We start from the raw sequence: 57,671 nt of genomic DNA on the forward strand, positions 1-57,671 counted from the left end.
CGCCAATTACATCTAATTCTTCATCTTTAAGAGAAGGAATTTCGGTCATAGCTTCAAGAACTTCAATTGTTTCAATGATGTAATCCTGATCGTTTTCTTCGATGAACTGCGTTAATTGCTTTATTACTGGTAATTTCATGTTTAGATTTCTTAGATTTTTAGACATTCTTAGATTTTAGACCTTTTTAAAGTTTATAGTACTTCTAAGAAGTCTAAAAATCTAAGCCAGTCTAACTAATCTAAATTTAAGCAATTGCGTTTACAAGATCGATTAAAACTTCTTGTTTATTAGTTTGAGTTTCTCCAACTAATTGTCCGTTTACGAAAGTTGCAAATGTTGGCAGGTTGCTCACATTAGCTAATTTTCTTGATTCAGGAGAATTTTCTGCATCAACCAAAACAAAAGTGATAGCTTCATTTTCTGTTGCTAATTTTTTGAATTTTGGTTTCATAATACGGCAGTTTCCACACCATGATGCTGAATATTGTACTACTACTTTTTCGTTTTTAGCAACTAAATCTGCTAACGTATCTTCGTTTAAGTCGATTAACATAATTTTCTGTATTTAAATTCCAAGTTTATAAATTCCAAATTCCAAATCTTACGATTGAATTTAGAAAATCTAAATTTTGAAAATATTATTGATTTTTTGAGAGAGAAAAATTCCAAATCCCAATTGGAATTTGGAATTTTAAAAATTTGGAAATTTTATTTCTTAGTTAGCGCTTAAGTATTCAGCAGTACTAACTCTGTCTGCAGACATAGCTTCTTTACCAGCTTCCCAGTTAGCAGGACAAACTTCACCTTTAGTCTGGATGTGAGTGTAAGCGTCAACCATTCTTAGGTATTCGTTTACGTTACGTCCTAATGGCATATCGTTTACACTTTCGTGGAAGATTTTTCCAGTTTCGTCAATAAGGTAAGTAGCTCTGTAAGTTACGTTTGAACCTTCGATGATAACTGAATCAGTATCTTCGCTGTAGCTTGTAGATTCGATATCAAGAATACCTAAAATGTTAGCTAAGTTACGGTTTGTATCAGCTAAGATTGGGTAAGTAACACCTTCGATTCCACCATTGTTTTTTGGAGTATTTAACCATGCAAAGTGAACTTCGTTTGTGTCACAAGAAGCACCAATTACGATAGTATTTCTTTTTTCAAATTCTGGTAATGCAGCTTGAAAGGCGTGTAATTCAGTTGGACATACAAAAGTAAAATCTTTTGGGTACCAAAATAAAAGTACTTTTTTATTGTTGTTTACTGCTTCTTCAAAAATGTTGATTTTTAAATTGTCACCCATTTCTGAGATAGCATCTACTGCAATACTTGGGAATTTTTTTCCTACTAAAGACATATTTTTCGTTTTACGTTAAAAATTTATTTCTGGTGCAAAAGTAGGTGATAAGCACATATTCTTACAATAAGATGTGATTATAAAAACTTATAAGTTGATAAATTTTGACTATTTAACTTTTTAACCTATTGGATATCAATGTTTACCGGAAGAATTCCATTTGAAGAAATTTTAGCTAAAAATTGAATTGCTGCCGTTTTTTGAAATTCTTCAAAATCCTGATACGCCTGAACTAATCCTGAAGCCTTTTTAAGATTCGGAATTATTGGTAAAACGTACGGATTTCCAAAAACGTAAACAATGCATTTTTTGGTTTGAAGTAAATCAGAAAGCAGTTCTAAAACTGCATTATCAATTTCGAAATTATTTGCTGGTTTTGCTTTTGGAACAAATAATGAAATGATAATAGTTTCGAAATTCTCTAATTGTTTTTTGATTGCAGAAATATCCGAAACTTCTAAATTTTCAAAAGCAAATTCAGGAGATTCTAATTCTGAATTTAAAGTTTTAAAGAATGTGTTTTCGGTATTTTTATATAAACTTAGTTTGGCTAATTTATTGTTTTTCTGAGAATCAAATGCCAATTCTGAATTTGAATTATCTATAATTGTCGTAATGGCATTTTGAGCAATTTCCAGATTTAATTCAGATGCTTTTTCGAAATTTAATTCGCCCGAAGCATCGGTATTTCCAGAAAGAATTCCCGCTTTTTCTTTAGCCTTCATGATTCGGCTATGGCTTTTAAAAATACGATCTGGTGATGCATTTCTAAAGATAGCTTCGATTCCTTCGGGAACATTTTCGGCGAAACATAAAATATCATTTCCGGCATTAAAAGCTTCCCATTCCAGCTGACCTTTGGTTTCGTATAATTTTGAAACACTGTGCATATTTAAAGCATCAGAAATCACCAAGCCATCATAACCTAATTTCTCGCGCAAAAGATCCTGAATCACAGCTTTTGATAATGTTGCCGAGGTATCTTTTCCATCGTTTAAACTCGGAACGGCCAAATGTCCAATCATAATTGAATCGACATTATTTTCAATTCCTTTAATGAACGGATATAATTCGTTTTCTAATAATTCTTCCAGAGTTTCCTTTAAAACAGGCAATCCTAAATGCGAATCGACATTGGTATTTCCATGTCCGGGAAAGTGCTTCAGACAGCCTAAAACGCCAACTTCCGACATTCCGTTTAAATATTCAACCGCAAAATTGGCTACTTTTTCTTTGTTTTCACCAAATGAACGATATCCAATAACAGGATTATTTGGATTATTGTTGATGTCTGCCAAAGGCGATAAATTATACTGAATTCCGGCTGCTTTTAAATCTAAACCTATTTGTTTTCCAACTTCGAAAACCAAATCAGATTTAGTTGAAGGTAAAGCGCCAAGTGTAATCGCATACGGATATTGAGGTGTTTTTTCGATACGCATTGCTAAACCCCATTCGGCATCTATGCTGATTAAAAGTGGAGTAGAAGCAGCTTTTTGATAACGAACAATAAGTTCTTTGATTTTTTGATAGCTGTCATCATTAAAAACAACTTTTTTCTTGCTTTCATAATTGGTTGCAGCGCTCGCCCGACTATGAAAAAAGGTCAGTCCGCCAATGTTGTGTTCTTTTATCAAACGCTCGGTTTCCTGAATATTTTCTTCGGTATCGTTTATAAAAACGGCAGGAAAAAAGAATTGTCCTATTCTTTGTCGTAATGCTTCGGCTGTAATTTTCATTATTATAAAGTCTTTTTCATGCAGACGCTGTTATCCATCTTTTCGTAAGGCGGATAATTTGGAATGATTGTGTAACCTAATTTTTGGTACAAATTTATGGCTTCGGGTTGGTTTTTTCCAGTTTCGAGAATCGTGTAAGTATAGCCGACTTCTTTAGCCCAAATTTCTAATTCGGCTAAAACTTTTGAAGCAATTCCTTTTTTGCGATAATCAGGATGAACATACATTCGTTTGATTTCGGTTTTGTCGCTTTCTTTTTCGCGAAAAGCACCACAGCCAACCGCAATTCCATTTTCATAATAAACAATCGTATGTTTTATTTTATCGGTTTTATTAAACTGATTGTAAAACGCATGATCTTCTCCGTCTCTAATTGCTAAATCCTGATCTAATAAAGCCACCAGCTTTATAAAATCGGGATCATCTGAATTGGTTCGTTTTAAGTTAATCATCTTCTTGTTTTATAATTGTTTTTATTCATAACCTTTTCCGGTAAACCAATCGAAACCTTCAATGTTTTTGTATTCAACAGGTATTGAATTTAATATTCTTATGTCTTTTTTATTTTTACTGTAAGCTTCTTTTTTTGAAATAATTATTTTCCCGGTTTTTCTGTCTTCTTTGTCAGTTTCATAGTAAACATATTCTAAAGTATCGACTGCTTCACCGTTCCATTTATATTTATAAATTGCTGTATGTCCAGGATGACCATATTCAACTCCTCGTATTATTTTTTCTTTAGGAGAAAAAGTAGGATTTATGAATTCAAAATCTTTCGAAAATGTTTTTTTATCCTTTCTAAACAAATAAATATTGCTGAAGGCTTTTAGGCAGCATCCAGTTGCGCCATACCAATTAACAACAAAATCTTTCAAACCGTCACCATTAATGTCTTTTATTGTGTCATCCATATAAGTCATAGCCCACTCTTTGTGAGAAAGAACTTTTACGAATTTATTTCCATCTTTCGAATAAATATCGATATATACATTATTTGGCTCTAACCTTCGGATAATGAGATGAGGATTGTTTTTTGCAAAATAGCAATCTATATTTATTTCAACTTCAACGTCATATTCATTATCAGGTCTAACTTTGTATTTCTTTTGGAATTTCTTTTTGTTAATTTCCTGAGTGGCAATTTTCAAAGCATCAAATAGAATTTTATCTAATTTTAAACTATCTATCTTTTCCTGTTTTTCAATTTCAGCTCTTTTCTCTAAACGTTCTTTTTCTTTTTGCTCAAATGTTTTTGTAACAGGTTGTTTTTTTTCTGGCAGTTTATTTTTCTTTTCATTATTATGTCCACAAGATAATACTAGCACTATAAACAATGTTATTATGCAAATCTTTGTTTTCATCTTTTCACTGCAAGTTTTGAGATCGATATTTTATTTCAATTTTGCTTTCTTTTGTTTAGCTAATTGCTTTTTGGTTTCAATTGCTTTATCCAATCGGTTTTTAAAACGGAAAAGTTTTGGTAACCCTTCCAGTCGGTCTTCGATTGTAATTTCTTCATAAACCACAATAGCTTTTTCTAAAACCCTGATTTCGTTGTCGAGATCGTTTTGGTTTTTGTAGATTGTTGCTAATCTATCGTAAGGGTGATTTCCTTTAAAGCTTTCTGCGACATTTTCCTCATATAATTCAATTGCTTTTTCAAGATTTCCGGTTTTTTCGAACTCAGCTCCTTTTAAGTTGCGTTCGGCCTGCAAATTTTCATTGATTTCCATAAGTAAGAGTTTGATTTGGGGTTAAACTTCTTCTGATTTTTTCCCAAAATCTTTCGGGAAAATTAAAAAACGTGATAAAATAAGACCTGGAATTGTCGCTATAAAAACCCAGATAAAGAAGTTTTGATAGCCTAAAAATTGTTGTATAAAACCGCTCAACATTCCCGGAAGCATCATTCCTAATGCCATAAATCCGGTTGCAAGTGCATAATGTGCTGTTTTTGATTCTCCTTCGGCAACATGAATTAAAAACATCATAAAACCTGTAAATCCAAAACCATATCCAAATTGTTCCAAAATTACGGTAATACAAGTATAAAGATTTAATGGCGAATTTATTTCAAAAAAGTATAAATTTATATGAAGATGAAAAAGTTCCTGCGGCTGAAAATGAGCAAGTCCAATAAAACCAAGTATTGGCAGATGCATAGCCAAAAACATAGGAAGCATCCATTTAGTAAGACCGTGTTTTGAAATGGCAATTCCGCCTAAAATTCCGCCAATTGTTAAGGCAAAAATACCCAAAGTTCCATAAATAATCCCAACAGATTCAGTAGTTAAGCTCATCCCGCCAACTTCTTTTCCGTCTAATAAAAATGGGCTTAACATTTTAAGCAATTGTGATTCTCCTAATCTGAAAACCAGAATAAAAGCTAACACTAAACCGATTTGTTTTTTCTTGAAGAAACTTGCAAATATAGAACCGAAATTTTGATGATGATCTTTATTATCTGCTGCAACATTTATTTCATTTCTTGGAGTAAAAACAAAATTATAAATCGTTATAAAAGTCATTAATAAACCAACGCCAATCATTGTATACGACCATGCTTTGGTATTATCACCATATTTTTGTTCCAGATATCCTGCTAAAAGCACAATTAATCCGTTGCCGGCAAGCATTGAAAGCCTATAGAAAGTACTTCTGATTCCGAGGAAAAAAGACTGTTGATTTTCAGGTAAAACCAATAAATAAAATCCATCACTGGCAATATCATTTGAAGCCGAAGCAAAAGCAGCAACCCAGAAAATTGCTAATGTCATCATGAAAAATCCATTGGTAGGAATTGTAAATCCGACCAATAAAAAAGCAATCGAAATCAATAACTGCATCGATAAAAACCATTTTCTTTTGGTTCCGTTTAATTCAATAAAAGGACTCCAAAGCGGTTTTATAACCCACGGTAAGTATAATAAACTGGTGTAAACGCCAATATCTTCATTTGAAATACCTAAATTTTTGTACATAATTACCGAAACTGAGATAATTACGGCGTAAGGTAATCCAGACGCAAAATTAAGAAGTGGAATCCAGAACCAGGGTTTATTATCTGTTTTCATTAGGCTGAGCAGGTGAATAGATTTTAAAATTCTTTTTTAAGTCGGCAGCAGTTGGGGTGCTTTCGTTTGCAAAATAATCAATAAATGTTACAGCGCAAGCTTTATACATATCGATTTTTTCTGCGGGAATAGAAAATGATATAACGCCGTCTTTTTCAACAGCTCTTACTTTGTCGATGATTTTTTCGGCATCGTTTGTATTTATCTTTGAAATATGCTCTCCGCCATAAATTACAATATAACGCACTTTTGTATTCAGCGGATTTTTGATGCTGAAAGAATATTTTATGGTGTCTTTTGCAAAATCTGTAATAACCGGCGTATCAATAATAATACGTTTTAAATTTGGAACCGCGGCAGGAAGCGCAGGAAAACGGTATTGATTGTCTTCCAGAAGACGAACAAGATCTAAGTTTTTGTTCATGAACCATTTTGCGCTGAAATAAGCACTTCCGGAAACATTTTTAGTACTTCTGGCAAAATCAATCTGGGTTGGGATTTCGCTGACGTAGTTCCAGCTTTTATCGCCATCGACCCTAATTTTATAAGAAGCATGACCAATATAAACAGCTGTATTATTGGAGTTTTCTGCCCACCATTTTACTAATTTTGAATAAGAAGCTCTAGGATTATACATGCTCCAATACAATTGAGGCAAGATATAATCTATCCATTTTTGATCCATCCATAAAAGCGGATCTGCATATAAATCGTCGTAATTTGCAGTTGACTGCGTTTCTGAACCTTTTGGGTCAACAGATTTATTTCGCCAAACCCCAAAAGGACTAATTCCGAACTGAACCCACGGTTTGCTTTCTTTTATAGTTGTTGAAATGGTGTGTACAAAGTTGCTCACGTTGGCACGACGCCAATCTGCTAGACTTAAACCTGAACCATATTTTTTGTACGAAGCCGAGTCATTAAAAACTTTTCCGGGAACGGCGTATGGATAAAAATAATCATCAAAATGAATCGCATCGATATCGTATTTATCAACGACTTCTTTCACGACTTTTGTTAAATGTGACTGAACTTCTGGCAATGCAGGATCGTAATAATATTTTCCGCCGTATTCGATCATCCATTCCGGATGTTTAAAAACGTCGTGATTTGGACTTAAAAGATTTTTATTTAAATCGAAAGTTGCACGATACGGATTCAGCCATGCGTGAAATTCAAAACCTCTGTTGTGCGCTTCTTCAATCATCCACGCCAAAGTATCATAATACGGATTTGGAGCTACACCTTCTTTTCCTGTCAGGAATCTTGACCAAGGCGCAAGCTCTGTTGGATAAAAAGCATCACCAACACTTCTTATCTGAACGATAACAGCGTTGTAATTTAATTGTTTGTAAGTTTCAAGGATTTCTAAATAATCAGCTTTTTCTTTTTCAACATTATCTGCGGCTGTTTTTGGCCAGTCAATATTTACTACAGTCGCAATCCAAACACCTCTAAATTCATTTTTAGGATGCATTATTTTTTCTTGTGCGTTAGATTTTAATCCAAAGAAAAATATAAGAATGATTGAGTATAGTAAGTGCTGATTTTTATGCATTTTAATCTTTAATTTTAACAAGAACCAAAAATAGTTTGTTTTGCTAGGAATTCAATGAATTCTGCTAAATTTTATTTTAAATGTTTTTTTGCCACGAATTACACAAACTTCCACCAATTTTTTATTCTCAAAGTATTAAAAAATAATTCGTGAAAATTCGTGTAATTTGTGGCAATCTTTTTTTATGGCCACAGATTAAAAGGATTATTTGGATTAATCTTTTTAATCCTTATAATCTGTGGCAAACTTTATTATTTAGTCCGGAAAGGAAATTTTCCCCATTGTTACCGATGGGATTCCTTTTTTTGAACCAAAATTATAATTTCCTCCCGCTACGGTTTCATTGGCCAAAACGGCAAACAAAACGGCTTCTTTTGCATCGCCAGAAATCCCCAGAACATCGCTTTTTTCAAATTTACAAGACAATAATTCTTGTAACCATTTCACCAATAACGGATTTCGTGCGCCTCCGCCAGACATATAAACTGTAAACTCTTCGATTGGTGTTTTAGTATTTTGTACAACAAACAAAACCGCTTCGGCAATTGTCTCGGCGCTAAGGCGTGTTAAAGTCGAAAGCAAATCTGGTGCCGAAATGTTTTCTAAACTTAATTTTACTAAAGCCGAGTTCACAAAATCATGATTGAATAATTCCTGACCAATTGTTTTTGGAAAGCTTTTTTGGAAGAAAACATTGCTTTTTAATTCGCTTAAAAGTTCCTGATTTACAGTTCCGCTTTTAGCGATTTCAGCATCTTTATCATAACTTTTTTCAGGGAAAAACTGTTTGGTAAAAATATCTATTAAAGTATTTGCTGTTCCAGTATCGGTTACAAAAACTTCTTCGGCGTTTTGTGAAGCTGGTAAATAAGTGAAATTTGCGATTCCGCCCATGTTGAGCATAATTCGGCTTTTGTCTTTTTTGCTGAATAATAAATAATCGCCATAAACAGCCAAAGGCGCGCCTTCGCCACCCGCCGCAACGTGTTTTTGCCTGAAATCAGATAAAGTTATAATTCCGGTTTTTACCGCAATATGATCGCCGTCGCCAATTTGTAAAGTCGCATTGGGAAATTTTTCCTGTTGATGCAAAAACTTTGGCGCATGCAAAACTGTTTGTCCGTGCGATGCGATTAGATCCACTTCGCTTGCGGAAATATTCCATTTTGAAAGACAATCATTTATCATTAAGGCATGCAAGTCAGCAATCCATTCGTTTAATAAAACCAAATGCTGAAAATCAATTGTTTTTTTAGCAAACACTTTTCTGATTTCGGTTTTAATGTCTTCGCTGTAATCAATAGTTTCAAATTGTTCGATTTTGACAAGCGTGTTTTCGCCTTCGCCAGAAATTTCACAAAGAGCCAAATCGAGTCCGTCGAGTGAAGTTCCTGACATTAAACCTAGTATTTTTCGGGTCTGTTTTTGAGCGATTTCGTAAAGAGAGCTTATATTTTTATTCATTAAAATGATATTTTAAAAAAGCATTTTATTTGGAAACGCTAAAATGGGATTTTTTACATATAAATATAAGTAAACTTTGAGATTTATTTTTTTGCGTTGCGTATAATTCTTTTTAAACACATAGAGACATAGTTTTTCTTTGTGGGTAAAGGCGTTTCACTTTTTTTAAACAAACATAGAGAAAGGTGTTTTAAAATGAATATAATGACATTGTATTTAATATAGCCAGTGGTTTCAACCACTTTGACACAGAATAATTCACGATGCGTTTCCAGTGGTTAAAACCACTGGCTATGTTTTAAAAGGAATGAGAATATTATGCAGCTATGTGTAAAATCTTGATTTTATTTAATCCTTTTATTCACTCCCAAAAAACTATGTTTCTATGTGTTTAAATAAAAACACAATGCTAAACAAAACTTATTCCCGTTTTTATATATTTGTTTCTAAACTAATTAAAATTTAAACCATGATTATAGTTATTATCCTTTTTGTTTTCATCATAATTGGAGTATTCATTTACAATTCCCTTATCGAAAAAAGAAACCAGGTTACGAATGCTTTTTCTTCTATTGATGTAATGCTGAAAAAACGTTATGATTTGATTCCGAATTTAGTGGAGATTGTAAAACAATATACCAATTACGAACAAAGTACCTTAACTAAAATCGTAGAACTTCGTTCAAGAGCAACTTCAGGTTCTTTAACCGAGGCCGAAAAAGCAAGTTTGGATACTGAACTTAGCTCAGCTGTAAAAGGTTTAATGGTTACGGTTGAAAATTATCCGGACTTAAAAGCCAATACCAATTTCTTAAACTTACAAAGCACTTGGACAGAAAGCGAAGAACAAATCGCGGCTGCCAGAAGAACATACAATGCTTCGGTTACGAGTTACAATAACGCTATTATGATGTTCCCGGGAAATCTGTTTGCCGGAATGCTGAATTATACTAAAATTGATGTTTTAGCAACGGCAGAAGAAGAGCGTAAAAATATTAGTGCAAAAGAACTTTTCAATAATTAATGGATTCAGGAATTAGTAACAATTCAGGCTTGCAGGAGGTTTTGAATACATTAGAAGTTGAAAGAAAAAAGATTGCTGAAACCTATAAAACTACTTACATTTTATTTGGTCTTGCGATTGTATTTATGATAATTGGTTTATTGATTAGATTTCCGACTTTAGGTTTTCTGGGATTTGCCGTTTCTGCCATTACTGGCATCGTAATGCATTTTAGAATTGGCGACGATGTTAAGAAATACAAAATGTCTTATAAAACCAATGTTGTAGGATCTGCATTAAAAAATATCAACGAAAGTTTAACGATAACGCCCCAAAGCGGACTTCCTGAATATGAGTTTAGAAGTTCTGAGCTTTTTACAACGGAATCTGATCGTTATAAAACACAGGATTTAATAAGCGGAACTAACGATAAAACTTCTTTTTGGTTTGCCGAAGTTCACGCCGAATACAAAACCGAAACTAGTACAAAAAACGGAACCCGTACACAATGGCATACCATTTTTAAAGGAATTGTTTTTGTAGCCGATTTCAATAAAAACTTCAATGTTTCGACAGTTGTTCGTCCAAAAGGTTTTGGAGAAGCTTTTGGTTCCTGGTTTTCTAAAAATGTTTTTAGTTTTGGAAATACCGATGTTATCGAATTAGAAAACATCGATTTTAGCAATAAATTTGTAACCTATTCCAGTAACCAAATTGAAGCACGATACATTTTAACGCCTGCCATGATGGAAAGAATTCTGGACTTAAACGGCAAATGCGACGAAACGATTTCGGTTTCGTTTATACATTCTAAAATGTATATTGCTTTTCCGTTGTCTGAAAATTATTTTGAAGCGCCTATTCATTCTTCACTTTTAGATCCCGATTTACTTTCCGGCGATCTTTCGATTGTGAAATTCATGCATGATATTGTTCATGAACTGGATTTGAATACTAGGATTTGGGGGAAGGAGTAGAGAATTATACACCAGATTTAATCAATTAAACTTTAATTTAGAATTAAAAAGTTCAATTTCGTCATATTCATTATGAATTAAAATACCGATAATTTTATCAGGATAAACAGTAATTTTAATTTTTTCAGGTTTAACTAAGATAGGATTTTCTGGTGATGCTTTTATTTTTATTTTTTTTCCTTTCATAGCATTATAGTTCTCTTTGATTCCAAAACACCATTCTAATTCTTCATTATTAGTTATCTCAAATGTTATTTCAAATAGATGCTCAAACTGTTTTTTAACAAAAACAACCCGATCAAAAGATAAATTATTAAATGTACTTTGGGAATTAGCATCGTTTTTTTGTTTAATCCAATTAGGAGGAAACACTATTAATTCAGGTTTTTCTAATTTTATAATTAAGAAATCATTTATGTAGTCGTCTAAATATACTTTAATATTATCTGAAACTGAGTTATAGAAATTTTGAACATTGTACCATGTTTTCTCTTCTCCTTTTTTGTCATAGATATAAACTTCATAAATCAATTTTGGGATGTCTTGTGTGACTTTATTTAATTGAAATATTACACCCTCAATATTTTTGAATTTTTCATTTAATGGGGGAATATTATATTTTTTCTTTTTATTTATATCATTGATTAGGATATCAAATTTTGATGTATTGCTTTTATAATCATTATCAATAAGTCTGTTTAATGTATTGGCAATAAGCTCTCGGTCATTAATTTTAAGCATTTTTAATCCTAAAATAAAGTAATCAAAAGCTTTATATTGAAATGTTATAGGATCAAAAGCTCCCCTCGACTTGGAATAGAACGGAATATTATATTCAACTAAAAAAGGTTGTGAAATTTTTCCTCGGCTATTTTTGCTTACTGTTTTAAAAGAGAGATTTAAAGGCGTTTTAGGAATCTTAATTAATAGAGTGTCTTTTGTAACTAAGTTAAATTTATGAAAGGATTGTTCTTGATGATAACTTGTGGAAAAATTGTAACCACTACATCTAATTTTGGAAGTCAAACTATCTAACCAAATCATTAAATTTTCATCACTTTTAATTAAATGATTGTCGACTTTGTAATCATATAATTCTTCTATTTTTGATTGCGAATTAATAGTAAAACTTGTTAAGATAAAAAGAAGGAATAAATTTATTTTCATTATAAGAATTTATTAGCAGAAAAATAAGAACATTTACTCATTTTAAGCAGTAGAATAGTATAGTTTTTTAAATGGATCAAATATAGAACATATTTATAAATTACTAAATGTTACTTTGTTTAGTTCTGTATTGTCTCCTGCTGGCGAGAGCGTTTCGCTCGTGCGCTCAATCTATTCACTAAAACATTCTAAGTGTTCACGAGCAAGATGCTCGCGCTAGCAGGAGATTGATATTTTTGAGAAAAAATGATTTACAACTTAAGAAAAAGGTTTTCCGTAAAATAGTATTTAAGTTTTAAATGATATTTGATTGATTATTAATTTTTATTAACCAATTAAATTAAAAAGTTATGCAATTTGAAGGAGCTATTATTAAAGAACAAGGTCAAAATTTTGCGATTGTAATTGTTAAATCGCACATATTGAATTCAAGTGAAAGAGATAATGTGGTTAACCAATTTTCAAGATATTTTCCGGGAATGCCAATTATTTTGATGGCGCAAAATTCTAGAGGAATTCCAACATATTATGGACGAACAGATATTGTAAAATTTTTATCTAATCTACAGATGTCTCAAATTCCTTGGAAAAAGTTTACTATCAATTAATGTATTACACGCTAATACTAGCGTCTGTAATGATAAAACAGAAAACCTAAAATCTAGGTTTTCTGTTTTTATACTATTTTAATTTCTATTCCGCTAGCGCGAGCGTCCCGCTCGTGCCCGCACAGAACATCAATTAATATCAATTTCTAAAACAGTCTGATCATTATTTCCATAGTTTCTTGCAGAACTGTATTTCCAATCTATCGGATTAGTAACAAAACCAGTTTCAAGTGGATTATTATGAATATAGTTTAGCTTTTGCTCAAAAACTTTTAGAGACCAAATTTCTATAGGTTGATTATTTTGCTGCCAAAACTGCCTGAATTTTACATTGCTATTTTTCTTTCCAGCTTTTTCAAACATCCATAATATCCATTCCTTTCTACTTTCTTGAGGATTTTCTTCGATTGTTTTAAGCAGTTTTCTTGAAGTAAATCCTTTAAAATCTCTAATCAATCCTGAGGGATCACCATTTCCTGATCTAAAAATTAAATGAATATGACTTGGCATTATACAATATCCATAAATTTCCATTGATTTATGTTTGCGACAATAATCTAGAGATTCAATGATTGCTCCAAAATATTCTTCTCTTGTAAATACATCTATCCAATAAACTGTAGCGAAACTGATAAAATATGCTCCAGTTTTTTCTCCAAATTTATATTTTCTGCTCATTTATTTTTTATCTAATGCTGGAAATACTTTGCGGCACGAGCGGGACGCTCGCGCTAGCGTCTTAAATAATTTTCAAAAATCAAGAAGCTCTCTGCTAGCCTCTGCTAGCGCGAGCGTCCCGCTCGTGCCCGCAAAGTTTATCAATTACTAAAAGAGAAAACCTCGATTTTGAAATCGAGGTTTTTCATTTGAAAATTCTACTCCAAATCCAAATAAGGATTTAAAGTTTCAGCTAATTCATTGAGCCAGTAAAAACTATCTCTTAATTTGGTGATTTCGTTTTGAAGTTCTTCGTGTTCGCTCATAACCCCTAATGCGAGTGTGAAATTTACCTGCCTTAATGTTTTAGCCATTTCTACAGGTTCAATTCTTTCGTTGAAAAAATTCAAAAGCCTGATTTGGGTTTCTTTTGAAATTGTGTTTGCATTCATAATCTTTGTGTTTAGGAAAAGAACCCGCACAGCTAAGGTGTCCTACGCCACAAAGTGCGTTGCAGTTGTTTCCAATACCGCCACCATACCGCACGGGCAAAAGCTTTTTTGATATCATTTTTCTTTGTGTTTAGGATTGTAAAGATATCAAAAAAATATTTTAAGTAAGAAAAAGATTATATTTTTATTGTTTAAAAAGATGAATTAGAAAAAACTAAATCATATATGCATGGTAAATATAAAGCGTTATTTTGAAAAAAGATAAACTCAAATAAATTTCCAAGCAGTTTGTCATTTCGACCGAAGGGAGAAATCACACTCGTAACCACAAAGATTGTCAATTATGTTTGCGTAATTTCTAGTGCGATTTCTCCCTTCGGTCGAAATGACAAGATTGGAGAATCTCTTTGGAAAATAACATTTTAAGATTTAGATTTGAACTGCAAATTATGATAGAAAAAATCTTAACCGACTACATTACATTTATCAGAAGCTTTGAAGCTTTATTAAAAGATAAATACAAACAAGACATAAATCCATGTTCGTTTTCTATTACCTTTTTTAAAAGAGTAGGATCAATTGAAGGAATTGAATATTATTTTCACGGAAGTGGCTGTACTGCTAAAAAAGACGGAATTAGTTATGAATATGATATTTCAGTAAATGAAATTAATTTTTCGCAATGGAAATTCTCGGAATTTATTAGAACTCATCCGGAATACCAAAAATTAAATTATAGTGCTGAGTTTATCGAATTAGAATTGTTTAAGTTTATAAATAAAGGAATTTTAGAATGGTTAACTATAGAAGGATTGGAAGGAAAAGCTTTTGGATGTGTTTTTATGTGTTATAGAGTGGTTCAGGAATCGTTTTTTATTCAATAAATTGCCTTATGAAACCGAGAGTCCTAGCCCTGATGGAAGCGGCATCTCCCGATTTAGAAAAACTAGGCTTTTTAGCCGTAGTTTTTGTTTATCGGGAATATAGCGGACAGCAGGAAATTGCTCCTTATTAAAATTCCAATTTTTAAATTCCAAATTCCAAAAAATAGGATTTACGTTTCCATAAGCCTTCGACTACGCTCAGGATGATAGTAAGGTTTAAAGGCAAGGAAAAAGAAAAACCTTAGACCCTTATTTAAGCACAAACCCGTTTTCCTTTAACGTATTCAAAACCTCGGCGATGATTTTCGAACGGCATTCGGCGCTTTTTCTGTTGGTTCCGGTTTTTACCCAATAACGAATGTTTAGCTGAATAATCGCTCCGGAAATATCAGTAATTACGGCTGCGTCTTCGTGATCTTTTTCGGTTACTTCTTCGTTTCGTTTTAGAACTTCTTTTACGAGTTCTATTGCTTTTCCATAATCAGAACCATATTCGAGACCAACGGTAAAAGTTTGCAGAAGATAACCTTCGCTGTTGTAATTAATGAGCGTATTTTTAATTAAAAGTGCGTTTGGAATATAAATGATTTTAGAATCGCTTTTTACTTCGGTATCGCGCAGGTTGAGGTTGATGACTTCGCCTTTTACGCCGTTGCTTTCGATAATATCGCCAATAGAAAACGGGCGTTTGAAAGCGAGCAGAATTCCGGCAAGGAAATTTTCACCAATATCTTTAAGCGCAAAACCAATTACAAAGGCCGAGATTCCAGCTCCGGCAAGCATACTTTGGGCAATTCCGTCAAGACCAATAATTTTGAACATGAACAAAACCCCAATAATAATTAAAACCGATTTAATTAAACGGGCAATGAAAGTGGCAAGAAGTCGGTCGTGCATTCTGGCTTTGAGTCGGTTTCCTGTAAAAATACCAATTCGGGTTGCAATAAACCACGAAACGAGAATGACAATAATTGCGAGAATAAATTTTGGCGTAAGATCGACAATGCTGTAATAATAGTTTTCTAAATGTTTGAAGACGTCCTGAACGAAATTTTCCATAATTGTAAGGCATAAAAGGTAAAATCTTAAAATTACTTATTTCGCAATTTTGGTGCTTTACAGAATTTGGCTTTAATTTTATAAAATGTTGACGAGCTGTTAAGATAAATCGGCATTTTATACATTTTAAGTAGCTATATTTTTATATTTGTTGTCTCAGTTTTTGAGCAATTATTTTTTAAGAAAAGCACCATTTACATGTTGACCCAATCTCATTTAGAGCAATTAGCCGGCGAACTCGAAGGCACACTTTTATACGATGATCTTCATAAAACACTTTATTCGACAGACGCATCAGTGTATCGGATTCGGCCAAATGCGGTGGCTTTGCCTAAATCGACAGCAGATATCAGCAAATTAATTCGCTTTGCGGCGCAGCATAATATTTCGATTACACCAAGAACGGCCGGAACTTCGCTTGCCGGACAAGCTGTTGGCGACGGACTTGTGGTTGATGTTTCGAAACATTTCACCAAAATATTAGGTTACAATGCCGAGAAAAAAACAGTTACGGTTCAACCCGGCGTTATTCGCGACGAACTGAATTTATTTTTAAAACCGCACGGCGTATTTTTTGCGCCCATTACTTCGACTTCAAACCGAGCGATGATTGGTGGAATGGTGGGAAATAATTCATCCGGAACAACTTCGATTCGATATGGTGTTACGCGTGATAAAATTGCTGAGGTAAAAGCGATTTTAAGCGATGGAACAGAAGTAGCTTTTAGCGAATTGACTTCGGCAGAATTTATCGAGAAAACCAAAGGTGATTCTTTAGAAAATAAAATTTACAAAAGCGTTTATGACGAACTTTCGGTAAAAGAAATTCAGGAAGAAATTATAAAAGAGTTTCCGAAACCGGAAATCCACAGACGAAATACAGGTTACGCCGTTGATATTCTATTAAGATCAGAATTATTTGGCGGAACTGAACCAACAATCAATCTCGGAAAATTACTTTGCGGAAGTGAAGGAACTTTGGCCTTTACTACCGAAATTACTTTAAAAGTCGACGATTTACCGCCAGCGCACAGTATTATGGTCGTTGGACATTATCATACCATTCAGGAATCTTTAGAGTCTGTTGTCGTTGCGATGAAACATCATTTGTACACTTGCGAAATGATCGACGACACGATTTTGGATTGTACTAAAACCAATCGGGAGCATATTAAAAACCGATTCTTTTTGGTTGGAGAACCCAAAGCGATTATGTTGTTTGAAGTGGCTTCGCACACTTTAGAAGATGCAGAAAATCAAGCAAACGCTTTAATTGCTGATTTAGAGAAAAACAATTTTGGTTACGCGCTCGTGAAAATTTACGGAGCCGATATTGATAAAGCAAACGAACTTAGAAAAGCCGGACTCGGACTTTTAGGAAGTATTGTAGGCGACGACAAAGCAGCCGATTCTATTGAAGATACAGCGGTTGAATTAAGCGATTTGCCAGCTTATATTGCAGAGTTTTCGGCGATGATGTTACGCCACGGACAAGAAGCGATTTATTATGCACATGCCGGTGCGGGAGAACTGCATTTGCGTCCGGTTTTGAATTTGAAGAAAACGGAAGATTTAAAATTATTCAGAACCATTGCGACCGAAGTGGCACATTTGGTAAAAAAATACAGAGGTTCGTTAAGCGGTGAACACGGTGACGGAATCGTGCGCGGAGAATTTATTCCGTTTATGATTGGCGATAAGAATTACGAATTGCTGAAAAGAATCAAATTAGCATTTGACCCTAATTCGGTTTTAAATATCGGGAAGATTGTCAACGCTTTGAAAATGGACGAAAACCATCGTGTGATTTCAGGAAGGGTAGAACCGGATATTAAAACGTTTCAGGATTTTTCAGACAGTTTAGGAATTTTGCGTGCCGCCGAAAAATGTAACGGTTCTGGCGATTGCCGAAAAATGCCATCGGCGGGCGGAGCGATGTGTCCGAGTTATCGTGCGACGCGAAACGAGAAAGAAACGACTCGTGCAAGAGCAAACGCTTTAAGAGAATATTTGACGTATTCTGAAAAAGAAAACAAATTTGACCAGAAAGAATTATACGAAGTTTTTGAGTTGTGTGTAAGCTGTAAAGCATGCGCAAGCGAATGTCCGAGTAATGTTGACGTTGCAACTCTAAAAGCGGAATTTTTATACCAATACCAAAAAGCAAACGGATTTTCGACCCGAAGTAAAATTTTTGCCAACAACGCAAAACTGAACAAAATGGGAAGTTTGTTTCCGTCGATTACGAATTTTATTTCGAATCAGGCGCTTGTTAAAAAATCAATGGGAATTGCACCCGAAAGACAAGTTCCATTATTAGCGAAAAAGACTTTCAGAAAATGGTATGAAAATAATAAACCTAAAAACGCAGATTTTCCAAACGGACAATTGTATTTGTTTGTTGATGAATTTACGAATTATTATGATGTAAATATTGGGATTGATGCTTTTGAATTGTTGACGAAATTAGGTTACGAAGTTTTAATTGTAAATCACGAAGAAAGCGGAAGAACGTATCTTTCAAAAGGATTTTTGGAAGAAGCCAAAAAGATTACGGATATAAATATCAATATTTTCAAAGATTTGATTTCGAGCAACGCGCCATTAATAGGTATTGAACCTTCGGCGATTTTGACTTTTAGAGATGAATATTTACGATTGGCATCGGATAAAGAAAGTGCAGAACGAATTTCGCAAAATGCCTTTACGATTGAAGAATTCTTCAAAAAAGAAATCATCAACGGAAAAATAACGCCGGATTCTTTCTCTGAAGAACTGAAAGAAATTAAAATTCACGGACATTGTCACCAAAAGTCACTAAGTTCTGTAGAAGCGACTTTTGCCATGCTGAATCTTCCTAAAAATAATACGGTTACGATTTATAATTCGGGCTGCTGCGGAATGGCGGGTTCTTTTGGATATGAAAAAGAGCATTATAAAGTGAGTATGCAAATGGGAGAAGACACGCTTTTCCCAAAAGTACGTAACACCGCCGAAAACGTAAAAATCGCCGCTGCAGGAACGAGCTGTCGCCATCAAATTTATGACGGAACAAAACGAGAAGCACAACATCCGGTTAGTATTTTGAGGAATTGTTTGCGTTGAGAAATGGCACGCGGATGATACGGATTCACTTCGTGAAAACGTTGATAAACACGGATTTTTTGTTTTATCTTAAGTTTTGCCACAGATTAAAAGGATTAAAAAGATTTTTTCACGCAGATTTGGCGGATTGAGCAGATTTAATTTAAAATTTTTAATCTGTGAAAATCCTTTAATCTGTGGCAGAAAAAAACTTTGTGACTTGGTGACTTTGTGGCGAAAAAAAACTTCAGTAAAAACAAAATCGTTTTATATATTTGAAATAAGGATAATTTTTGCATTATTTGCAAAATAAAACCATAACAACTGAATTAAATTAATTTATAATACAAAACATATATGGCATTTTCAAGTTTATTCCGAAAGAAAACAGTACAGGATATTCTGAAGCAAGTTGCTCAGAATGAATCAGATGGTCATAATGCGCTTGGAAAACATTTGACGACCAAAGATTTAACTGCTTTTGGAATAGCGGCTATTGTTGGAGCAGGAATTTTTAGTACAATTGGAAAAGCCAGTGCAGACGGCGGACCAGCTGTTATTTTCTTGTTCTTATTTACAGCTTTGGCTTGTAGTTTTGCTGCTTTTGCTTACGCCGAATTTGCTTCGATGGTTCCGGTTTCGGGAAGTGCTTATACGTATTCTTATGTAGCTTTTGGAGAAATTATCGCCTGGATTATTGGCTGGGCTTTGATAATGGAATATGCAGTAGGAAACATAACCGTCGCCATATCGTGGAGTGATTATTTTACGGGACTGCTCCAGAGTGGGGGAATTCATTTACCGCAATGGATTCAAATGGATTATTTAACCGCTTCAAACGGTTATAATGATGCCGAAGCTTTAATGCGCGGCGGAAAATCTTTCGAAAATTTAAGTGTCGCTTTACAGCAAGCACACACAGCGTGGACAACTGCGCCAACAATTGGATCTTTTCATTTCGTTACCGATATACCTGCATTATTCATTATTATTTTAATTACAGCTTTGGTTTACAGAGGAATGAAAGAATCTCGTAACGCAAGTAACTTAATGGTTGTGGTAAAACTTTGCGTGGTTCTTTTAGTAATTGCTGTTGGTGTATTTTATGTAGATACAGCAAACTGGGATCCGTTTGCTCCAAATGGAGTTGGAGGGGTTTTAAAAGGAGTTTCTGCGGTATTCTTTGCTTATATTGGTTTTGATGCTATTTCGACAACTGCCGAAGAATGTAAAAATCCGCAGCGCGATTTACCACGCGGAATGATGTGGGCAATTATCATCTGTACGATTTTATATATTGCTATTGCCTTGGTTTTAACCGGAATGGTAAAATATCACGAATTAAATGTTGGAGATCCTCTTGCATTTGTTTTCGATAAATTAGACTTAAAATGGATGTCGGGGATTATTGCAGTTAGTGCAGTAGTGGCGATGGCGAGCGTTTTATTGGTTTTCCAAATGGGACAGCCACGTATCTGGATGAGTATGAGCCGAGATGGTTTGTTACCAAAGAAATTTTCTACTGTTCACCCAAGATTCAAAACGCCATCATTTGCTACAATTGTAACAGGTTTTGTAGTAGCGATTCCAGCTTTATTTTTGAATTTGACAATGGTAACTGATTTATGCAGTATCGGAACTTTATTTGCTTTTGTATTAGTTTGCGCAGGAGTTTTAGTATTGCAAAACAAACCAGATATTCCGAGGGGAAAATTCAAAACACCTTACGTAAATTCAAAATATATTTTACCAGTTTTAATGATCGCAGGATTGTATTACGCTTTTGCTTTCAATAATAAAGCAACAATGGCTTTTATTAATAATGAGCCGCAAATTTATGATGCGACTTCGATCGTAACTTCTTTAGATAAATCAGAATCTGAAAAAGTTTTCAAATACTTAGAAAGTATCGAAGTAAACAATAAAACTGCCGAAACTTCGGATTTAGACCATTTATTAGGACAATATCAAGACGACGATGCAAAATATGCCGAAGTTGTAAAAGGTTTACCAATTGCTGATTCTGCAAAATATGAATCAGGATTTAGTTTATTCAAACACAAAATCCCAATGTGGATATTCTTATTCGTTTTAGTTGGATTAGCTGTTTGGGCTTTCAGAAGAAACTTGTCTTTAATTCCGCTTTTAGGATTAATCTGCTGTCTTTACATGATGGCCGAATTAAGCGTTTGGAACTGGATTTACTTTACAATTTGGTTATTAATTGGACTATTTATTTACTTTACTTACAGTAGAAAAAATAGTAAACTTAATATAGTGAAGATATAAGTTAAGAGTTATAAATTATAAATGGAAATCGTTCTGAAAATAATCTTCAGAACGATTTTTTTATGTAAATATTCTTACTTTTTCTAAAGCTTTTTTCATAGGTTTGCGCTTAGTAAATTTTAAATTTAATTTTTTTATAAATGAGTTTTCTTGATAAAGTATTGGGTAAAAAAGAATCTCCAATAAAGTCTTATAGTGATTTCTGGAATTGGTTTTTAAAGAATGAAAAAGAATTTTTTAAAATTGTTCAAGAAGAACAAAATATTCACAAAGGTTTCCTTGATAAACTGGCACCAAAACTAAACGAAATCCACGATGGAATTTATTTTCTAACCGGAATGTTTGATGATCAAACTGCTGAACTTATTCTAACCCCGGATGGAGCCATTAGAAATATTTATGCTATAGAAGAATTGGTCAACGATGCTCCTCAAATTAACGGCTGGAGATTCACAGCACTTAAACCAGCATCAGATATTAAAGATGTAAGTATAAATTATGAAGGTTTTGACTTTAATAAAGATAATTTAAAATTTTATCCTAACCTTCATAAAAACTATCCGGATGAAATTGATTTGACCATCGTTTACGACCATTTTACAGAAGATAAAAAACAAATGCTGACAAATGGTGTTTATATTTTTCTTGATAATTATTTAGGAGAATTGCATTCTGTTACTTTAATTGATAATATGAAAGTAGTAGGATCAAATGAAATTTTGGAAGAATTAATTCCAATTGAAAAATTAAAAGATTATCTAATCTGGAGAGAAAAAGAATTTGTTGAAAAATATGAAGGGATACGACACAATACAGAAAAAGATAACTATTCGGGTTTTGAGTCAAGTACAAAAGACGGAGGAGTTGTTATAGGATTAATGAATGCTGATCTTTTACAATGGGATAATAAAGCATCCCATCCATGGATGTTTATTATAACAATCCCATTTGACGGTAGTAATAGTAACGGGATGCCAGACAAAGAAACATATCAGTTATTAAATGAAATTGAAGATCAAATAGTGTTAGAACTTAAGGATTTGGAAGGCTATTTAAATGTAGGTAGAGAAACATTGGCAAACAAAAGAGAAATCTTTTTTGCCTGCAAAGATTTTCGAAAACCTTCAAAAATAGCAGATGAATTAATTAAAAAATACAGCGGTTCTTTCGATATAAATTACGAAATATACAAAGACAAATACTGGCAGTCTTTTAGATATTATGAGCAGAAGTAATTTTTTATAGCCACGAATTCACGAATTAACTATTAAAAATTCGTGAATTCGCGGCGAAAAAAAATCTAAAAAACAATCAGTGTAAACCCGTTAAACCTGTAAAACCCGTGGGCTGGAAAGTTTCAAAATCCCAAGCTCAACCATACATTGCTTCATCATTTCGTAAGTACGATCAATATCATTATCCAAACCAATAGAAAAACGAATCAAACCATCTGTCAATCCCATTTCGTATTGTTCTTCTAACGGGATTTCACTAGAAGTTGAGGTTCCCGGTGCGCTGAATAAAGTTTTATAAAAACCTAAACTTACCGCCAAATAACCCAAATTTCTGGCTTGCATCAATTCCATTAATTCATTGGCTTTCTCCAAAGTACCAACATCAATCGTAAGCATTCCCCCAAAACCATATTCAGGATTAATCATCGTTTTGTACAATTCATGACTTGGGTGACTTTTTAATCCCGGATAAACCGTTTTTAATCCATCTTTCTCAAATTTATCAGCCAAAACATGTGCGTTATGACTGTGCTGTTTAATTCTGATATGAAGCGTACGAAGATTTTTCATCACACTTGCCGAACGTAAACTATCCATTGTTGGTCCCAAAAGCATACTTGCGCCAGAATTTACATTTTTCAACGAATTAATAAATTCTTTCGATGCACAAGTTACACCGCCAACAGTATCGCTGCTTCCGTTAATATATTTTGTTAAACTGTGAATCACGATATCAGCACCCAATTTCGCAGGAGAAACTGATAATGGCGAAAACGTATTATCAACAACCAATTTCAAATTATGCCTTTTGGCAATTTTAGCCAAACCAGCAATATCAGCAACCTCAAGTAACGGATTACTAACCGTTTCACAATACAAAACTTTCGTATTTGGCGTAATTGCAGCTTCTACAACATCCAGTTTTGTAATGTCCACAAAGCTCGTTTCAATCCCGAATCTTGGTGTAAAGTTTTTCAGGAAAGCGTAAGTTCCGCCATAAATAGTTCGGCTTGAAACAATGTGATCGTCTGCACCGCAAAGCTGTAATAAAGTAGGTGTAATAGCTCCCATTCCCGAAGCCGAAACATTTGCTGTTTCTGTTCCTTCCATCGCTGCCAAAGCCTGATCCAAATATAAATTACTTGGCGACGAATGACGGGAATACAAATAACAGCCTTCCATATTTCCTTCAAAAGTATCAAACATAGTTTTCGCCGAAAGAAAAGTATAAGTCGAAGAATCAGAAATCGACGGATTCACACCGCCAAATTCACCAAAGTACTGCAAATCCTGAATTTTATCTGCTGGGTTAAAGTTTTTCATATAGTTAGTTTTTGTTTTGTTTCAAGTTTCAGGTTTCAGGTTTCAAGTTCCAACAACCTGAAACTTGAAACATGAAACATTTTTTTTAGGAGCTATTCCAGCTTTACGTTTCAAGTCCTCGTAAAAAAGTCAAAGTTTCTAATGTTCTAAAAAGAGCTTCCGTTGGTCGCTTTTTTTAAACAAGAAACTTGTGCCTTTTTTCCTCCGGGCTTTCCACTTCAATCTGGGCTAGGACTCTCGTTTTCAAAAGAAATTCTATTCAAAGTAAATTGTAATTAGAAAATTAATCAAGTATGTAGTTATTAATTAGATTTTAAATCTATTAAAATGCGTTTATAATGATTTTTAATCTAAATTTGATTTATAAATCATAATTAAATAGATTTTCTTTCATTTCAGTAACTATGAGGATCAGATTGCTTCGTTCCTCGCAATGATACAAACATGACTTTAGACGAAATCGATAAAAAACTCCTGGTTTTACTTCAAACCGACAGTAAAAAAACAAACAAAGAATTGTCTTTAAAACTCAATCTTTCGGTGACTGCAGTTTACGAACGAATCAAAAAACTTGAACGAGAAGGCATAATTAAAAACTATGCTGCCTTAGTCGACAAATCCAAAATTGAAAAAGGATTTGTAGTTTTCTGCCATTTAAAATTGATTCAGCATACAAAAGAATTCCTAACCAAATTTGAGAGCGAAGTCATCAAACTAAATGAAGTTTTAGAATGCCATCACGTAAGCGGTGATTATGATTATATTCTGAAAGTCTTAGTAAAAGATATGGAAGCTTACAGGGAATTTTTAGTAACCAAACTTACTTCGTTACAGCATATTGGAAGTACACAAAGTATGTTCATGATTAGCGAAGTAAAGAATTCGACGGTGATTTCTTTTTAAGAGGCACAAAGGTTCAGAGTGGCAAAGGTTCAAAGGTTTTTGTAGAGACGTACAGGAGTGCGTCTAACACCCAGTTTGTCATTTCGACTGAAAGGAGAAATCGCACACGAAACTCCGTAAAGCATATTCCAATCTTTGTCGACTCACTAGTGCGATTTCTCCTTTCAGTCGAAATGACATACTTTGTAAAAAAACTTTGCGACTCTGCGTCTTTGCGAGATTTAAAAACAAAACTTTATGTAAATCTTTGTGAACTTTTCGGCTAAATTCATAAACTAGAAACGTTAACAAAATTCAAAGCTAAAAAGGTTTAAATTTGAGTTTAAATAAAAGCCAAATGGAAACTAAAGAATTAAGACGTAAGCTTATAAAGGATTTTGGAAAATTCATTGAAGACGATTCTAAATTAGAAATTTTAGAAAGTGTTTTTGATGCTATAAATCATGACGAAAAGAAATCAATTGTTTCCGATTCTCATTACAATTTAGTTGCCGAAGAGAGAGAAAAATATCTTTCAAATGAAAAAGAAGCAAGTTCTTGGGAAGAAGTAGAACAGCGCTTGAATACTAAATATGGTTTTTAAAATCAAAATTTTACCGTTAGCAGAAAATGAAATTGATGAATCTATTGAATTTTATGAAAGTAGAAGTAAAGGTTTAGGGAAACAATTTCTAATTTATTTAAAATCACACCTCCAAGTTTTAAAAACTCATCCGGAATTATTTGAAATAAAGAAAGAACCAAGTTATCGGGAATTAACCTTGGTAAAATTTCCTTTTGTTATTATATATGAAATTATTAATGATGAAGTTATAATTTATTCTGTTTTTCATACTTCAAGAAATCCTGAAAGAAAACCTTAGGTAGAAGGTGCAAAGTTACTGAGTGACAAAGGTTCAAAGGTTTTTTGTAGAGACGCACAGCAGTACGTCTAACATCCAGTTTGTCATTTCGACTGAAAGGAGAAATCGCACACGAAACTCCGTAAAGCATATTCCAATCTTTGTCGACTCACTAGTGCGATTTCTCCTTTCAGTCGAAATGACAAACTTTGTAAAAAAACTTTGCGCCTCTGCGTCTTTGCGAGATTAAAAAAAAGCAAAAAACTTTGTGTCTTTGAGCCTTTGTGGCAGAAAACCACAACCCAAAATTTCACGCAAAAAACATTGAAAATTAAACTTCAAACAGAACTTTATTCCTTAATTTTGTAACCGCTAAAATAAAAACAAATACTATGAGTTCATTTGACGTAGTCATTATAGGTTCAGGTCCTGGCGGATATGTATCAGCAATTCGTTGCGCACAATTAGGTTTCAAAACTGCAATTGTAGAAAAATATACTTCATTAGGCGGAACTTGCCTTAACGTAGGTTGTATTCCTTCAAAAGCATTATTATCTTCTTCACATCATTATGCTGAAATTGCTCATTTCGCAGATCATGGAATCGAGGTTTCTGGTGATGTAAAAATCAATTTAGAGAAAATGATCGCACGCAAACAAGCCGTTGTAGATCAAACCGTAGGTGGAATTAACTACTTAATGGAAAAAAATAAAATTACGGTTTTCAATGGTTTAGGTTCTTTCGTAGACGCAACGCACATTGCAGTTGCAAAAGCTGACGGAACATCAGAAACTATCGAAGCAAAATATACTGTAATCGCTACAGGATCAAAACCATCTTCTTTACCATTCATCAAAATTGATAAAGAAAGAATCATCACTTCTACTGAAGCTTTAGCTTTAAAAGAAGTTCCAAAACACCTAGTTATTATTGGTGGAGGAGTTATCGGAATCGAACTTGGACAAGTTTACCTTCGTTTAGGAGCTCAGGTTTCTGTAGTGGAATTCATGGACAGAATCATTCCTGGAATGGACGGTTCTCTTTCAAAAGAATTAACTAAAGTATTGAAGAAACAAGGAATGAAATTCTACGTTTCTCACAAAGTAAAATCAGTTGAAAGAAACGGCGACGCTGTTACCGTTCAGGCTGAAAATGCAAAAGGAGAAACTATTACTCTTGAAGGAGATTATTCATTAGTTTCTGTTGGTCGTCGTCCTTACACAGACGGATTAAACGCTGACAAAGCCGGAGTTAAAATTTCAGACAGAGGACAAGTTGAAGTAAACGATCATTTACAAACTAATGTTCCAAATATTTATGCAATTGGTGATGTTGTTCGTGGAGCAATGTTGGCACACAAAGCGGAAGAGGAAGGAACAATGGTTGCTGAAATCTTAGCAGGTCAAAAACCACATATCGATTATAACTTAATTCCTGGTGTAGTTTACACTTGGCCAGAAGTTGCTGCAGTTGGACAAACTGAAGAGCAATTGAAAGCTGCAGGAGTGGCGTACAAATCTGGAAGTTTCCCTTTCAAAGCGTTAGGACGTGCAAGAGCAAGTGCTGACTTAGACGGATTTGTAAAAATCCTTGCTGACGAAAAAACAGATGAGGTTTTGGGAGTTCACATGATTGGAGCGCGTACAGCTGATTTAATTGCTGAAGCGGTTACTGCAATGGAATTTAAAGCTTCTGCTGAAGACATTTCAAGAATGAGCCATGCGCATCCAACTTTCGCGGAAGCGGTAAAAGAAGCAGCATTGGCAGCTACTGAAAATAGAGCTATACACGTATAATTTTTTACGTAAATCATATTTTAAACCCGTCTCGTTTTTTAACGAGACGGGTTTTTATTTGGGTTTAAATTTTAGCCTGAAAAAATATAAACTTCAAGAAAAATTTTGTAAATTAGATGTGTAATTCAGATGGTATCTTTATGATAATAAAAAGATTACATCATGAAAAACAAATATATTGCTCCGGTACTATTAGGAGCAGGAATTGCATTCGTTCTTTATTCTTGTGGTTCGACTATTCCTAAAAAAGCGGCTGCTGTTACCAATTTTGATAAGGCAAAGTATTTAGGGAAATGGTTTGAAATTGCACGATTAGATTACAAATGGGAAAGAAACTTAGATAATGTTACCGCCGAATATTCTCTTAACGATAACGGTACCATTAGAGTCGATAATAAGGGCTATGATGTCAAAAAAGACAGATGGGAAGAGAGCATCGGGAAAGCCAAGTTTGTCAAAAAAGACAATGTTGGTATGCTCAAGGTCTCATTTTTTGGTCCTTTTTATTCAGGGTATAATGTTATTGCGGTAGACAGCGATTACAAATATGCACTTGTTGCGGGCGAAAGCCTAAAATACATGTGGATACTTTCAAGAGAAACTACAATGCCAGAAAGCATTAAAGCAGATTTTTTAATCAAAGCCCAGGAAATAGGATATAATATATCAGACTTGGTTTGGGTAAACCACGATAAATCAAATTAAATAAAAAACCCGGCATTTTAAATGTCGGGTTTTATTTGTTTTATACTTTACAAAATCAAGGTGTAAATACAGTTTTATAATTATCCCAATATCTGTAAATCAAAAATAAATTAGCCAGAAAAAGCAAGGCAGCAATAGGCAGACCTTCTGGAGCTAAAAAGTAATTGATAAATAAGATGTTGATCGTAATTGGTAAAATCAAAATATTTGCCAAGGTCACAAAGCGACCTGTTACAAATGAAAGACCACAAAGCAATTCAACAGTTTTTGCAAGGGGAAGCAAATAAGTTGAAGCAACTAAACCCATATTAAAAGCCTTAAAATTTCCTGTTGTTTCTGGTTCCGGCGCAAGTTTAAAAAAGAACGAAATAGAAGCAAACAGCAAAAGTAGGCCGATTAAAACGCGGACAATAATAGTAGCAATTTTCATAATACTTAGAATTTGAATAGGTTAAAAATGATATAATTAGTGTGCTGATAATTCAAATCAATATTCTTCAAATAAAACGCTGAAATCTATTTTAAGCTTTGTTTTATTGAGAATTTAACAATCAATAATATTCTATTTTGGGATTAGTTTAATGCTATATCAAATATAATGAATTTTTTATTATGAAATTGTTGTTTTATTAACACTTTTCTTATTTTTTATAATATTTTTTGTAAAGAAAGAATCCGCTGATTATCAGTAATATAATTGGCCAAAGATTAACAAAGAAAACTAGTATTGCCTGTAAAATATACCATCCGCTTTTTAAAGCATCAAAAATCTGAATACCTAAATTAGGCTTATAAGCAGCACTATCTTTTTCACCCGCCATTATTTCTTGTTTGATGGTTTCGTTTTGATAAAGCTGTAAAGTAATGGTGCTGAAATTAATTTGATCCTGCATCGATAAATTCTCAATAATGCGATCATCGTTTTCTTCTTTTTGATTAGCCAGCGTATTTTCAGCATCTATAATATCATTTATTTTTTTGCCTTTAGAATCAATTGCTTTTTCGACTCTTTTTTCGTTTACAACGCCTCTTTTTTGTGAAAGCTGATTAGCAAGTAATTTTATAGAAACATCATCGGCCTTTATGATTCTGTAATCTAAAAAGTCAATTTGTTTGGCAATGGTCTTAATAATAGTATCAAGCTTTGTATTAGGAACGCGAATGGTAATATTATTTTCTACAGAATATTTAGTGGTTTCAAGTGTACTGTCCTGACTGATTTTAGTTTTAATCTGATCGTGAATGTTGCTTTGTAAATTGGTATAAGTAACAAAACCACCAAATTTTTGAACAGCATTTTTAATTGCATAAGTAGATTTGACGACGTTTTTAACTTTGAATTTAATATCAGCAGTTCTAATAAATTTCTGTTTGCTGTCTTTATGTTCGACGGCAGCAGAAGATGAAATAGCAGTAGTATCTGCGGCCATTTTAGCATCTGCTAATTCCCCAGAATCGTAATCTGCTTTTTTGCAGGAAAATAATAAAGTAATAATAGTTAAGGCGGTCAAACCTAATTTTGCAGTTGTTTTCATAAAGGTTTAAAAATTTGATTAATAAATAAAATAATTGGCTGATATTAATTCGGTTGATTTGTTAAAAATGTTTGAGAATTAATATAAAAGCGATGTACTAAAAAGTGTGCCAATAATTTTTATGGAATCTTTTATCGAAGGTCTTTTTTTGTTGTAATTTTGAAATTTAAAAATCCATTCATTTTTGAGAGTTTCTATTACCAAGCCTATTTCAAACCCAGAGCAGTTTAAACAACAGCTTTTAACCTGGGCACAGCAATTTCGTGAAGTCATTTTTTTAGACAGTAATTCTTATCCGCAGCAATATTCAAGTTTTGATTGTCTATTGGCTGTCGATGCTTTTACATCATTAAAAACTGATTTTCACAACGCTTTTGATGACTTAAAACAATACCAGCAAACTACTAAAGACTGGCTGTTTGGCTATTTATCTTATGATTTAAAAAATGATACTGAAGACTTAAAATCAAATAATTTTGACGGATTAGAATTTCCGGATTTGTTCTTTTTTCAACCCAAAAAAATATTTGTATTGAAAGGAAATCAGCTTGAAATACAATATTTAATGCTTTGTGATGATGAGGTTGAAGATGATTTTAATGAGATTGCAACTAGCCATTTCAAACCGTTTGTCACACTGAGCGATCCCGAGGCTTCGGGAGAAGTGAAGCAGCGTATTTCAAAAGAATTATATGTTGAAAAAGTAACTAAAATGCTTGATCATATTCATAAAGGCGATATGTATGAAGCAAACTTTTGTATGGAATTTTTTGCCGAAAATGCTGTGATTAATCCGTTAGAAAAATTTGAGAAACTGAATGAAATTTCACAAGCACCATTTTCGGTTTTCTTCAAAAATCATAAACAATATTTACTTTCTGCCTCGCCAGAACGTTATCTGAAAAAAGTGGGAGATAAAATTATTTCTCAGCCTATAAAAGGAACTTCAAAACGATTTTCAGATTCGGCAGAAGATCAAAAATCAAAAGAATTCCTTGAATCTGACGCAAAAGAACGTGCTGAAAATATCATGATTACAGATTTGGTCCGCAATGATTTATCCCATACGGCACAAAAAGGTTCTGTTGAAGTTGAAGAGCTTTGCAAAATATATTCTTTCCTGCAGGTACATCAAATGATTTCGACCATAACATCAAAATTAGATTCTCAATATTCTCCGGTAGATGTTTTAAAAACAACTTTCCCAATGGGAAGTATGACGGGTGCGCCAAAAATTTCGGTTATGAAAATCATCGAAAATCTGGAAGAAACCAAACGCGGACTTTACAGCGGAGCCGTTGGTTATTTTACTCCCGAAGGTGATTTTGATTTCAATGTTGTTATTCGAAGTATTTTATACAATCAGGAAAAACAATACGCCTCATTTTCTGTTGGAAGTGCCATAACATCCCTTTCAATTCCCGAAAAAGAATACGAAGAATGTCTGCTAAAAGCTAAAGCAATGCACGAAGTTTTGCAGTAAAGTTGGTTTGCCACGAATTGCACGAATTTCCACTAATTTTTTTCTTCAATTTGATGTGAAAAATATAGCCACAGATTAAAAGGATTAAAAAGATTTTTTTGTTTCACGCAGATTTTGCAGATTTGGGCAGATTTAATTTAACATTTAGAAATAAATAAAATCTGTGTAAATCTTTTTAATCTGTGGCAAAAAAAAAATCTGCTCAATCTGCAAAATCTGCGTGAAAAATAATTCGTGAATTCGTGGCAAACAAAAAAATCACTGCTTAACATTTCATTTAAAAATAGATAAAATTTAATTTGTTACTTTTATCAAATGCTTTCAAAATTCCAAAACCATATCAAATCCAGATTTCCATTTTTAGCCGGGAAAAAGCTTTTTCTCGCTGTCAGCGGGGGCTTAGACAGTATGGTTTTATTGCATTTACTAAAACAATTGCCGTATGAAATTGCCGTTTTGCATTGTAATTTTCAGCTTCGTGGCTTAGAAAGTTTCGGTGATCAGAATTTTATTCAGGAATATTGCGACCAAAATAACATTCCCGTTTTTATAACGCAGTTTGATACTGAGGCTTTTGCAAAAGATTATAAACTTTCGACTCAGGTTGCGGCGCGAGAACTTCGCTACAGCTGGTTTTATGAGCTTCTGGAAGAAAAAAACTTCGATTATATCTTAACAGCGCATCATGCAGATGATAATCTGGAAACCTTTATTATTAATCTAACCCGCGGAACAGGATTAGAAGGCTTAACCGGAATTCCAGAAGAAAACGATAAAATTATACGTCCGCTTTTGCCATTTTCAAGAGAAGAAATTCTGAAATATGCCGAAGAAAATAATATCGGATGGAGAGAAGACAGCAGTAATGCTTCAAATAAATACTTGCGAAATAAAATTCGTCACGATTTAGTTCCTATTCTTAAAGAAATCAATCCCAATTTTTTAAACGCATTTCAAAAAACACAATCGTATTTGCAGGAATCGCAGATTATGGTTGAAGATGCGTCGATTATGATTTATCAGCAAGTTGCAAAAGAAGTCGGAGACGATATTCATTTCGATTTGAATCAATTGAAAAAACTTCCCAATTATAAATCGTATTTGTACCAATGGCTGAATGAATTTGGTTTTTCGGCCTGGAATGATATTTATGATTTAGTTGAAGGACAATCCGGTAAACAAGTTCTTTCGGGAGAATTTCGATTATTGAAAAATAGAGAAACTTTGATTTTAAGCCCGGTTTCAGAAATATCAGAAAAAGAAGAATTTGAAATTGCTGCAAACGATACAGAAGTTAATTTTCCCTTAAAATTGAAGCTTTGTCAGGTAGACGACATTACAATAGATTCAAATAAAGCTATCTTTGTAGACGCCGAAAAAATCCGGTTTCCTTTGATTTTACGTAGATGGAATGAGGGAGATGTTTTTCAGCCTTTTGGAATGCATGGAAAGTCTAAAAAAGTAAGTAAACTTTTTAAAGATGAAAAATTATCGCTGATCGAAAAGGAAAAAACATGGATTTTAGCGTCTGATAATCAAATTGTTTGGATTGTTGGAATTCGACAGGACGAACGTTTTAAAATAAAAAACACCACAAATAAAATACTTAAAATAGAATTGCAATAATGAACTTTAATCAAAACCATAAAATGATATTTTCTAAAAATATCTGGAATAAAATCACTGTCTTTTTTCTGTTTTTCTTTTTTGCTTTAGCAAGTAATGCTCAAATTTTAGAGCCGGTAAAATGGACTTCTAAAATTGAAAAAAAAGGAAATAATGCTGTTTTAATTTTCGACGGAACGATCGAAAAAGACTGGCATATGTATTCGCAATTCACTCCAGAAGGCGGACCGCTTGCATTAGAAATTGCCTTTAAAAACCAAAAAGGAAACTACGAGTTAGTTGGAAAAGCAAAAGAAGGTAAAACCAGAACTGCTTTTAATGATGTTTTTGGTGTAAATGAAACTTTTTTTGAAGGGAAAGCACATATCGAGCAGGAAATAAAAATCATTAACCCAAATTTAAAAACGGTTGATGTTGATTTTGATTTTCAGGTTTGTAAAGAAGTTTGTATTAATTCAAATAAGAAATTTTCTATTGCAGTTCCTTCAACCTTTAAAATGGATGAAGTTCCAGTTATAGCACCAGCACAATTAGATGAAACTAAAAGAACCGGTTTAGCAATAGATACCGTTAAAAAAGAAACAGAAGTAACTAAAGCTGAAACAGTAAAAGCAGAAACTGAAAAAGCGGTAAAAGAAGAAATTCCTGCTCCGGCACCAGCGAGAAGTTTATGGTCGATCTTTTTTATTGCATTTTTATCAGGATTTGCAGCCTTGTTAACACCTTGCGTTTTCCCGATGATTCCTATGACGGTAAGTTTCTTTACTAAACAAAGCAAAAGCAGAGCAAAAGGAATTAGAAATGCTATTATTTACGGACTTTCTATTATTGCTATTTATGTAATCTTAGGTCTTATTGTTACTAAAATATTTGGAGCCGATGCCTTAAACGCATTGTCTACAGATGTTTGGTTCAACTTAATTTTCTTCGTGATCTTAATCATTTTTGCCACTTCATTTTTGGGAGCTTTTGAAATTATGCTTCCAAATTCATGGGCAAATAAAGCAGATCAGCAAGCCGATAAAGGTGGAATAGTTGGAATTTTGTTTATGGCTTTAGCTCTTGCAATTGTATCATTTTCATGTACAGGGCCAATTGTTGGAACTTTATTGGTCGAGGCAGCTTCAAACGGCGGAATTGCTCCGGTTGTTGGAATGTTAGGATTTTCATCGGCATTAGCCTTACCATTTATGTTGTTTGCTATGTTCCCGGGCTGGTTAAATTCATTACCAAAATCTGGCGGATGGTTAAACACAGTAAAAGTGGTTTTAGGGTTTTTAGAATTGGCTTTAGCATTTAAATTTTTATCAAATGCCGATTTAGTTTTACAATTGCATTTCTTAGAAAGAGAAGTTTTCATTGCAATCTGGATCGCTATTTTCGCAGCCTTGACTTTATATTTATTCGGAAAAATTACTTTGCCTCACGATAGTCCGCTACAGCATATTTCTGTTGGAAGATTGTATTTAGGATTACTTACTTTAGTGTTTACGATGTATTTAATTCCTGGACTTTGGGGAGCACCGTTGAAATTAATCAGCGCATTCCCGCCGCCGCCGCAATACAGCGAAAGTCCGTTTGGAGTAGGAGGATCTGGTAATTCAGGTTTGAGTTCCGATGTAAAAGGACTTCCTGAAGGAGCTGAATTAGGCCCGCACGGAATTATGGTTTTCCATGATTATGAAGATGGATTAGCGTATGCAAAAGAAATTCATAAACCAATTATGCTTGATTTTACGGGTTATGCCTGCGTAAACTGCAGAAAAATGGAAAACAACGTTTGGTCTGAACCAACAATTTTACCAATCTTAAAAAATGATGTTGTTTTGATTTCTCTTTATGTTGATGATAAACGTGAATTGCCAAAAGAAGAGCAATTTGTAACTGCTGCAGGAGATAAAATCATTACAGTTGGCGATAAATGGACAGATTTTATGATCTCAAAATATAAAACCAATACACAGCCTTTATATGTAATTACAGACTTAGAAGGAAACAATCTGCATACTTCTAAACCAACAATTAGTTATGTAAGTGCAGATGAATATTTAAATTGGTTAAAAGAAGGAATAGCGAACTTTAAATAAGCTCTTTTGAGTTATGAATTATGAGTTATGAATTAAGACATATTCTAATTCTTAATCTCTTGGCAATTTAGAATCTGATATTAAAACATAGCCCGCGGTTTCAACCGCGGGAACACAATCAATATCAAACCTTCTATTCTATGCGTCCTACGGTCGAAACTACGGGAGCATAATCAATATCAAACCTCTTTTCAATGCGTCCCACGGTTGAAACCGCGGGCTATGTTTAAGAAGTTTATGTTTAGATCTGTTTTAATCTAAAATCCACACTCTAAAATCTAAAATATAAAAGGTTAATTCAAACAAAAAAGCACTCTAAATAATATAGAGTGCTTTTTTTATCAGCAAGTAGTATATAAAAATTATTTTCTATAAGAATTCTCCGTGTTGAGAGATATCTAAACCTAATTCTTCTTTTTCTTCAGTAACTCTTAGAGGAGTAATTTTATTTACAATAAAGAACAATATATAAGAACCTACAAAAGCGAAGATTGAAACGATAACTAAAGCAGTTAACTGGTTGATGAACAAAGTTGGAGTTCCGAAGATTAAACCTTGGTTATCACCTACAACAGGGTTAATAGCTTTTGAAGCAAAAACTCCAGTTAAAAGCATACCTACCATACCACCAACACCGTGACAAGCAAATACATCAAGAGCATCGTCGATTTTCCCTTTAGGGAATTTGCTTACTACAAGGTTACTTACAATTGCAGCAAATAGACCAATGAAGATTGCGTGAGAAATACTAACGAAACCAGCAGCAGGAGTAATGGCAACAAGACCTACAACAGCTCCAATACAAGCTCCAAGTGCAGATAATTTGTGTCCTAAAATTTTATCAAGGAAAACCCAAGCCATTGCAGCAGCGGCAGCAGCAACAGTAGTTGTTCCTAAAGCCTGTACAGCTAAACCATTTGATCCTAATGCAGATCCTGCGTTGAAACCAAACCATCCAAACCATAATAAGCCTGTTCCTAATAATACATAAGTAATTCTAGCAGGGTTAACTTTTTGAATTTTTCTTTTTCCTAAAAAGATTGCTCCGGCTAATGCAGCCCAACCAGCACTCATGTGTACTACAGTTCCACCAGCGAAGTCAAGAACTCCCATTTTAAAGAAAACTCCATCAGGATGCCAAGTCATGTGAGCCAAAGGAGCATATATAACAATTATAAATAAAACCATGAATAACAAATAAGCCCAGAAACGTACACGTTCTGCAAAAGCACCTGTAATTAACGCAGGAGTAATGATGGCAAATTTGGCCTGAAATAATGCGAATAACATAAACGGAATCGTTGGTGCAAGACTCCATGCAGTGTTTGTTCCAACACCTTCAAAGAATAAATTAGAAGATGGATTTCCGATGATTCCTCCAATTGTAGGACCAAAAGCTAATCCAAAAGCAACAACAACCCATAAAATTGTAACAATTACCATTGCCATAAAACTTTGAAGCATAGTACTGATAACGTTTTTCTTACCTACCATACCTCCGTAGAAAAATCCTAATCCTGGAGTCATTAACAATACAAAAGCAGTTGCAACGATCATCCAAGCCGTATCTCCCGTATCAAACTTTACAGCTTCTGCCGGAATTGGGTTGTCGGCAATGATGAAATTCGATATAAAGGTTAGTACCAAAATAGTGATAAGAATCACACTTAAAATAATTTTTCGCATAGTTATTTAGTTTTAAAATTTTTGATAAAAGTATAAAATGATTTAATACCCCCTAATAAAATAGAGTCTAATGTTTAATTTTTGTTAATTTTTAAATTTAACCCCCTCAATTTTGAATGTATTTGTTAAAACAGACTTAAAATTTACATTTTAGCAGCGTTTTTTTTTACTTAGTTATCAAATCGAATATTTTTCCTATTTTTTTAATACACTTTTTTGAGTTAAACTTGTTGTTTGTTATCTTAAAACATCTAATTAGATTTATTGTTGAATTATATTTAATGTTTTTAACACTTTTTGTAATTAAAATTTAAGAATGAAAAATCAGAAAATAAAGTGGGGAATAATTGGTTTGGGAAACATTGCACATCAATTTGCAGCAGATTTATTATTGGTTGAAGATGCAGAATTGCTTGCTGTTGCTTCACGGGATATTTTGAAAGCAGAGGAATTTGGAGCCAAATTTAATGCTATGAGAATGTATAATTCTTATGATTTACTTTTTGAGGACAAGGAAATTGATATTATATATATTGCTACGCCTCATGATTCGCACGCTGAATTATCTATAAAAGCACTCGAAAGCGGTAAAAATGTTTTATGCGAAAAACCAATTGCGCTTTCCTATAGAGATGCCGAACGTATGATCGAGGCTTCTAAAAAACATAATAAGTTTTTTATGGAAGCTTTTTGGACACGATTTATTCCGGCTGTTCAGGATGTTTTGTCAAAAGTTGAAAGTGGAATTATTGGCGAACCCAATTACATAAAAGCCGATTTTGCTTTTATAGGAAATGATATAGAAGGAAGCCGACTTTTTGATAAAAACCGCGGAGGCGGGGCATTATTTGATATTGGCGTTTATCCATTATTTCTCTCCTATATAGTATTCGGGATTCCGAAAGAGATAATTGCAAAAGCGGTTTATCATAAAAACGGAATTGATTTACAGACTTCCATGATATTACAATATGAAAAAGCACAATCTATTTTACATTCTTCTATAGTTTCAGAATCTGATATGAAAGCTTTAATTAGTGGAACACAAGGCCGAATCGAATTGAATTCGCCGTGGTTTATGGCTGATGGATATTCTGTTTTTAAAGAGGAACAAGAATCAGTTTATAATTTGCCGAATTTAGGGAAAGGATATGCTCATGAAATAATTGAGTGCAATAATTGTATTTTAAATAATCAAATTGAAAGCAAACTTTGGTCACATCAAAATAGTTTGGATTTGAGTAAGATTGTTGAGGAGATTAAAACGCAGATTGGATTGACATTTTAAAATTCTTTATTTGTAATAAAATATTTACAATTTAATGTTTTTTTTCATTAGTTTTAAAAACAATTAATGAAAGGAATATTATGTTAGTAAAAGTTTACGGAAGTGCCGTTTTTGGAGTAGAAGCAACAACGATTACGATCGAGGTTCATATGGATAAAGGAATTGGTTATCATTTAGTTGGTCTTCCGGATAATGCCATAAAAGAAAGCAGTTACCGAATCGCGGCAGCCCTCAAAAATAATAATTTAAGTTTTCCCGGGAAAAAAATTACCATAAATATGGCACCTGCTGACCTTAGAAAAGAAGGTTCTGCATATGATTTGCCTCTTGCAATGGGAATTTTGGTTGGTTCAGATCAGATAAAAGCGCCGGAAATTGAACAATATGTTATTATGGGTGAACTTTCTCTTGACGGAAGTTTACAGCCTATTCGTGGTGCTTTGCCCATTGCCATAAAAGCAAAAGAAGAAGGTTATAAAGGTTTTTTTCTGCCGATTCAAAATGTAAAAGAAGCTGCAATTGTTGCCGGTTTAGATGTTTACGGTGTTTCGAATCTGCAAGAAGTAATTGATTTTTTCGCAGGAAAAGGAACTCTTGAACCAACCGTAATTGATACAAGAGCCGAATTTTACAAAACCCTGGATTTCCCAGAATTTGATTTCTCAGACGTTCGCGGACAGGAAAGTATAAAACGTTGTATGGAAATTGCGGCTGCCGGAGGACATAATATTATTTTAATTGGCCCGCCCGGTGCCGGAAAAACAATGCTCGCCAAACGTGTTCCCAGTATTTTACCGCCAATGACTTTGCGCGAAGCACTTGAAACTACTAAAATTCATAGCGTTGCCGGAAAATTAAAAGAAGTTGGGTTGATGAATCAACGTCCGTTTAGAAGTCCACATCATACTATTTCAAATGTGGCGCTGGTTGGAGGTGGGAGTTATCCGCAGCCGGGCGAAATTTCGATGGCGCACAACGGAGTTTTGTTTTTAGATGAATTGCCGGAATTTAAACGAGATGTTTTAGAAGTAATGCGTCAGCCGCTTGAAGATCGTGAAGTTACAATTTCGCGTGCTAAATTTACGGTAACTTATCCGTCATCATTTATGCTTGTGGCGAGTATGAACCCGAGTCCGAGTGGATTTTTTAATGATCCAAGTATGCCGAATACTTCATCACCACATGAAATGCAGCGTTACATGAGTAAAATTTCTGGTCCGCTTTTAGACCGAATCGATATTCATATTGAAGTTACTCCGGTTCCGTTTGATAAACTGGCAGACGATCGCAAAGCCGAAAGTAGTGTAGAAATTCGTAAGCGTGTAACTGCAGCGCGTGAAATCCAGACGATACGTTTTGCAGACATAGAAAATATCCATTATAACGCTCAAATGAGCAGTAAACTAATTCGTGAGTTTTGTGGATTAGACGAGCAATCAAAAGAACTTTTGAAAAATGCCATGGAACGTTTAAACCTTTCTGCAAGAGCATACGACAGAATTTTGAAAGTTGCTAGAACCATTGCCGATTTAGATAATGCTCCAGTTGTAGTTTCTCAGCATATTGCGGAGGCTATTCAATATCGAAGTTTGGATCGTGAAGGATGGCTTGGATGATTTTAGATTGTAAGGCTTTGAGGTGAAAACTTTGTCAAAGTTTCAAACTTTGACAAAGTTCTGCGCAGTCTTGTCATTCCGAGGAACGAGGAATCTTCGCAAGTAACTCGACAAAGATTGAGTCTTTTGATTGCGGAGTTGCTTGCGAAGATTCCTCGTTCCTCGGAATGACAAATTATACGCTTAATTTCAAATCAACTCAATAAAATCCTCAATATGTATTTCTTCCAAAAAATGAACATCATGCGAAACCACAATTAAAGTCCCTTTATACTCATTAATTGCTGCGGTCAGGATTTCGATATTCTGAATATCAAGATTATTTGTTGGTTCATCCATAATGATAATATCCGGAGCCTGATTATTGATTGTTAAACAACAAAGCATCAAGCGCATTTTTTCTCCTCCGCTTAAAGCGAAACAAGGTTTGTTCCAGTCATTTTGCGAAAACAGAAATTTATTCAGTTTCATTTTTATATCATGTTCCTGTAAACCAGAAACATTAAACTTCTGAGCTTGGTCGTAAACCGAAATTTCATTTTCAATAAGTGAATAATCCTGATCAATGTAAATTATTTTAGAGTCAGCTTTGTAGATAGTTCCTGTTTTGGGTTGTAATTCGCCCATGATTATTTTAATCAAAGTCGTTTTTCCGGAGCCATTTAAACCTTTTAAGGCAATACGCTGTCCGCTTATAATTTGAAAACTAAGCAGATTTTTCCACAACAATTGATCTTCATAACTATGATTAATTTCAGTTGCTGTAAAAAGTATTTTCCCTTTATGAAGATTGGTTTTGTCAAAGCCAAATTTCATTTGATCAATATCTGGTAAAGCCGAACGTAATTCTTGTAAATCTTTTGAGATTCCTCCAATTTTTTCAGCATGAACACCTTTTGTTTTTGCTGTGCTGTTTTCGGCATTGTTTCGTAAAGTATTCATCATAATTCTCGAAACTCCGGCTTTCTTCTGTTTTTTTTCGCCACGGGAATCCAGTTTGTTTTGACGTTCCAGCGTTTCACGTTCCTTTTCTTTTGCTTTGCGTAAAGCTTTTTCTTTACTCTGAATATCCTGACTCAAAGCATTATTTTCAATTTGTTTTTGTTCGGCATAAAAATCATAGTTACCGCCGTAAACCGTAATTCCGTGTTTAGATAATTCGTAAACAGAATTTAGCAAATTCAATAGTTTTCGATCGTGACTTACTATGATTAAAGTTGAAGAAGTGTTTTTTATAAATCCATATAATAATTCTCTTCCTGAAATATCCAAATGATTACTCGGTTCATCAAGCAAAACAAGTTCAGGTTCATGAATTGAAATTCCGGCAAGGAAAACTTTTGTTTTTTGTCCTCCGCTTAACGTTTCTAGTTTCTGATCTAAACTTAAATCTTGTAATTGCCAATATTGCAATGCTTCATTACAGCGATCTTCAATTGTCCAATCGTCGTTTAAGGCATTGAGATTTTCTTCGGAAACATTTCCGTTAAGAATTTCCTCAAGCGCATTCAACTTATCTTCAATCTGCAAGGCTTGTGCAATTGTAAGATGGTTAAACTGCCCAAATATCTGCGGCAGATAATACGGTTTTGAATCTGTTTTTAATAAACCGTCGGCAGGCTGTAATTCGCCGGCAATAATTTTTAATAATGTTGATTTTCCAACGCCGTTATTGCCAATTAAAGCAATCTTTTGGTGACGGTTAACTGTAAAAGTAATTGTATCAAACAATAAATCTTTGTTTGAATGCAGGTATGAGATATTCTGTAAAATAACCATAATTTCTTTCTTTAAGGAATAAACAAATGAGCAAGCCATTTTGTGGCTTACCTTAAAATTGTCCGAAAGAAATTTTTATTCACATAGAGTTTGTGCGGTTTATTAGTGTTGCAAAGATATAAAAAATATTTTTTAAGATTTGAATATCAGATTATTCAAACTTTAAATTGGCATTTTTTGACATTAAATAGGAGGTAAGCTTTTTAATTTTTCCATTTTCCATTTCAAAAACATCGCAAAAAACGGCATCGAGTTTATTTCCGTTTTTCATATTTCCCTGAACAGCGCCTTCAGCAATTACTATATCATTTTCTTCAATTAATTTTATAATCTGAATCGTTGGACTGCCTACAAAATTGTCATTTTCAATTTCTTTATCAAATGCTTCTTTTCCCACATGCTGATAAATTCCGGGCATTTCCCAAATTACATCATCGGTAAGGCAAGCAAGGATTCTTTCATGATCGCTTACCATAAAAGCGGCCATGTATTCGTTTACGGTTTGTTTATTTGGTGTCATGATTAAAATTTTAAACTAAATTAATAATTTTTCAATCATATTATTTAATAATTATCTGCCCGTTTGATTCATAAGTAAAAACCCAGATTCTACTGCTTTCATAGCTTAAAGCAGCATCATAGTATTTGGTTTCTGTATATTTTCTGTAATTATTTTTTGAAAGAGAACGATAGAAACATTCTTCTAATAATTGTAATTTTTTGAAAGGATTTGTTGAGTTGTCATAATCTTCAAAAGTTCTGATGATTTTTTCGCCTTTACTTACTCCATTATGCAATTCAAGATATTCGGTTTTTGTTAAATTACCAGTTGCATCATAATAAAAATTCTCCTCATAAGATCTAACATAATCATTTGGATCTGAAGCATCATAAGGAACATTAGGATAAATTGTAGTTATTTTTACAAGCTTATTTTCGCTGTATGTAAAAATTTGTTTTTTAGCCAAATAAGGACTGGATGTATTTGGAATTTCTTTCGCAATAATTTGATTTGCAGAATTTAAAGTAATGAGTTTGGTGTTTTTTCCTACTTGAAAATCTGGAGAAGTCGAAAAATCTTCGATAGTTACTGTATTGTTTGAATAAACGAAAGAAGTATAAACATCTTTTGTGTACACTCTGTTGTAACCAGTTGAACCTGCAACAGCAAAAAAGCCACCATTTTTTTTCGTTAACCTTTGGTTTGAATCATATTCTAAAGTAAACTTCATTACTCCCGGATTAACAGGTACAAAGTCAGAGTAAAATAAATCTGGGTTTATTTCTTTAAGTAAAGATTCATTATCTGGATTATTTACAGGTTCATCATCCTTAGAGCAAGAAATTATAAACAATGCAAGAAATAAAAATTTAAGTAGTTTCATTTGTTTCAAAATTGTGGTTTTTGGTAATGTTTAATTTTAGATTAATATAGAACTTTTTAATAATCTGCTATTTCTTTTCAAGTGAAATTTCTTATTATTTTTTAGACCTTAATCTGTTCTTAAATGAAAGTAAATTTTAGATTTTTTTAGAAATATTCCAGAAACTCATTTTTCTTCGGGTAACAAAACCTAATTTTTCATAGAGTTTTATAGCTCCAATATTGCTTTCAACAACATGCAGAAACGGAATTTTACCTTCATCAAAAATATTATTTACAACGTGCGAAGTCAGTTGTTTAGCGTAGCCTTTTCCAGTATGATCCGGATGCGTAATAATGGCGCTGACTTCTGTAAAATTGTTCATTTTCATGCGTTCACCAGCAATTGCAGCTAATTTTCCATCATTGAAAATTCCGTAATAATTACCTAATAAAGATGTTTTGGTTTTAAAATATCCAGGCTGAACTAAATTTACTAAATCAAATAATTCTGCTGAATGCTCTTCATTCAGCTTAATGATTTCATTATCAAATGTTATTTGAATTTTTTGATGGATAATCATTTGAAGACAAACTAGTTCTTTTACCAATTTTAAAGTGTCAGCTATTTTAGGTTTTTCGCCAACAATAAAGAAATTTTCACATAACGAAGCATATTTTTCTGCTGATTCTAAAGTGCTCTCAAGGTCTAAAAATCCTCCAAACGGACAATAATCCGGATTATAAAATTTGGTTCCGTTATAGTCAAAAGCAAATTTAGCATGGCTTTCAGACAACGAATTCCAAACGGGATTATCTAATTTATTTTCTTCTGTATTGTTCATTTTATTCTTTGCTTTGAGGGTAAAAGAATTTAAAAGAATTCGAAACTGCCGGATGTAAAATCGTACCGTGATTCTCTGCAGGGAAATAATCAAAATAACTTTTAATGTTTTTGCTTTTTGATGCCTTTATTTTTTCGGCCAATAAATTAGCATCCACTTCCATAACTCTCGGCATTTGGGTTGGCGCAAGTCCTTCTTTACCTACAGCAATATAAATCTCTATTTGTTGATTGAAATTTTCCTGAAAAATCTCAGAATCCAGATTTAAAATAGAACCATTGTCCCACCATAAACTTGGGCTTACAATTACGTATTTATTAAAAAGAAAAGGTTTTTTAAATAAGATTTCGGTTTCCAGTAATCCGCCTAAAGATTGACCGATAATGGTTTTAGAATTGTTTGTTTTGTATTTTTTATCAATAAAAGGCTGTAATTCTTTTTCGATAAAAGCGATAAATTTATCTGAATGTCCGGTTGTTGGAAATCGGCTTTTATCCTTTTCAACAGTTGTTGGGAAAGTAAAATCCCTTCTTCTGTCGACAGTTGCAATACCCACGACAATCGATTTTGGAACCTGATTGATCCATTCAAAACTATTAAACTGCACTAAACCCGAAATATGAATAAAATCTTCATTGGCAGAACCGTCTAATAAATAAATTACGGGATATTTTTCCTGATCTTTAGGATTATAACCTTCAGGAAGATAAATGTTTAGAATTCTATTTTCGCCTAATTCTTTAGATTGAATTTCATCTATAACGCCTAAAACAAAAGGTTTGGTCGTTTCTGTGGTTTTAGATTTGCTGTTTTGGCTGAAAATTAAAGTTGAAGAAAAAAGTAAAAAAGGGAGAATAAAAAGCTTGTTCATTATGAAATTAAAAATGATTTATAAAAGACGAAAGTTACAATTTTTATTTTTTGCAGCTTTCGTCTTTCCTATCATTTGAACAGATTTATTTTGCTTTTTCGGCAAAAATCTTGTCTAAACCTTCCATTGCAATGGTAAAACCTTCTTTGAAACCCATTTCGATGATTTTTTCCAAATCAGATAAATTTTCATGTTTAATGGCAATATCAACAATAGTTGAATTTCCTTCTTCAGAAAAATTCACATTCCAGTTTGATCTCGGAAAATCAGTATTTAAGTTTCCTTCGCTGTCACTAAAAGCGTCCAGATATTTAAAATTAGTTTTCGGACTAATCGATGTAAAATCAGCAATTGCCCAATGTTCTTCGCCTTGAGGGCCAACCATAGCATATATTCTGCGTCCGCCTTCTTTAAAATCCATACTTTTAGTTTTAGATTTCCACGGAGCTGGCGCCCACCATTGATCTAAAATTTCAGGTTCTGTCCATGCAGACCAAACGTTTGCTAATGATGCGTCAAACTCACGTTTTACATTTACAGTACTATTTTCTTTGTCTACAGTAAAATTCATTAAAAGATTTGATTTCATAATTCTCTAGATTTTAAATTCATTCTTACGTATTGAAACTATTTTATTTTCGTGCTTCAAAGATTTTATCCAGACTTTGCATAGTAGCTGTAATACCTTCTTTGAAACCCATTTCGATTATTTTTTCTAATTCTTCAAAGCTGTCTCGTCTTATTGCAATATCAACAACCGTTAAATCGCCTTTTTCAGAAAAGGTTAAATCCCAATACGAACTTCCAAAAACTGAATTTGGGTTTCCTTCGGCATCGCAAAAAGTGGTAGCATGTTTAAAGTTTGTTTTAGGAGAAATCGAAGAATATTCAAAAATACTCCAGCGTTCATCACCTTCCGGACCAACCATGGCATACAATCTTTTTCCGCCTTCTTTAAATTCCATAACTGTTGTTTTAGATTTATAAGGAGCCGGTGCCCACCATTGGTCTAAAATTTCAGCTTCTGTCCAGGCAGACCAAACATCTGAAAGTGATGCGTCGAATTCACGTTTTATATTTACGGTTTTATTTTCTTTGTCAACTTCAAAATTCATTACTAGATTAGATTTCATTTTTTTTAGATTTTAGATTAATTAATACTTGATCTAATTGACTAAATCGGCTTTCCCAAATCTTTTTGAATTGTTCCAGCCATTGATCAACTTCTTTCATTTTTTCAATTTTGAGCTGATAATAAATTTCTCTGCCCACTTTTTTTTCGTCGAGTAATTCACATTCATTTAAAATTTTGATGTGTTTCGAAACCGCCTGTCTTGTCGTGTTAAATTGATCTGCAATAGCATTTGGTGTTAATGCATTGGCAGAAACCAAAACTAAAATTGCTCTTCGTGTAGGATCGGCAATGGCCTGAAATATATCTCGTTTCATTTTAAATATAATTTACGCAACTAATCAGTTGCAAATATAGGCAACTTTTTGGTTGCGCAATTATTTTTTTGTAATTTTTTTTATGTGAGAGGTTTATAAAAGAAAAAAAGACACATAAAATGCGCCTTTCGTGTAGTGTTAAATTATCCTCTAAATTTATTTCGAACAATAATATCTTTTAGTCTTGCCTTTAAATCTTCGCCAGTATCATAAACCATTTGTTCGTTGTTTGGAAACGGAACGGCACGTTTATTAAAATACGAAATGTAGTTATCGTCGCAGGCATTTCGATCACCTTTATAGGTCGAATAAATATTCTCAAAAATAAACTCGCTGCTTACGGGGAAAGTCTGCAGTAACTGATTCGTTTTTAAATCAACATAATCTACTTTTGCTGTTACCTGACAAGATTTATATTGTCTGAACTCGTAAATATTGGCACGAAGCGTTCTGTAATTATCTACTTTTATTTCTTTTCCTAAACTGTCTTTTACAGGTCTTCCGCGACTGTCAAGAAGTGTTTTTACGCCGTCCTTAATTTGTCTTTCTTTAATGAATTCCTTTTCCTTAATCTGCTCAGGCGAAATAAAAATCTCTTTGAAATTGATGATCAAACTATAATCGTAATTTACATTTTTTTGTCGCGCACTGTGGTAAACCGTCCATTTATCGCTCAATCCGTATGTTTTAAAATCCAATAAATCATCCTGAAGCAGTTTCGGAATCACCATATTAGTTTCGTTTTTTGCATAAACATCCACAAAATCAGTTCCTTTAAACTGAGCGTCGTCCATCAGTTTTTTGGTGTTTTTGTAATTCGGATTTATGCTTTCCAAATAGAAAAAATCATCATATGCTTTTCTAAAATCCAGTTTATTTTTTGATTTTAAAAGTGCCGAAGCATTTTCGTATAAATATTTCGAAAGCGCATTTCTGCTGCTCACAATTTGATCTGAGTAATTATCAAACGGAAAACTCGCATTTTTTCCTTGTTTCAATAAACGAAGAGGTAATAAAGGACGAATTTTTTCCTGACGGTTATTTAACTGTAAATAAGTATTGTAAATACGTTCTGCATTTGCCGGATTGGCTTCTTTAGACATCATATCAAGATCACGTAAATCTCTGTCTTTTGCTTTTGCATACGCTTCTTCAAGCAAAAACACATAATCTTGTTTTCCTTTAGAATCCTTATTGGTTCTCAAAGCTTCTACAGCGCGATCAATTGCACCGTCGTAATTACCGTCGCTTATTAAAGCTTGAGTTGTTTTAACGCCGCATGAAGAAAAGGCTAAAAATAATATAGAAAATAAAAAAGTAATTTTTTGCATGATATTCATTTTGAAGGTGTAAATATATCTTTTTTAACTTTCAACAACTATGCCTTTTTTAAATTTTTTAGAAGCAGGGAATTTCGTTTTTCATCATAACCTTTTGTCCCGCTTTCGCCTTTATCTCTCCATTTCATTACGAGGATATCGGCTCTATCGGGGCTAGGCAAGAACAATAGTTTTTCATAAGGAATGAAGTAAAGTATTTTAATCGATAATCAATACTTACTTAAATTTAATCGATTTGCATACCACTTTCAGCATCAAATTGTTTGCGTTCTTCATAGGTCATTCTATTTCGTAAAACTTTTATGGTATAACCACCAAATAGTTTTCCGTTTTCGATATACATCCAATCACTAATTTTCGAAGAATCAATATCTATTTTGTCACCGGCTTTGTATTCTGTAACGAACTCCGGGTCGTTGTTTAAAATTCCTGAATACTTACCATTATTAAATTCAACATTACCAACCCACATATGTTCGGTTCCGTTTGAATCTGTAAACGCAACTTTTAAAGCCTGACTTTGTGCTTTAGGATTTGATAATCCAATATTAAAATCATTCAAGGTTTGATTGGCTTTTTCAATTGCAGCATTCATTTCTTTATCTTCACTTTCGACGCCATAAATTGCAGGTTCATTTTCTCTTTCAATTTTATTTGATTCTTTACAGCTTACCAAACAAAGAATGGTTATTAAGACTAATAGTTTTGTTTTCATTTTTATGTTTTTTAATTTTATTCTGTCAATAATTTCCTGATCAAAACAATCTGTCCTAAATGGTAATAACTATGTTCAATCATGGCTTCGATATTTCTTTTGTAGGTTCCGTATTTTTCCTCTACAAAAACCTGATCTAATTTTTCGTCGGGCATTTGTTCTGTAAAAGAAGCAAATTCTTCGGCAGCATTCCAGAATTTATTTAAAAAAGTCTGCCAATCTTCCTGCGAAGTAATGGGAGGGAAGTCAAAACTAAATTTGTCTTTTATATCCAGCGGCCCGCCTTTAAAAACATTATTTATTCCGTTGATGTAATAATGAATATGCTGTGCCAAAATTGAAATGGTATTGAGGTTTTTTACTGGAGTTACAGCAATTTTCCAGTCTAAATTTTCGAGCTGGTGTTTGTAATTGGTATTGGCAATCCAGGTTCCGTTTAAAATAGTTTCTCTAAAACGATTGGCAATTTCTACAGTGTTTTTCATATTTCAATATTTTAGAATCTATAATGAGAATTGATTTATTCCTGCTGAACCCATTCGTATTTACCGTTGTTTTTTTGAGTTCTTAAGTCCTTTAAGATGTTATTTTTTTCATTAATTATTTAAATATATTTCAGCCACCAAAAATTATTTTCGGCCTTATATTTTCCAAACGATTGACTAGGTTTGTAAAGCAATCCAACAACAAAAATCCAAATCAAATAAATAGCCCAAAGTGGTAAGCCGCTTTCTACGCCTTTAGGTCTTCCGAAAGTTCCAGAAGCAAATTCAAATTGTGACCAATCAAACCCTTGTATAATAAGCATGCCTAGGGTTAAAATATGAATAAAATAAAAATGAATGACAAAATAAAATAAAGGTACTTTTCCGTAAACTAAAGTCACCTTTTTAACTTTGCTGTGAAATTGATCTGCAAAAGCAAGAAGTAAAAAAGTAATGCCCAAAGTAATCAAACAGAATAGGAGCGAAGGCGGATATTTGGTCACATTAATAAAAGACAAAAATGTAAAAACAGCATTTTTTTGTATTGTCCATAAAGCGGGGTCGCCATAAATATTTATAAAGCGAATTATTGTAAATAGGACTAAAATACTTAAACCAATTTTTGTGAATAGTTTTTTCCTTTTCTCTTCTGCCAATTCAAAGAATTTTCCTGCTGCAAAACCAACAAGCATAATTCCGAGCCAAGGAATTGGCGGATATCCCATGATTAAGGCTCTTCCTGAAAACGGAAACACAACCGGACTAAAAAAAGGTGCTAAAACAGTTTTTATAACTGAATTTTCTGTAAATGGAATAAGCGGTAAAACATTGTGAAAAACGAGAATCAGCAATCCTATTATTCCAAGTGTTTTAGAATGGATTTTGAGTAATAAACTTAAAGCTATAAACCCAAAACCTATTGCAGCTATCACTTCAAATAATAGTGTGTGAAAACCAATATCGAAGAACAATCCAAAATTGACGATTGTAAATTCAAGCAGAATGAGCCAAAGACCTCTTTTTAATAAAAGCTGTCTGGTTTCGGTAAAATTATTTGTATTTTGAAGTGAAAGATAAACCGAAGTTCCTGCCAGGAAAACAAAAGTGGGTGCGCATAAATGTGTAATAAAACGGGTAAAAAATAATACAGGTGAAGTAGTCGCTAAATCGGTGGGACTTTGCGTGATCGAATTGACATGCATCAAATCACGCACATGATCAAGAGCCATAATAATCATTACAATTCCGCGAACAATGTCGATTGATGGATGTCGTTTCATGATTTTGATTTTTAAATACTTAAAAGTAAATCTAATGATTTTTTGTAAAAGTATTCCCGATAAAAAATAATCGAAATTTAGGGCATCATAAATTTTTATTTTCGGGCTCTAAAGCAATTAAAATTGCCCATTTAGAATAACTCAGGTTAGGTTTTATATCTTATTCAAAATCGCCTCTATTTTGGCTTCAGATTTTTCTTTGATTGGGCTGTCGGGATGAAAACTCCAAATGATTAGAAATTTTCCTTTTGCCAGATATTCTTCAGGATGTTCATCTGTTGGCTGACCGTCTTTTCCCCATAATAATCCCTGCAGAAAACGGTCGCCTTTAAATACGTGATCAAATTCAAAATACATGATAGAACCGCTGTCTGCTCTGTTTTTAAAACTCTGAATTTGTTTGCTTTTTACGGTTCCAACAATGTTGCTGTAGGTTTCAATATCGGTATAAAAATTACAAGCCTGAGGAGTAACACAAATCTGACCGTCGTTAGGAGTGTAGCCTTTGGGAATTTCTTTGGGTTTTAGTTTTAAATCTGTGAGTGTTTGGCTGAATACATTTGCCGTAAATAATAAAAATAATGCCGATAGGGGAATCGTAATTTTCATAGGTTTTTGGTTTAGGTTAAGTTTTTATAGTTTTAGTTTGATATTGATTTAAGAGTTTATAAAGTTCAGAATAATATCATAAACACTATTCCAATTAATAAGCAGTCCAATTGAAAATGAAATTACATTACAAATTATAGAAACTAAAAGCGCTTTTTTATAATCTACTTTTAGTAATTTATAAATTATAACTGATTCGACAATAATTGCAAAACATTCGCTAAATGCGATATAAGGAAATCTTGATGTTATAAAGGCCGGAAAAACAAACCAAACATACGGCAAAGTTGAAAATGAAGTTATGAATCCAGTAATTAACAATAGCTTATTTGTTATGTTTAGTTTCTTGTATTTGGTTTTAAATAGAAGAAATAAAACAAGAGTTTCGATGAAAATTGTAACCAATAATGCGAGTAAAAAATGAAATACTTTGCTATTTGGATAAATTTCAATTACTCTGTCGTCATTTTTAAAAGGATAAACATCGCTTTTGCTTTGTTCTTCATAAGCATATTCTTTTACCGAAAATGGTTCTCCATTACTATATTCAAATAATTCTTTGCATTTATATAATATAATTCTTGTCTTGGTAAGTTTTACAATTTTATACTGTTCTTCGAGAAACGACATAGGATCGTCATTATCGGTATATCCGCCTTCACTGCCGATAGAAATATTAGCTTTTAGAACATTTTTATCTTCCAGCCAATTAATAGTATCTAAATTTTTATTTAAAAGATAACTTTTCTTGGTAGCCACGATATAAAACATGTTGAATTTATATCCTTTGTGAATACAATCTTTAGAATTTATAATATACGATTCAGTAGAATGGTCTCCTGATACTTGCTTTATATAGCCAATAAAAGAATAATCCGGAAACTCATCTATGTTTATTATTTTGACGCATTTTCCATAATAATGTGTGTTTTCGGGAACAACATCGCAGTAAGATGTTTGGAAAAAGAATAAAAAGAGTATTAAGAAAAGTAGGTTTTTCATATTTTTTTATCCTCTTCTAATTTTCACCTGATAAACAATCTCCCAAAAAATAATTGAAAACACAGCATTAGCAAATATTGCCGTTTTAACCTGATACGGATCGTAATTCAAAAGTAAATGTAAGTTTGTAAACTTCAGAGCAAGAAATAAAGCTAAAGCAGCAATCCCAACAGCAAAGAGTATATTTAATAAAGGATTCCATTTTAAAGCTAAAAACGCATATATAAGATTAAGAACGGCAAACCCACAGCCTAAAGTTAAATAAGGATCTGTTTTTAATTTTTCGCCCAGCAATAATAAAGGGGAAGTTGCTGTAAGATATAAAAAGAATAGAATTGAATAAAGAAGGATTCGTATTTGTGGTTTCATTTGTTTGTTTTTGCTAGTTTGTTTTTCGTTTACAAAAAAAGCACAAAATCATAAGATAGTTGTGCTTTTGCAGGATTTATATTTCTAAGGAATTATTTTCCTTTTAGTAATTTTTCTAAATATTCGTTTTTGTCTTTTTCAGCCTGAACTAAACGTTCGTAAAGTTCAACAACTTTATCAAGCGGATTGAATGTGCAAGAATTATTAATTCCTTGCGCACCACTAATGGAACTATTGTCGTAAAAATTATTGAAAAAATTGAAAACTGCTTCTTCTGAAAAATTTTCAATGGCTTCTACAGTGACTCCAAGTGCTTCTGCAATTTTTTCAAGCTTATCTTTTTCAACAACTTCGCTTGTTTCTATACTTGAAATAGTCTGCTGACTTAATCCAATTGCATAAGCAAGCGCTTCCTGCTTCATACCTTTAAGTTCTCTGATTCGGCTAATGTTTCTGCCAATGTGTTTTGGTTTTGTCGCTGTGCTCATAATTCAAAGGTATTTAATTTTTTCTTTATTTGAATGAAATAAAAATATGTTTTTTCTGATATTTTGAATTTACATTTTGATGATTTAATTCTTTTTCTCATTGAAAACTTTTAGTTTTTCAATAATAATTTTAATCTGTTTTTCACTTAAATCAAAATCTTGTATTCCCCATAATTCTTTTTCAACTTTATAATAATCATTCGTTTCATTGAATTTCCATAAAGCAAAAGCTAAAATTTCATTTTGGAATTGTGATGAATTGAATGTTTCGTCATTTACTTTTTTTGTTTTTAAGAAGTCAAATATTCCCATAAATTTTTATAAGTGAAAATGAATATTTAAAAGTAAAATTATACTATTTGTTTTTTCCCTCTGGCTTGCAGAAGTAATTTATTTCCAAAAATTATTTATTGTGTTAAATTGTTCTTCGTTATCGCCTCCATTTTCATATTTATATAGATTATCCCAATAAATTATTCCTCCCATTTTAACGAATACTTTGTAGTATCCTTTTGCAAGAGTACTGACATTCACGCTAAAATTCTTTGAAGATTGTTTGTTAAGAGAAAAATTTGAATGCGAAATAATTGATTGTTCGCTGTATAAATTTGTATTCAAAATGTTGTTGAAGTTTACATCTTGATAAATTTTTTCCGGATTTGCTGATACCAACCATACATCTGTAACATTTTCTTGTGCTAAAATGTAAATTGATTCACTTGCGGGATTAGGATAAATTAAAAACTTGTTATTTGTTAAAATATTGGGGTTCCCGAATTGTAATTGTAACTCTGACTCGTCAGAGGTTTCTCTAAGATTAATTCCTGTGATTAAATTTATAGAAGTTTTGTCAGTTTGAGTATCAGTTTTATCATTGCTGCAACTTATTGCCAAAATAGAGATAAGAATAAAAAGTTTTTTCTTCATAATTGATTCATTTCAAGATTATACAAAGAACATACTTTTACTTTTTATAATCAATAAACATCATTATGTTTTTGGGTGATAATAAAAACTATTGAATTTCTATTTTAAGCATTAATTATTAACAAGATTGCATAGAAATTTGTTAAAGGTTTAACCACAAAGTATGTCATTTCGACGAAGGAGAAATCTTCGCAAGTAACTCTACAAAGCATGGAAATCCTATGCAGAGATTTACTTATAAAATCATGTAAATAAATAATTCAAAAAATCGAGATTTGGATTAATAGTTTTTATCAAATCAATTTTCTTTTCCCTGCGCCAGTCTTTTACTTCTTTTTCACGAGCAATTGCTTCTTGAATCCAAGTGAGTTTTTCGTAATATAATAAGAATGTAACATTATATTTTGATGTAAAGGTTTTGTTTCCGTTTATACTATTATGTGTATGTTGACTTAAACGAATTCTCAAATTATTTGTAACTCCAGTGTAGAAAACGGTTTTTGATTTGTTTGTTATTATGTAGAGGTAATAAGTATGATAACCGTCTTGTAAATGCATTTTTTTTTGCTAAAGATAAAAATAATTTTAAGAATTTTCTTTCTTTATGTTTTATCTGCTTTGTAGAGTTACTTGCGGAGATTTCTCCTTCGTCGAAATGACAAACATGGCGGTTACTTTGTGTAGGCTTCGACTTCGTTCAGCCTGACAGGCGTTTATAAATCTAAAAATCTGAACTCTAAAATCTGCAATAAAAAATCCTGCTTCAATTAAGAAACAGGATTTGGTATTATTATCCGTAATAAGAATAGATTATTTTATCAAAACTTTTCGACTTACAACATTTTGGTTGTGAGTTATTTTTACAAGATAAACTCCGGTATTTTTGAAATTTACAGTTTTATTATCCAGAAGTATATTGTTTTCTTTTGAAATTAATTTTCCTGAAATGTCATAAATAGAATAAGAAACCGGTTCTGAAATTGTTGTATTAAAAACTATTGTTTTGTTATCCGTATTTCTGATAATTAAGTTTTTATTGTAGTCGAATTTTTCTGTTGATAAAACACTTGCATCGTATTTATAAATTGACTGTACACCAATAGCGTAGCCAATATTATCGATAAAACTAAAATCTGCAATAAAACCGCTGGGAAGGGTATAAGAAACCTCTTTTGTTACAGCATTATATATTTTACCTTCGGTATAACCAAAGAATAAATCATTTGAAAATGAAGCAGCCGGATTAAAGCGAAGGAAGTTATTTGGTACTTTCTGCCAGACGTCATCTGTTTTTACAAAAGTAGTTCCGTCATATTCATCTGTACCAATAATATTGTATAAATAGTCTCCGACAGCTACACCTCTGTAGTCAATTTTAGTGAACTTATATGCTTTTGGAGTAATCGCTGTTGCTGGCATCGTAAATACCTGAGTCCAGTTTATTCCGTAATCTGCTGTTTCATAAATGAATTTATCATTTACAATAGCGTATCCTTTACCTGTAGCACGGTCAATGCTATAATTGCCAAATACTAACAGATTATTGCTATTGTCAAAAAATTGCTCTAATGACCATGTTGCTCCTCCATCTGTAGTAACCAGTATACCTTTTGAGGTTGTTAATATACCATTGTTTTGGTCTTTGAAGAATAGTTTTTTTAAAGAACCATTTTGGGTAAAGTTTATCGTTACTTTTGACCATACGCCGCCATTGTTTACGGTTTTGTAGAGATCAGAACCCTGAATTGCCCATCCGAGGTTTTCATTAATGAAAAAAAGGCTTGTTAATTGAAATTTTACATTGTTTTTTTTAAAGATTTCAGTCCATGTAGTTCCTCCGTTATCAGTATAATAAAGAGAAGCTTTTGCATCATTGCTAAAACCGCCTACAAAGCCTTTTTCTGTAGTTACGAAAAATACTTCGCTTGTTGAAAAATTATCCTGAAAAGTGTATTTAGGTTTCCAGGTATTTTGTGCCAAAACTGCATTTGCAATAAGAAATAAATAGAATAAGTAGATTTGTTTCATAGAATTTATTTAAGTTTTATTTTACAAAATTGTCGTTTCAAAAATAATATTTTTCTTGTAAAATTAAAATTATGTTTTCTATAAATATTAGATTTTTAGATCCTTATGTAATGACCTTTCTAAGATCTCATTTTTGAGAATATTAAAAAACAGTATGGAATAATTAATAAAAATATGTAATAAAAAAATCCCGTCTCAATTAAGAAACGGGACTTCGGTGATATTCTCTTTTTTTTTATTTTAAACTGTTGCAGCAACTTCTTGCGGTAACGGAATTTGATTTTTAAGTAAATCTTCGAATGTTTCGTGTGCACGAATCAATATTCCTTGTCCGTTCATCCATAGAACTTCGGCTGGTTTGTATCTTGAATTGTAGTTGGATGACATTGAGAAACAATATGCTCCGGCGTTTCTGAAAGCAAGAATATCGCCTTCGGTAATTTCAGAGATTCTGCGGTTGTTGGCAAAAGTATCAGTTTCGCAAATGTATCCTACAACAGAGTAAAAACGCTCTTTTCCTTTTGGGTTTGAGATGTTTTCGATATAATGCTGTGATCCGTAAAACATTGGACGGATTAAGTGGTTGAAACCACTATCGATTCCGGCGAAAACTGTTGATGTTGTTTGTTTTACTACGTTTACTTTTGCTAAGAAGAAACCTGCTTCACTAACTAAGAATTTTCCTGGTTCGAAAATCAAGGTTAAATCTCTGCCATATTCTGCACAGAAAGAATTGAATCTTTTTGATAATTTTTTACCTAATTCTTCGATGTCTGTTTCGATATCATCTTTTTTATAAGGCACTTTGAATCCGCTTCCGAAATCTAAGAATTGTAAATCTTTGAAATGTTTTGCAGTATCGAATAAAATTTCGGCAGCATACAAGAATACTTCGATATCTAAAATATCAGATCCTGTGTGCATATGAATTCCAACAATGCTCATTTTCGTATTCTCTACAATTCGCAATATATGCGGAATTTGATGTACAGAGATTCCGAATTTACTATCGATATGTCCAACAGAAATATTAGCATTTCCGCCCGCCATTACGTGTGGATTAATACGAATACATACCGGAATATGAGGATGTTTTGTTCCGAATTGCTCTAAAATAGATAAATTATCGATATTGATTTGTACACCCATTGCGGCAACTTCTTCGATTTCTTCTAGAGAAACGCCATTTGGTGTAAAGAAAATTCTTTCGGGTTCATAGCCAGCATGAAGTCCTAACTGAACTTCCTGAATTGATACAGTATCTAAACCAGACCCCATGTTCTTTAATAACTGAAGAATCGCAACGTTTGACAATGCCTTCATGGCGTAATTAACTCTTAAGTTTTCTACCTTAGAGAAAGCTTTAGTTAACCTATTGTACTGAGATTGGATTTTTTCGGCATCATAAACATATAATGGACTTCCAAATTGGTCTGCTAACTGCAGTAAATCTTTTGCTTGCATTTTTTAAATCATTTTGAGCAAAGTTATTACACTTTTAACTAACTGCAAATTATTTGTAGAAAAATAACAAATTGTAACAAATTGTTTGTTTTTAAACAAAAAGTTGTTTGTTTTCCAATTTTGTAACGTTGTAGGAGGTTCAAAGGGGCAGAGATACAAAGATACAAAGGTTTTTTGCCACGAATTACACGAATTTCCACAAATTTTAATTGTAGATTTTTCGCAAAATGCTAGAAACACAGCCCGTGGTTTCAACCACGGGAACGCAATATATAATTACGTCAAATCCGTAACGTTTCCCGTGGTTGAAACCACAGGCTATGTTTGAAATTGAAATAGGCAAGAGAATAAAGATTTGTGGAAATTCGTGTAATTCGTGGCAAAAAAAAATCCATTTAATCTTTTTAATCTGTGGCAAAAAAACAAAACCCTTGAAGTTAGTTCAAGGGTTTGTTAGTAGTATGTGTTGTTTTTTGTTTAGTTTATAAGCTAGGAAGATCTCCTCTTCCTTTAGTAGGCAGGTTGGTAGAGCCCATTAAGAACAAATCTACCTCTCTTGCTGCTTCGCGACCTTCTGAAATAGCCCACACGATTAATGATTGTCCTCTTCTCATATCACCCGCAGTGAAAATGTGAGGAACGTTTGTTTGATAATTATGCGCTTTGTAATTGCTTCTAAAATCAGTTTCGATTCCTAACTGCTCGCTTAATGTTTTCTCAGGACCAGTAAATCCAAGAGCTAATAAAGCTAAATCGCAAGGCCAGATTTTCTCAGAACCTTCTTTTTCGATTAATTCAGGACGCTGACCAGGAGTCATTTTCCATTGCACTTCAACGGTTTTTAATCCAGTTAATTCGCCTTTATCATTAGAAATGAATTCTTTAGTATTGATTAACCAGTTTCTGTCGCAGCCTTCTTCGTGAGAAGAAGATGTTTTTAACTGCAATGGCCAGAAAGGCCAAGGAGTTGACTCGCTTCTTCCAACCGGAGGTTTTGGTAAAATCTCAAAGTTAGTTACCGATTTTGCTCCGTGTCTGTTTGAAGTTCCAATACAGTCAGAACCAGTATCTCCACCACCAATAACGATTACATCTTTACCAGTTGCTTTAATTTGATCCGGAATTGATTCTCCGTATAAAACTTTAGTTTGTTGTGTAAGGA

General features: G+C 33.1%; 58 protein-coding genes (2 of these 58 running past the window's edge). 18 read left to right on the top strand and 40 right to left on the bottom strand.

The genetic code is table 11. From position 1 onward, the window contains the following. The 10 genes from APR43_RS18310 to APR43_RS18355 form a co-directional block, all read right to left on the bottom strand. Positions 1-139, bottom strand: partial view of a DUF6952 family protein gene (locus APR43_RS18310; RefSeq protein WP_042566605.1) — the 5' portion only. Its footprint begins 119 nt before the window's first position; only the first 139 of its 258 coding nucleotides appear in the window; it begins with the start codon at positions 137-139; the stop codon falls past the left edge of the window. A 106-nt stretch (positions 140-245) separates the two neighbouring features. Next, positions 246-554 (bottom strand): thioredoxin family protein, encoded by a 309-nt coding sequence (locus APR43_RS18315; RefSeq protein WP_007805605.1) that lies wholly within the window; start codon positions 552-554, stop codon positions 246-248. Positions 555-716: 162 nt separating this feature from the next. Beyond that, positions 717-1,355, bottom strand: coding sequence for a peroxiredoxin (locus tag APR43_RS18320; RefSeq protein WP_053471125.1), 639 nt, complete (start codon positions 1,353-1,355; stop codon positions 717-719). A 125-nt stretch (positions 1,356-1,480) separates the two neighbouring features. Continuing rightward, positions 1,481-3,094, bottom strand: a complete 1,614-nt coding sequence (locus APR43_RS18325; RefSeq protein WP_053471124.1) for a glycoside hydrolase family 3 protein — start codon at positions 3,092-3,094, stop codon at positions 1,481-1,483. 2 nt (positions 3,095-3,096) lie between these two features. After that, positions 3,097-3,546 (bottom strand): GNAT family N-acetyltransferase, encoded by a 450-nt coding sequence (locus APR43_RS18330; RefSeq protein ID WP_053471123.1) that lies wholly within the window; start codon positions 3,544-3,546, stop codon positions 3,097-3,099. Positions 3,547-3,567: 21 nt separating this feature from the next. Then, on the bottom strand, positions 3,568-4,455 hold the full coding sequence (locus tag APR43_RS18335) for an XAC2610-related protein (RefSeq protein ID WP_123924565.1): 888 nt from the start codon (positions 4,453-4,455) through the stop codon (positions 3,568-3,570). A 30-nt stretch (positions 4,456-4,485) separates the two neighbouring features. Further along, positions 4,486-4,827 (bottom strand): hypothetical protein, encoded by a 342-nt coding sequence (locus tag APR43_RS18340; protein ID WP_053471121.1) that lies wholly within the window; start codon positions 4,825-4,827, stop codon positions 4,486-4,488. A 21-nt stretch (positions 4,828-4,848) separates the two neighbouring features. Further along, a complete protein-coding gene (locus APR43_RS18345; protein WP_053471120.1) occupies positions 4,849-6,168 on the bottom strand; it encodes an MFS transporter in 1,320 nt (439 codons plus the stop codon). Continuing rightward, the gene (locus APR43_RS18350) at positions 6,155-7,726 is read right to left on the bottom strand and encodes a glycoside hydrolase family 10 protein (protein WP_053471119.1); all 1,572 of its coding nucleotides are present in this window, start codon (positions 7,724-7,726) and stop codon (positions 6,155-6,157) included. The genes APR43_RS18345 and APR43_RS18350 overlap by 14 nt, the downstream gene beginning before the upstream one ends. Before the next feature lie 255 nt (positions 7,727-7,981). Beyond that, on the bottom strand, positions 7,982-9,190 hold the full coding sequence (locus APR43_RS18355) for an anhydro-N-acetylmuramic acid kinase (RefSeq protein WP_053471118.1): 1,209 nt from the start codon (positions 9,188-9,190) through the stop codon (positions 7,982-7,984). Positions 9,191-9,659: 469 nt separating this feature from the next. Between APR43_RS18355 and APR43_RS18360 the strand changes: the two genes are divergently transcribed. Together APR43_RS18360 and APR43_RS18365 are read left to right on the top strand one after the other, a co-directional pair. Beyond that, positions 9,660-10,214, top strand: coding sequence for a LemA family protein (locus tag APR43_RS18360; protein WP_053471117.1), 555 nt, complete (start codon positions 9,660-9,662; stop codon positions 10,212-10,214). After that, positions 10,214-11,170: a DUF3137 domain-containing protein gene (locus APR43_RS18365; protein WP_053471116.1), complete on the top strand. Its 957-nt coding sequence runs from the start codon at positions 10,214-10,216 to the stop codon at positions 11,168-11,170. The genes APR43_RS18360 and APR43_RS18365 overlap by 1 nt, the downstream gene beginning before the upstream one ends. Before the next feature lie 21 nt (positions 11,171-11,191). Here APR43_RS18365 and APR43_RS18370 read toward each other — a convergent pair whose 3' ends face one another. After that, entirely contained in the window at positions 11,192-12,337 is a 1,146-nt protein-coding gene (locus APR43_RS18370) for a hypothetical protein (protein ID WP_053471115.1), read from the bottom strand. A 350-nt stretch (positions 12,338-12,687) separates the two neighbouring features. Between APR43_RS18370 and APR43_RS18375 the strand changes: the two genes are divergently transcribed. Further along, on the top strand, positions 12,688-12,945 hold the full coding sequence (locus APR43_RS18375; RefSeq protein WP_053471114.1) for a hypothetical protein: 258 nt from the start codon (positions 12,688-12,690) through the stop codon (positions 12,943-12,945). A gap of 129 nt (positions 12,946-13,074) precedes the next feature. Here the strand turns inward: APR43_RS18375 and APR43_RS18380 are convergent, their stop codons facing one another. Further along, positions 13,075-13,623, bottom strand: coding sequence for an REP-associated tyrosine transposase (locus APR43_RS18380; protein WP_053471113.1), 549 nt, complete (start codon positions 13,621-13,623; stop codon positions 13,075-13,077). Between the two features lie 197 nt (positions 13,624-13,820). After that, positions 13,821-14,054, bottom strand: coding sequence for a hypothetical protein (locus APR43_RS18385; protein WP_053471112.1), 234 nt, complete (start codon positions 14,052-14,054; stop codon positions 13,821-13,823). Between the two features lie 449 nt (positions 14,055-14,503). On the opposite strand from APR43_RS18385, the gene APR43_RS18390 reads away from it, so the two are divergent. Both APR43_RS18390 and APR43_RS24745 read left to right on the top strand, forming a co-directional pair. Further along, entirely contained in the window at positions 14,504-14,938 is a 435-nt protein-coding gene (locus APR43_RS18390) for a DUF6896 domain-containing protein (protein WP_053471111.1), read from the top strand. Between the two features lie 8 nt (positions 14,939-14,946). Then, positions 14,947-15,069, top strand: a complete 123-nt coding sequence (locus tag APR43_RS24745; protein ID WP_256379789.1) for a hypothetical protein — start codon at positions 14,947-14,949, stop codon at positions 15,067-15,069. A 118-nt stretch (positions 15,070-15,187) separates the two neighbouring features. Here the strand turns inward: APR43_RS24745 and APR43_RS18395 are convergent, their stop codons facing one another. After that, positions 15,188-15,997 carry a mechanosensitive ion channel family protein gene (locus APR43_RS18395; RefSeq protein WP_053471110.1) on the bottom strand — a complete coding sequence of 270 codons (810 nt, stop codon included), beginning with the start codon at positions 15,995-15,997 and terminating at the stop codon, positions 15,188-15,190. A gap of 198 nt (positions 15,998-16,195) precedes the next feature. On the opposite strand from APR43_RS18395, the gene APR43_RS18400 reads away from it, so the two are divergent. The 3 genes from APR43_RS18400 (at position 16,196) to APR43_RS18415 (ending at position 22,605) form a co-directional block, all read left to right on the top strand. Further along, a complete protein-coding gene (locus tag APR43_RS18400; RefSeq protein WP_053471109.1) occupies positions 16,196-19,102 on the top strand; it encodes an FAD-binding and (Fe-S)-binding domain-containing protein in 2,907 nt (968 codons plus the stop codon). 336 nt (positions 19,103-19,438) lie between these two features. Then, entirely contained in the window at positions 19,439-21,370 is a 1,932-nt protein-coding gene (locus tag APR43_RS18410) for an amino acid permease (RefSeq protein WP_053471107.1), read from the top strand. 140 nt (positions 21,371-21,510) lie between these two features. After that, positions 21,511-22,605, top strand: coding sequence for a DUF695 domain-containing protein (locus APR43_RS18415; RefSeq protein WP_053471106.1), 1,095 nt, complete (start codon positions 21,511-21,513; stop codon positions 22,603-22,605). A 90-nt stretch (positions 22,606-22,695) separates the two neighbouring features. Here APR43_RS18415 and APR43_RS18420 read toward each other — a convergent pair whose 3' ends face one another. Then, the gene (locus tag APR43_RS18420) at positions 22,696-23,928 is read right to left on the bottom strand and encodes an aminotransferase class I/II-fold pyridoxal phosphate-dependent enzyme (RefSeq protein ID WP_053471105.1); all 1,233 of its coding nucleotides are present in this window, start codon (positions 23,926-23,928) and stop codon (positions 22,696-22,698) included. Between the two features lie 444 nt (positions 23,929-24,372). Here APR43_RS18420 and APR43_RS18425 point away from each other — a divergent pair, with 444 nt between their 5' ends. From APR43_RS18425 to APR43_RS18445, 5 genes are all read left to right on the top strand, one after another. Continuing rightward, positions 24,373-24,831, top strand: coding sequence for an Lrp/AsnC family transcriptional regulator (locus APR43_RS18425; protein WP_053471104.1), 459 nt, complete (start codon positions 24,373-24,375; stop codon positions 24,829-24,831). A 337-nt stretch (positions 24,832-25,168) separates the two neighbouring features. Further along, positions 25,169-25,414 carry a hypothetical protein gene (locus APR43_RS18430; protein ID WP_053471103.1) on the top strand — a complete coding sequence of 82 codons (246 nt, stop codon included), beginning with the start codon at positions 25,169-25,171 and terminating at the stop codon, positions 25,412-25,414. Further along, a complete protein-coding gene (locus tag APR43_RS18435; RefSeq protein ID WP_053471102.1) occupies positions 25,404-25,694 on the top strand; it encodes a type II toxin-antitoxin system RelE/ParE family toxin in 291 nt (96 codons plus the stop codon). The genes APR43_RS18430 and APR43_RS18435 overlap by 11 nt, the downstream gene beginning before the upstream one ends. A 371-nt stretch (positions 25,695-26,065) precedes the next feature. Further along, the gene (lpdA, locus tag APR43_RS18440) at positions 26,066-27,469 is read left to right on the top strand and encodes a dihydrolipoyl dehydrogenase (protein WP_053471101.1); all 1,404 of its coding nucleotides are present in this window, start codon (positions 26,066-26,068) and stop codon (positions 27,467-27,469) included. A 162-nt stretch (positions 27,470-27,631) separates the two neighbouring features. Further along, positions 27,632-28,174 (top strand): lipocalin family protein, encoded by a 543-nt coding sequence (locus APR43_RS18445; RefSeq protein WP_053471100.1) that lies wholly within the window; start codon positions 27,632-27,634, stop codon positions 28,172-28,174. Between the two features lie 55 nt (positions 28,175-28,229). Here the strand turns inward: APR43_RS18445 and APR43_RS18450 are convergent, their stop codons facing one another. Both APR43_RS18450 and APR43_RS18455 read right to left on the bottom strand, forming a co-directional pair. Next, positions 28,230-28,604: a DoxX family membrane protein gene (locus tag APR43_RS18450; protein WP_053471099.1), complete on the bottom strand. Its 375-nt coding sequence runs from the start codon at positions 28,602-28,604 to the stop codon at positions 28,230-28,232. Positions 28,605-28,815: 211 nt separating this feature from the next. Next, positions 28,816-29,709 (bottom strand): DUF4349 domain-containing protein, encoded by an 894-nt coding sequence (locus APR43_RS18455; RefSeq protein ID WP_053471098.1) that lies wholly within the window; start codon positions 29,707-29,709, stop codon positions 28,816-28,818. 184 nt (positions 29,710-29,893) lie between these two features. Between APR43_RS18455 and APR43_RS18460 the strand changes: the two genes are divergently transcribed. The 3 genes from APR43_RS18460 to APR43_RS18470 all read left to right on the top strand — a co-directional run bounded on the left by APR43_RS18460 (position 29,894) and on the right by APR43_RS18470 (position 34,905). Beyond that, on the top strand, positions 29,894-31,192 hold the full coding sequence (locus tag APR43_RS18460; protein WP_053471097.1) for an anthranilate synthase component I family protein: 1,299 nt from the start codon (positions 29,894-29,896) through the stop codon (positions 31,190-31,192). Positions 31,193-31,507: 315 nt separating this feature from the next. Continuing rightward, the gene (tilS, locus tag APR43_RS18465; protein WP_053471096.1) at positions 31,508-32,818 is read left to right on the top strand and encodes a tRNA lysidine(34) synthetase TilS; all 1,311 of its coding nucleotides are present in this window, start codon (positions 31,508-31,510) and stop codon (positions 32,816-32,818) included. A gap of 23 nt (positions 32,819-32,841) precedes the next feature. Continuing rightward, a complete protein-coding gene (locus APR43_RS18470; RefSeq protein WP_082356390.1) occupies positions 32,842-34,905 on the top strand; it encodes a protein-disulfide reductase DsbD family protein in 2,064 nt (687 codons plus the stop codon). Between the two features lie 369 nt (positions 34,906-35,274). Here APR43_RS18470 and APR43_RS18475 read toward each other — a convergent pair whose 3' ends face one another. Further along, positions 35,275-36,591: an ammonium transporter gene (locus tag APR43_RS18475; protein ID WP_053471095.1), complete on the bottom strand. Its 1,317-nt coding sequence runs from the start codon at positions 36,589-36,591 to the stop codon at positions 35,275-35,277. A gap of 316 nt (positions 36,592-36,907) precedes the next feature. Between APR43_RS18475 and APR43_RS18480 the strand changes: the two genes are divergently transcribed. Together APR43_RS18480 and APR43_RS18485 are read left to right on the top strand one after the other, a co-directional pair. Beyond that, the gene (locus tag APR43_RS18480; protein ID WP_053471094.1) at positions 36,908-37,879 is read left to right on the top strand and encodes a Gfo/Idh/MocA family protein; all 972 of its coding nucleotides are present in this window, start codon (positions 36,908-36,910) and stop codon (positions 37,877-37,879) included. Between the two features lie 80 nt (positions 37,880-37,959). Beyond that, positions 37,960-39,495: a YifB family Mg chelatase-like AAA ATPase gene (locus APR43_RS18485; RefSeq protein WP_053471093.1), complete on the top strand. Its 1,536-nt coding sequence runs from the start codon at positions 37,960-37,962 to the stop codon at positions 39,493-39,495. A 189-nt stretch (positions 39,496-39,684) separates the two neighbouring features. On the opposite strand, the gene abc-f is transcribed toward APR43_RS18485, so the two are convergent. The 22 genes from abc-f to APR43_RS18600 all read right to left on the bottom strand — a co-directional run. Then, on the bottom strand, positions 39,685-41,274 hold the full coding sequence (gene abc-f, locus APR43_RS18490) for a ribosomal protection-like ABC-F family protein (protein ID WP_053471092.1): 1,590 nt from the start codon (positions 41,272-41,274) through the stop codon (positions 39,685-39,687). 151 nt (positions 41,275-41,425) lie between these two features. Continuing rightward, on the bottom strand, positions 41,426-41,794 hold the full coding sequence (locus APR43_RS18495) for a nuclear transport factor 2 family protein (protein ID WP_053471091.1): 369 nt from the start codon (positions 41,792-41,794) through the stop codon (positions 41,426-41,428). 40 nt (positions 41,795-41,834) lie between these two features. Further along, positions 41,835-42,659 (bottom strand): hypothetical protein, encoded by an 825-nt coding sequence (locus tag APR43_RS18500; protein ID WP_053471090.1) that lies wholly within the window; start codon positions 42,657-42,659, stop codon positions 41,835-41,837. A gap of 136 nt (positions 42,660-42,795) precedes the next feature. Next, positions 42,796-43,482, bottom strand: coding sequence for a GNAT family N-acetyltransferase (locus APR43_RS18505; RefSeq protein WP_053471089.1), 687 nt, complete (start codon positions 43,480-43,482; stop codon positions 42,796-42,798). A 1-nt stretch (position 43,483) separates the two neighbouring features. Next, positions 43,484-44,353 (bottom strand): alpha/beta hydrolase, encoded by an 870-nt coding sequence (locus APR43_RS18510; RefSeq protein ID WP_053471088.1) that lies wholly within the window; start codon positions 44,351-44,353, stop codon positions 43,484-43,486. A gap of 85 nt (positions 44,354-44,438) precedes the next feature. Continuing rightward, positions 44,439-44,942, bottom strand: coding sequence for an SRPBCC family protein (locus APR43_RS18515; RefSeq protein WP_053471087.1), 504 nt, complete (start codon positions 44,940-44,942; stop codon positions 44,439-44,441). A 43-nt stretch (positions 44,943-44,985) separates the two neighbouring features. Then, positions 44,986-45,486: an SRPBCC family protein gene (locus tag APR43_RS18520; protein WP_053471086.1), complete on the bottom strand. Its 501-nt coding sequence runs from the start codon at positions 45,484-45,486 to the stop codon at positions 44,986-44,988. Continuing rightward, positions 45,476-45,802: an ArsR/SmtB family transcription factor gene (locus APR43_RS18525; RefSeq protein WP_053471085.1), complete on the bottom strand. Its 327-nt coding sequence runs from the start codon at positions 45,800-45,802 to the stop codon at positions 45,476-45,478. Before APR43_RS18525 ends, APR43_RS18520 begins: the two co-directional genes overlap by 11 nt. Positions 45,803-45,945: 143 nt before the next feature. After that, a complete protein-coding gene (locus tag APR43_RS18530) occupies positions 45,946-47,133 on the bottom strand; it encodes a hypothetical protein (RefSeq protein WP_053471084.1) in 1,188 nt (395 codons plus the stop codon). A gap of 235 nt (positions 47,134-47,368) precedes the next feature. After that, the gene (locus tag APR43_RS18535; protein ID WP_053471083.1) at positions 47,369-47,857 is read right to left on the bottom strand and encodes a YegJ family protein; all 489 of its coding nucleotides are present in this window, start codon (positions 47,855-47,857) and stop codon (positions 47,369-47,371) included. 17 nt (positions 47,858-47,874) lie between these two features. Continuing rightward, positions 47,875-48,342 (bottom strand): DUF1572 family protein, encoded by a 468-nt coding sequence (locus APR43_RS18540; protein ID WP_053471082.1) that lies wholly within the window; start codon positions 48,340-48,342, stop codon positions 47,875-47,877. Positions 48,343-48,461: 119 nt separating this feature from the next. After that, complete coding sequence (locus tag APR43_RS18545; protein ID WP_053471081.1) at positions 48,462-49,622, bottom strand: DUF1624 domain-containing protein; 1,161 nt, start codon at positions 49,620-49,622, stop codon at positions 48,462-48,464. Between the two features lie 153 nt (positions 49,623-49,775). Continuing rightward, positions 49,776-50,231, bottom strand: coding sequence for a hypothetical protein (locus APR43_RS18550; protein WP_053471080.1), 456 nt, complete (start codon positions 50,229-50,231; stop codon positions 49,776-49,778). Positions 50,232-50,279: 48 nt separating this feature from the next. Next, positions 50,280-51,233 carry a hypothetical protein gene (locus APR43_RS18555; protein ID WP_053471079.1) on the bottom strand — a complete coding sequence of 318 codons (954 nt, stop codon included), beginning with the start codon at positions 51,231-51,233 and terminating at the stop codon, positions 50,280-50,282. A 6-nt stretch (positions 51,234-51,239) separates the two neighbouring features. Then, positions 51,240-51,602 carry a hypothetical protein gene (locus tag APR43_RS18560; RefSeq protein WP_053471078.1) on the bottom strand — a complete coding sequence of 121 codons (363 nt, stop codon included), beginning with the start codon at positions 51,600-51,602 and terminating at the stop codon, positions 51,240-51,242. 92 nt (positions 51,603-51,694) lie between these two features. Beyond that, on the bottom strand, positions 51,695-52,090 hold the full coding sequence (locus APR43_RS18565; RefSeq protein ID WP_053471077.1) for a helix-turn-helix domain-containing protein: 396 nt from the start codon (positions 52,088-52,090) through the stop codon (positions 51,695-51,697). Between the two features lie 84 nt (positions 52,091-52,174). After that, positions 52,175-52,402 (bottom strand): hypothetical protein, encoded by a 228-nt coding sequence (locus APR43_RS18570; RefSeq protein ID WP_053471076.1) that lies wholly within the window; start codon positions 52,400-52,402, stop codon positions 52,175-52,177. 78 nt (positions 52,403-52,480) lie between these two features. Further along, complete coding sequence (locus APR43_RS18575; RefSeq protein WP_053471075.1) at positions 52,481-53,017, bottom strand: hypothetical protein; 537 nt, start codon at positions 53,015-53,017, stop codon at positions 52,481-52,483. A 243-nt stretch (positions 53,018-53,260) separates the two neighbouring features. Further along, the gene (locus tag APR43_RS18580; RefSeq protein ID WP_053471074.1) at positions 53,261-53,575 is read right to left on the bottom strand and encodes a GIY-YIG nuclease family protein; all 315 of its coding nucleotides are present in this window, start codon (positions 53,573-53,575) and stop codon (positions 53,261-53,263) included. A gap of 252 nt (positions 53,576-53,827) precedes the next feature. Then, positions 53,828-55,045, bottom strand: coding sequence for a T9SS type A sorting domain-containing protein (locus APR43_RS18585; protein WP_053471073.1), 1,218 nt, complete (start codon positions 55,043-55,045; stop codon positions 53,828-53,830). A gap of 240 nt (positions 55,046-55,285) precedes the next feature. Then, positions 55,286-56,509 carry a diaminopimelate decarboxylase gene (lysA, locus tag APR43_RS18590; protein ID WP_053471072.1) on the bottom strand — a complete coding sequence of 408 codons (1,224 nt, stop codon included), beginning with the start codon at positions 56,507-56,509 and terminating at the stop codon, positions 55,286-55,288. A 482-nt stretch (positions 56,510-56,991) separates the two neighbouring features. Further along, positions 56,992-57,671, bottom strand: partial view of a glutamate synthase subunit beta gene (locus tag APR43_RS18600; protein ID WP_053471070.1) — the final stretch only. 775 nt of this gene lie beyond the right edge of the window; the window shows 680 of its 1,455 coding nt (coding positions 776-1,455); its start codon lies off the right edge, out of view — the gene reads right to left on this strand; the stop codon is at positions 56,992-56,994.

Origin of the sequence: Flavobacterium sp. NLM (assembly GCF_002210235.1) — a bacterium.
In the GTDB taxonomy this organism is placed as follows: Bacteria; Bacteroidota; Bacteroidia; order Flavobacteriales; family Flavobacteriaceae; genus Flavobacterium; species Flavobacterium panici.

What these genes read in the sequence shown, in the direction of transcription:
- APR43_RS18315 (WP_007805605.1), bottom strand. Translation starts at nt 554, where the DNA reads ATGTTAATCGACTTAAACGAAGATACGTTAGCAGATTTAGTTGCTAAA.
- APR43_RS18320 (WP_053471125.1), bottom strand. Translation starts at nt 1,355, where the DNA reads ATGTCTTTAGTAGGAAAAAAATTCCCAAGTATTGCAGTAGATGCTATC.
- APR43_RS18325 (WP_053471124.1), bottom strand. Translation starts at nt 3,094, where the DNA reads ATGAAAATTACAGCCGAAGCATTACGACAAAGAATAGGACAATTCTTT.
- APR43_RS18330 (WP_053471123.1), bottom strand. Translation starts at nt 3,546, where the DNA reads ATGATTAACTTAAAACGAACCAATTCAGATGATCCCGATTTTATAAAG.
- APR43_RS18335 (WP_123924565.1), bottom strand. Translation starts at nt 4,455, where the DNA reads ATGAAAACAAAGATTTGCATAATAACATTGTTTATAGTGCTAGTATTA.
- APR43_RS18340 (WP_053471121.1), bottom strand. Translation starts at nt 4,827, where the DNA reads ATGGAAATCAATGAAAATTTGCAGGCCGAACGCAACTTAAAAGGAGCT.
- APR43_RS18345 (WP_053471120.1), bottom strand. Translation starts at nt 6,168, where the DNA reads ATGAAAACAGATAATAAACCCTGGTTCTGGATTCCACTTCTTAATTTT.
- APR43_RS18350 (WP_053471119.1), bottom strand. Translation starts at nt 7,726, where the DNA reads ATGCATAAAAATCAGCACTTACTATACTCAATCATTCTTATATTTTTC.
- APR43_RS18355 (WP_053471118.1), bottom strand. Translation starts at nt 9,190, where the DNA reads ATGAATAAAAATATAAGCTCTCTTTACGAAATCGCTCAAAAACAGACC.
- APR43_RS18360 (WP_053471117.1), top strand. Translation starts at nt 9,660, where the DNA reads ATGATTATAGTTATTATCCTTTTTGTTTTCATCATAATTGGAGTATTC.
- APR43_RS18365 (WP_053471116.1), top strand. Translation starts at nt 10,214, where the DNA reads ATGGATTCAGGAATTAGTAACAATTCAGGCTTGCAGGAGGTTTTGAAT.
- APR43_RS18370 (WP_053471115.1), bottom strand. Translation starts at nt 12,337, where the DNA reads ATGAAAATAAATTTATTCCTTCTTTTTATCTTAACAAGTTTTACTATT.
- APR43_RS18375 (WP_053471114.1), top strand. Translation starts at nt 12,688, where the DNA reads ATGCAATTTGAAGGAGCTATTATTAAAGAACAAGGTCAAAATTTTGCG.
- APR43_RS18380 (WP_053471113.1), bottom strand. Translation starts at nt 13,623, where the DNA reads ATGAGCAGAAAATATAAATTTGGAGAAAAAACTGGAGCATATTTTATC.
- APR43_RS18385 (WP_053471112.1), bottom strand. Translation starts at nt 14,054, where the DNA reads ATGAATGCAAACACAATTTCAAAAGAAACCCAAATCAGGCTTTTGAAT.
- APR43_RS18390 (WP_053471111.1), top strand. Translation starts at nt 14,504, where the DNA reads ATGATAGAAAAAATCTTAACCGACTACATTACATTTATCAGAAGCTTT.
- APR43_RS24745 (WP_256379789.1), top strand. Translation starts at nt 14,947, where the DNA reads ATGAAACCGAGAGTCCTAGCCCTGATGGAAGCGGCATCTCCCGATTTA.
- APR43_RS18395 (WP_053471110.1), bottom strand. Translation starts at nt 15,997, where the DNA reads ATGGAAAATTTCGTTCAGGACGTCTTCAAACATTTAGAAAACTATTAT.
- APR43_RS18400 (WP_053471109.1), top strand. Translation starts at nt 16,196, where the DNA reads ATGTTGACCCAATCTCATTTAGAGCAATTAGCCGGCGAACTCGAAGGC.
- APR43_RS18410 (WP_053471107.1), top strand. Translation starts at nt 19,439, where the DNA reads ATGGCATTTTCAAGTTTATTCCGAAAGAAAACAGTACAGGATATTCTG.
- APR43_RS18415 (WP_053471106.1), top strand. Translation starts at nt 21,511, where the DNA reads ATGAGTTTTCTTGATAAAGTATTGGGTAAAAAAGAATCTCCAATAAAG.
- APR43_RS18420 (WP_053471105.1), bottom strand. Translation starts at nt 23,928, where the DNA reads ATGAAAAACTTTAACCCAGCAGATAAAATTCAGGATTTGCAGTACTTT.
- APR43_RS18425 (WP_053471104.1), top strand. Translation starts at nt 24,373, where the DNA reads ATGACTTTAGACGAAATCGATAAAAAACTCCTGGTTTTACTTCAAACC.
- APR43_RS18430 (WP_053471103.1), top strand. Translation starts at nt 25,169, where the DNA reads ATGGAAACTAAAGAATTAAGACGTAAGCTTATAAAGGATTTTGGAAAA.
- APR43_RS18435 (WP_053471102.1), top strand. Translation starts at nt 25,404, where the DNA reads ATGGTTTTTAAAATCAAAATTTTACCGTTAGCAGAAAATGAAATTGAT.
- lpdA (WP_053471101.1), top strand. Translation starts at nt 26,066, where the DNA reads ATGAGTTCATTTGACGTAGTCATTATAGGTTCAGGTCCTGGCGGATAT.
- APR43_RS18445 (WP_053471100.1), top strand. Translation starts at nt 27,632, where the DNA reads ATGAAAAACAAATATATTGCTCCGGTACTATTAGGAGCAGGAATTGCA.
- APR43_RS18450 (WP_053471099.1), bottom strand. Translation starts at nt 28,604, where the DNA reads ATGAAAATTGCTACTATTATTGTCCGCGTTTTAATCGGCCTACTTTTG.
- APR43_RS18455 (WP_053471098.1), bottom strand. Translation starts at nt 29,709, where the DNA reads ATGAAAACAACTGCAAAATTAGGTTTGACCGCCTTAACTATTATTACT.
- tilS (WP_053471096.1), top strand. Translation starts at nt 31,508, where the DNA reads ATGCTTTCAAAATTCCAAAACCATATCAAATCCAGATTTCCATTTTTA.
- APR43_RS18470 (WP_082356390.1), top strand. Translation starts at nt 32,842, where the DNA reads ATGATATTTTCTAAAAATATCTGGAATAAAATCACTGTCTTTTTTCTG.
- APR43_RS18475 (WP_053471095.1), bottom strand. Translation starts at nt 36,591, where the DNA reads ATGCGAAAAATTATTTTAAGTGTGATTCTTATCACTATTTTGGTACTA.
- APR43_RS18480 (WP_053471094.1), top strand. Translation starts at nt 36,908, where the DNA reads ATGAAAAATCAGAAAATAAAGTGGGGAATAATTGGTTTGGGAAACATT.
- APR43_RS18485 (WP_053471093.1), top strand. Translation starts at nt 37,960, where the DNA reads ATGTTAGTAAAAGTTTACGGAAGTGCCGTTTTTGGAGTAGAAGCAACA.
- abc-f (WP_053471092.1), bottom strand. Translation starts at nt 41,274, where the DNA reads ATGGTTATTTTACAGAATATCTCATACCTGCATTCAAACAAAGATTTA.
- APR43_RS18495 (WP_053471091.1), bottom strand. Translation starts at nt 41,794, where the DNA reads ATGACACCAAATAAACAAACCGTAAACGAATACATGGCCGCTTTTATG.
- APR43_RS18500 (WP_053471090.1), bottom strand. Translation starts at nt 42,659, where the DNA reads ATGAAACTACTTAAATTTTTATTTCTTGCATTGTTTATAATTTCTTGC.
- APR43_RS18505 (WP_053471089.1), bottom strand. Translation starts at nt 43,482, where the DNA reads ATGAACAATACAGAAGAAAATAAATTAGATAATCCCGTTTGGAATTCG.
- APR43_RS18510 (WP_053471088.1), bottom strand. Translation starts at nt 44,353, where the DNA reads ATGAACAAGCTTTTTATTCTCCCTTTTTTACTTTTTTCTTCAACTTTA.
- APR43_RS18515 (WP_053471087.1), bottom strand. Translation starts at nt 44,942, where the DNA reads ATGAAATCAAATCTTTTAATGAATTTTACTGTAGACAAAGAAAATAGT.
- APR43_RS18520 (WP_053471086.1), bottom strand. Translation starts at nt 45,486, where the DNA reads ATGAAATCTAATCTAGTAATGAATTTTGAAGTTGACAAAGAAAATAAA.
- APR43_RS18525 (WP_053471085.1), bottom strand. Translation starts at nt 45,802, where the DNA reads ATGAAACGAGATATATTTCAGGCCATTGCCGATCCTACACGAAGAGCA.
- APR43_RS18530 (WP_053471084.1), bottom strand. Translation starts at nt 47,133, where the DNA reads ATGCAAAAAATTACTTTTTTATTTTCTATATTATTTTTAGCCTTTTCT.
- APR43_RS18535 (WP_053471083.1), bottom strand. Translation starts at nt 47,857, where the DNA reads ATGAAAACAAAACTATTAGTCTTAATAACCATTCTTTGTTTGGTAAGC.
- APR43_RS18540 (WP_053471082.1), bottom strand. Translation starts at nt 48,342, where the DNA reads ATGAAAAACACTGTAGAAATTGCCAATCGTTTTAGAGAAACTATTTTA.
- APR43_RS18545 (WP_053471081.1), bottom strand. Translation starts at nt 49,622, where the DNA reads ATGAAACGACATCCATCAATCGACATTGTTCGCGGAATTGTAATGATT.
- APR43_RS18550 (WP_053471080.1), bottom strand. Translation starts at nt 50,231, where the DNA reads ATGAAAATTACGATTCCCCTATCGGCATTATTTTTATTATTTACGGCA.
- APR43_RS18555 (WP_053471079.1), bottom strand. Translation starts at nt 51,233, where the DNA reads ATGAAAAACCTACTTTTCTTAATACTCTTTTTATTCTTTTTCCAAACA.
- APR43_RS18560 (WP_053471078.1), bottom strand. Translation starts at nt 51,602, where the DNA reads ATGAAACCACAAATACGAATCCTTCTTTATTCAATTCTATTCTTTTTA.
- APR43_RS18565 (WP_053471077.1), bottom strand. Translation starts at nt 52,090, where the DNA reads ATGAGCACAGCGACAAAACCAAAACACATTGGCAGAAACATTAGCCGA.
- APR43_RS18570 (WP_053471076.1), bottom strand. Translation starts at nt 52,402, where the DNA reads ATGGGAATATTTGACTTCTTAAAAACAAAAAAAGTAAATGACGAAACA.
- APR43_RS18575 (WP_053471075.1), bottom strand. Translation starts at nt 53,017, where the DNA reads ATGAAGAAAAAACTTTTTATTCTTATCTCTATTTTGGCAATAAGTTGC.
- APR43_RS18580 (WP_053471074.1), bottom strand. Translation starts at nt 53,575, where the DNA reads ATGCATTTACAAGACGGTTATCATACTTATTACCTCTACATAATAACA.
- APR43_RS18585 (WP_053471073.1), bottom strand. Translation starts at nt 55,045, where the DNA reads ATGAAACAAATCTACTTATTCTATTTATTTCTTATTGCAAATGCAGTT.
- lysA (WP_053471072.1), bottom strand. Translation starts at nt 56,509, where the DNA reads ATGCAAGCAAAAGATTTACTGCAGTTAGCAGACCAATTTGGAAGTCCA.